The sequence below is a fragment of the Pseudobacillus wudalianchiensis genome, from assembly GCF_001685015.1.
Taxonomy (GTDB): Bacteria; Bacillota; Bacilli; order Bacillales; family Domibacillaceae; genus Pseudobacillus; species Pseudobacillus wudalianchiensis.
Genome location: NZ_MAYT01000027.1, coordinates 1 through 57671, shown reverse-complemented (window position 1 = coordinate 57671; position 57671 = coordinate 1). Strand labels below are relative to the sequence as shown.

The following is a 57671-nucleotide window of genomic DNA, read 5'->3' as shown; positions in this document are numbered from 1 at the left end:
TCATTTGTTTCATAGCCAAAGGGAGGTCTTCCATAGAGATCATCGGTTTCTGTGTCGTGACGACTATTTGTTCAATGAAATTCTCTAACTCTCTGACATTTCCTTTCCACTCCTGCAGTTGAATTAGCAGCTTTGTATCCTCATTCAGCTCGACGGAACGAGAGTATTTACTGCAGAATTTTTCGAGAAAGTAATCTGTTAACAATGAAATGTCCTGTTTGCGTTCTCTTAAAGGAGGAATGTAGAGCGGCACCACGTGCAAACGGTAGTACAGATCCTGCCGAAATGTCTTTTCTTCAATCATTTGCATCAAGTTTTTGTTTGTGGCCGAAATGATACGGATATCAACTTGCTTCTCAACAGTGCCGCCCACTTTTTTGAAGGCTTTATCCTGTACTAAGTGCAGAATTTTCACCTGCAGCCCTAATGGCATTTCGCCAATTTCATCTAAGAACAAAGTTCCTTCATTGGCCATCTCAACAAGACCGGACTTTCCGCGCCTGTTCGCTCCTGTGAAAGCTCCCGCTTCGTACCCGAATAATTCTGATTCCAATAGGTTTTCAGGGATAGCACCACAATTTACTTGGACAAACGGTTTGTTTCTTCTTGGGCTGGACTCATGAACAATTTTAGCGAGAACACCCTTTCCAACACCAGATTCACCGTGGATGAAAATAGAGGAGTCTGTAGGCGAAATTCTTTCAGCAAGCTGGAGAGTAGAGATCATGTTTTGAGATTGAGTGATAAACTTTTGACCGCCAATTGTCTTTTGTATGATTGGCTCACTATGATCCTGTTGAGCAGATTGACTGTTTGTCAAACGTCTCTTCATTTCCACGAGTTCTGAAATATCCCGTGAATTGCACACCACTCGATACAGTTTCCCTTCCTTATCAAAAACAGGCTTTGCCGTAGCCAAAACCGTTTTGCCACTTGGATACTCCTGTTCTACAGAATGGATCGTGTGGGTAGCCATTGTTTTCAGGGTGACTGAATTCGTAATAATGCCTTTGGCTACCAGCTCTCGGATATTTTTATTCATGAATGCCTCTGGAGGCAGACCTGTAAAATGCTTGCACGATTCACTTACAAATAATACATTGCCCTTTGCGTCGGTAACAAAAATTTCATCATAGCTAGAGTTTAATATTTGAGTAAATTCTTTATTCTTTTGCAAAGCGATCTCGAGCTGTTCATGAAGTGACTGATTGATCCCTAACAGTCCACTCACTTTTTGTTGATATTTCCACTCTCTCGCTTCAGAAGCCGTATAGCATATGTATTGGTCTCCATCCTCTATAATGAAAAAGTCATATTGGCAGGGGGCGTTCTCGTCTAAATCAGATAAGGAAGTAATCCTTAAAAAACAGAGACTCATACATTTTTCAACTGGCTCGTTTTTCCCTTCTGCTCTTTTTCTCCAAAAACAGGACTCATCCAGTACACCTAACAAATGAAGGGACCGGTCTACTACTAGAATAGGACCCTCCTGAAAGGGCAGCCAATTTTCCAGTTCTTTTATGCGGATATGAGAGAATACAGAAACTGCTTTTTTAGTTTTTACACTCACCCTATTTTCACTTCCTTCTATTAAAATTGAACCTTTTTTGCATCAAAACGGACTGATTTTTTAAAAACAAGAGGCATCTGTTGAATAGGAACCTAGGTTTTAAAGGAGGATGAACCTTTTTTGCAACATTTCTGCAAAAAAGGTTCACTATAAATTTCATTATAAGGGATAACACGGAAAATTGTAAGAATAGTTCGTCAACATGAAGTGATCTCTGGGTCAATAGCGACTAGATCTCAGTTGGTATGATTTTTGCTTATTAAGAAGGAAAATCCTAATTTTCGGGAGTGAACAAACATGACACAATTCAAGCACTTATTTAGCCCAGTAACGATTGGCTGCATGGAGCTGCCGAATAGAATACTAAGTACAGCTCATCAGACAAATCATGTCATCAACGGTATTCCTACCTCTGATATGACAGCGTATCACGTAGCAAGAGCAAAAGGAGGAGCAGGACTATTAATCCTGGAAGCGGCTGCTGTTCATCCATCAGGGATGCTGACGACCAATACCATTGCCGGTTTTGATAAAAAAGTGGTACCAGCTTACTTAGAATTGACTAAAGAAGTTCATCAATATGGAACGAAGGTTGTTCAGCAGCTGTTCCATGGAGGAAGAGAGGTGGTCTCAAGCGATTATCGCAGTCCAGCTTGGGCGCCGTCTGCTGTGCCGAGTTTACGATTTGGGACAATGCCAAGGCCAATGAGCGTGGAAGAGATTCAAGAAGTGATTGAAGGCTTTGCCCTTTCAGCACGATTGGCAAAAGAGGGAGGAATGGATGGAGTAGAGATTTGCTGTTCACACGGCTACCTCCCCGCACAGTTCTGGTCAGAACATACGAATCAGCGCACTGACGAATACGGGGGAACCTTCCAGAACAGAATGAGGTTCATCGTTGAAGTCATGAAGCGCGTATGGCAAGAAGTAGGCAAGGACTTTACTGTCGGAATTCGGATGAGCGCTGATGAAATGACGATGGACGGAACAGATGTTAAAGATGCGGTAAAAATCGTAGAATACCTAGTAGATCAAGTAAGAGTAGACTTTGTAAACGTAACGGCAGGAGATTCCAGCACATATGCAGGTTCAACACACATTGTGCCGCCGTCTCCGATGAAGCATGCTTACGTTTCTCCGCAAGCATTCAACATACGGATGGCTGGTGCTGTGCCCGTATTTGTCGGCTCCCGTATAGTGGACCCGGTTGAAGCAGAACAAATCGTGGCGAAAGGAAAAGCGGATGTCGTTGGGATGACGAGAGCATTAATTGTCGATCCGGAAATGCCGAATAAAGCAAAATCAGGAAATCATCATTTAATCGATGCTTGTCTCGGCTGCCTTCAAGCCTGCATTGGGCATTACCATAAAGGGCTGCCGATCGGCTGTGTCCAAAACCCATCGACCGGAAAAGAAATAGAGGTTCAGACTCTTGAAAGAAGCGCTAGAGAGAAAAAGAAAGTAATGGTGATAGGCGCCGGTCCAGCTGGTTTAAAAGCGGCTTTAACGTTAGATGAGCTGGGGCATGAAGTCATATTGGCTGATAAGTCTGAGGAGGTCGGCGGACTATTGCATACATTAAAACGTGCACCGATGAGGAAAGAATTAGCCGAAACGATGCTTGATAATTATAGAAGAAAGCTGCTAAACAGCAGCGTGCAAATGAAGCTTGGCTGGGACGTAGGACCAGAAGACATTCTCAATACGGCACCGGATGCTGTGGTATGTGCCAGCGGTTCAAGAGCGTTTATCCCTAACATTCCTGGAATTCATGATGCAAGAGTGCAGACAGTCGAAGAACTTTTCAGCAGCCAAAGTCAAGAGATCGGGAAACATGTATTAGTGTTTGACTTCGGAGGAGATTGGCCTGGAATAGAAGCCGCCATTCATCTTGCAGAAAAAGGTCATCAAGTCACATTGATTTCATCAAAGCTGTACATCGGTGAAGAGGTTCATCAGTACTTGCGAAATGAATATTTGAAAAAGCTTTATCAGTTAAAGATCAAAATGGTGCCGCATTATGATCTCGGTGAAATAAAAAATAATCAAGTGATTATCCGGAACTTGTTCTCCTATGAAAAGGAGACCATTGAGAATTGGGACTCTGTTATTCTATCGCTTGGCCGCATCCCAAATGTAGAACTCTATAACAGCATTAAACACTTGGTTCCCGAAATTTATCAAATAGGTGATTGCTTAGCCCCGAGGACCTTAGAAGAAGCTACACATGAAGGATTGATGACCTCTTTGCAAATTGGCCTTCAGAGAGAAAACAAGGCAGCAAATGCAGAAGCTGTTGTTGAGTAATCGTAGAAGTCCATTCTAAAAGAAAAGAGTGGACTTCTTTGTTTTTCTCTTTGTCTTGCAGTTCATTTTCATAAAAAAGTAAAAAACCTACTAACAAAAAATTATAGAAATGAGGGATACAAGCCCCTGATTCAGAATAAGAATATTTTATTCGAATGGTGAGGAGGGGACGGACGCACTGGCGTCGATGAGATGAAAATTACACGACTAGGACATGCTATGCTAAACATTGAATATGAAAGTTTAAATATCTTGGTAGATCCTTTTTATTCCATGAACCCAGGAAGTAGTGAAGAGGAATTAAAACAATATATGGAGAGTGCAAATGTTGCCCTGCTGACACATGGTCATTTTGATCACACAGAAGGTTTGTCGTTCATAAAAGAAGTCAATCCAAAAGTGCAAGTTCTTGCTCAGTATGAGTTAGCGCTCATTTTACTTAATGAGGGATTTAATGTAATGCCACTTAATATTAGCGGTACAATGAAAGCTGCCGAAACGACCGTGCAAATGACCATGGTACCGGCCATGCATACTAGTTCCTATCAAGAAATACACGGAAACCCTACATATGCCGGAGTATCATGTGGTTTTATTTTGGAGTCAGATCAAGAAGAAACAGTATATATATCTGGTGACACAGGATTAACAGTGGAAATGAAAATCATTCAAGACTTATATGAACCTAAAGTGGCGATCTTATCTTGTTCTGACATTTTAACGATGGGAGCAAGGGAAGCGGAATATGCAATCAGACATCTTTTAGATGTTCACACTGTCATTCCGGTTCACAACTTTCCTACAGAAGAGGAAGCGAAAAGACGAGAGGTTTTAGACGGACTAAAACAAAGTTTTCCAATTGTCCCAATGATGGTTCGCCATGATGTGGACCTTAAAGAACGTTTAAAGGATCATAAAACAAATGTAAAAATAGTCGGTTTTGGGGAATCCCTTGAATTATAAGTTTTTATAAAAGACCGCGGCATTGAACTGAACGTATTCCAATGCTGCGGTCTTTTTCTATTATCGGATATTCATTTCGCTTGGTGCCGGGCCTTTGCGGCGGTTGCGGTTCAATCCGTTGATTATTCTCATTTCGTCTGGTGACAATTCAAAATCAAATACATTGAAATTCTCTTCAATTCGGGATGGGGTAACGGATTTAGGAATGACAATCGTATTATTTTGTAAATGCCAGCGCAGCACAACTTGAGCCGGTGATTTACGATGTGTTTCCGCAATCTGTTGAATGGCAGAATCCTTCAGCACATCTCCTCCTTGCTCAAGCGGACTCCATGCTTCCACGTAAATATCATGTTTTGCACAGAATTCTTTCATTTCATTTTGGGCAAGATAGGGGTGGCATTCTACTTGATTCAATACAGGCTTCACATCGCACTCTTTTAAAATACGCTCTAAATGTTCAATGTCAAAGTTGCATACGCCGATGGCTTTTACCCGTCCATCATGATAAAGCTTTTCCAACGCCTTGTATGTATCTACATATTCATCATATTTTGGAGTAGGCCAGTGGATAAGATACAGGTCAACGTAATCAAGCCCTAATCTCTCTAAACTGTCGTCAAAAGCCCGCAGTGTATTTTCATAGCCTTGATCGCTATTCCAAACCTTGGTGGTAATGAACAAATCTTCACGAGGGACAGAAGATTGCTGGATCGCTTTGCCAACACCGCTTTCGTTTTGATACACCATCGCTGTATCGATCGATCTGTATCCAACCTCGATCGCGTTTGCTACCGCAATAGTTGCCTGATCATCCTCTACCTGCCAAACTCCGAAGCCAAGCTGAGGCATTTTTAAGCCGTTATTTAACGTTACAAAATTCATTTGGCATATCTCCTTTTATCTGAATTATCCATTCCGCGTTCAGTACTAAGAATAACAAACTTAAAGAAAGATTTTCAAATGAAGCAAACTACAAGATGATGATAAAAATAGAAAGTTTAGCCATTCCATTTTAGTGAAAGAATCAATATAGTAAAAAATTTAAACAGGGGGTTCCGATTCTTATGGAAAAAACAGAAAGAACGGTTGCCGAATTGATACTTGATCAGTTGTCTCTATTCGGTGTAAAGCGAATTTACGGCGTAGTGGGCGATGCTATTTTTGGTCTCATTGATGCCTTAGCTAAACAGGATAAAATTAAATTTATTGCCGTTAAACATGAGTCAACGGCTGCTTTCATGGCATCAGCAGAAGCGAAATTGACAGGCAATCTTGCTGTCTGCACCGCTACAATGGGGCCAGGCGCTGCTAATTTGTTGAACGGGCTGGGAGATGCGTATGCGGATAAAGCACCTGTCCTCGTCATTACCGGACAAGCACCTCGCAATAAGATCGGAATGGCCTATAAGCAATATATCAACCAGCAAGAGCTTCTAAAGCCGTTTGCTTCTTATTCGGAAAACTTAGCGAGCCAGGATGCTATTATTGAGCTTCTTCACAAAGCAGCCCAAACATCATTGGGACAACGGGTAGTGAGTCATTTGTCTGTTCCAAAAGATCTTTTCGATAAAATTGTTACAGTGAAACCACGGCCGCTGCCAACCGTTATTGAAGGAGTGTCTACGTTTACGAAGGAAAGCTTAGAACAGGCAACAGCGATTATGAAAACCGCTAAGCGGCCAATGATTATGGCGGGCGCTGGTTCAGCAGCTGCACCAGAGGCCGTTGAGGAACTGGCGGAAAGATGGGGGGCCGGCATTTTGACAAGCCTAGGCGGAAAGGGACTATTTGATGAATCTTCACCAAATCTATTGCAGGGAATTGGTGAAGGCGGAAACCCTTATGCGCCTGAAGTATTTAAAAAAGCGGACGTTGTCTTGTTAGCCGGTACGACATGGTGGCCTGAGGGATACGTGCCAACTGATGCACGCATCATTCAAATTGACAAGAATTTTGATAAAATTGAAAAAGGCATACCGACAGAACTTGGAATAACCGGAGAAACACAGGAAGTGATTCCGTTATTAACAGAGAGCTTGCAAGGATTTCAACGTTCGGAAGACTGGATCAGCTCTTGCCGTGAGATAAAAGAAAAGTGGACCCGGCAAAATGAACAGGAAGGCAAAACGGCCGGTTATCCGATCCATCCGTCACGAATTGTCCGTGCTCTCGATCAAACAGCCGCGGAAGATGCTATTTTTACACTAGACACTGGCAATGTAACGATTTGGATGAATCGTAACTTCCGTCCTCAAAAACAACAAGCTGTTTTATTCTCAGGCTATTGGCGGACAATGGGCTTCGGTCTGCCGGCTGCCATGGCCGCAAAGCTTGAAAAACCTAATAAACAAGTGGTCGCGGTCGTTGGAGACGGCGGACTGCAAATGACACTTGCGGACCTATTAACCGCTTCACGCTATGAGCTGAATATCACCGTGATTGTGATGAACAATCATGCCCTGCAAATGGAAAGAGATAAACTCAAAGCAGAGGGAGGCGAGGAGGTAGGAGTAGAACTCACCAACCCAGACTTCGTAAAAGTAGCAGAAGCCTGCGGATGGAAAGGCTTCTGTCCTCAGTCAGATACTGATCTGGAATCTGTTCTCCAAGAAGCATTGAATACAAACTCACCGACGCTAGTAGATGTTCGAACAAAGCAAGTTACTTTTCCAGAGAGTAAAAATAAATAAAAAAAAGCTGTAGTGATCGCAATAGATCCTACAGCTTTTCTTCATTAGTATCTTATTTAGGATATTCGTCTTTAGGGTTATCGCCCATCTCCTGATAAAAATCTTCTTTTTCATAAGATTTTTCAGGGAGCTCTTCGGAAAAAGAATCGCTGTTCTTCAGTCCGCTTTCCTGATAAAACTCCTTGTCTTGGTTCATATCTTCGCCCATTTTTTGATAAAAGTCCTTATATCCTTTGTCATCTTGTTTTTTAGAGGCTGTCTTTTTGTTTTGATTATTATAAGCCATTAAACATTCCTCCCTTTCATAATGAAACGTTTCTTTTAACATGTTCCCTGTACTGCATACTTAAAAACAATGTTTGAAAATGATAAGGACGCTTCAATTGGGGTCAGTTTTCTATTTTAGCTTTTGCTTTCATTCTTGGGCTTCGGAATAAAAAAGCAACAATGAATCTTACGACAAATCATCTGATGTATAATTAAGTAAAAGACATTTTTTAATCTATTTATGGAATCGAGGAGTCGTATGAACAGTTTTATTGTCATGCAAGGCCACACCTATCAGGAAGAAAAAGAACAAGGGATTATTTGGTCTCCTCAAAAAGACAAGGGAGGCAACACACCGCATTCATGGCTGCGAATGGCTGAAGTGAAGGAAGGGGACAGAGTTTTTCACTACGTAAAGGGAGACATTGTCGCCATTAGTATCGCCTCCTCAAGCTGTGAAGAAGCAGTTAAACCCGCCGCCATGCAATATTTTGAGCCATGGGGAGAAAAAGGCTATTTAGTAAAGCTACACTACCATGAATTAGAAATACCTTTGAACATACGTGAGAATTTTGACGAGCTTCGGCCTCTGCTGCCGCTTAAATATTCGGCATTCCAGCAAGACGGAAACGGCAATCAAGGTTGTTTATATCCTTGCAACGAAGAACTGGCCATTAAATTGTTAGAGCTTATTAGTGACCTTAATATTTATGAAGCAGAACTGGAGCAGCTCGAATTAGCGATAGGCATCGTCCGCCAGACAGAGCGCAACACCATTGTGCCAGTGATCGCTGAAACGGAAGCAGAAGCGAAGGCAAAAATTCGTTTAGGCCAGCAAAAGTTTAAACGAGAAATGTCACCATTATGGGGACATAAATGTGCACTTTGTGGGATTGAGCTCCCTGCGTTACTGCGAGCAAGCTATTCAAAGCCTTGGAAAGACAGTACGGATACAGAGCGGTTAGATCCATATAACGGCGTGCTGTTATGTTCTAATCACGACGCTTTATACGGGAAAGGTTACATTGCCTTTGATGGCCAGGGGCGTCTGCATATTTCATCACAATTACCCGAGTCAGATTATACTCAGTACAGCATTTACGGAAAAATGAGAATTGCTCGATACGAATACAATAAACCTTATTTCAAATGGCATAAAAAGAATATTTTTCAGCATTAAAAACATAACAAAAAACTGCATCTTTGTTGATACGATTAACGACAAAGATGCAGTTTAATGATGAGATGATCTAATTAAAATGCAGCAGCGGCTTTTGCTACTTTTTCTAGCCCATCTGCAATGATTTCTTGTGCTCGGTCAGGGTATTGGTTGTGTCCTTCAATCACGATGGTTTCCTGATTTGTAATTCCCCATAGTCCGAGGTTCGCTTGAACATACTTAACAGCCATTTCAGCCGCAGCCATCGTCTCTAAAGAATAATCACTGCCGCGAGCATTCAATAAAACGACTTTTTTGTCTCCTGCAAGGCCAACAGGACCTTCAGGAGTGTACTTAAATGTTTTTCCTGCTTGAGCCAGGTGAGAAATATAATTAACTAGGGGTGCTGGAACTATGCTGTTCCATAAAGGGAAAGCAAATACAACTTTCTCCGCCGCAAGGAATTGATTTAAATACCGATCTACTAAATCAGCCGCTTTTGCTTCTTCTGCAGTTAACTCCATTCCTTGATTACGCTTATATACGCCCATAATCGCTGTGTTGCCGTAATTAGGCAGTTCTATATTAAAAAGATCTAACTCCGTAATGTCAGCCCCTGGATTTGCTTCTTTGTAGGTGTTGACAAACACTTCGTACATTTTGGAGCTGATAGCTTGATCAGCAGGACGATCGTTCGCTTTGATAAATAATACTTTAGACATTTTTGTTCCCTCACTCTTAATAAAATAGCTCCGATGGTTGCTGTAGCAACCATCAAAGAAAAGAAATAGGTTGTTATAACAACTATTAGCGGTGAATGTCCTATTTAGAAGACTCTTGGACATTCATATTGATTTTTGAAAGAATCTTTTCAAGAGTTAGAAGTTCTTCCTCAGAAATGCCTTTACAAACCATATCATTAAATTCTTCGGTAATGGGGATCACCCGTTTGCCAAGTTCTTTTCCACATGAAGTAAGGTGCAGTTCTAGGGAGCGGCGGTCACTCTTGCTGCTGATTCTTTTAATAAAACCTTTACCTTCAAGATTAGAAGCCATTCTGGCAACATTAGTTTTATCTTTATTAAGGATTTCTCCCAATTGATTTTGAGTCAAACCATCTTTTTCCCAAAGGAGCATCATAATCAAATTCTGTTCAGGCGCAAGATTGAATGGCTCTAATTTAGATTTAATGAGACTTGTAAGGCTTAAATCTGTTTGGTGAATTTTAATGCTTATATAATCTTGTAAAGATAGCTTCAAGTGCATCCCTCACTATTTAGTTGCTATACAAACTAATTACCTTTATTACTTTATTACAGATGCGATTTTATGTCAATTTATCTTGATTAAAGAAGTGGGGAGGAAGGGAACTAAGAGAGCTTTCAAAATAGCTTTATCATATAAACAATAACACCAAGCAGCATTAACGAAAAGATAACCTGATAACTTGAAAAAATGTTATAATTTGGATTGATCACAAATTCAAGGAGTGGAATATGAAGAAGTGTCTTTTAAGAAGTTTAATAGTTGTGATGCTATTTTCTCTCTGTGGGTGTCAACCAAACACAGTTAAACCAGAAAATCACAATACAGAAAACAGCATAGACGGTTTCATTGAACCTGAACTGTCTGATTGGGTGAAATACGAGCACCTTGTCACGAAGTATATGTATTATAGAACACAAGCGGTCATACACAATGATATTAACATTCTATGGAATCAATATCCTGACTTAAGGAATGACTATGACTTTAAGAAAGGAATCAATGTAGAGAAGGATGAAGTTGAATCCTTCAATAAACGTTTTAAAGTAGTCGATGCTAATTTTAGTATTGAGGGCCATAATCGAATGAGAGTAAAAACAATAAACGACAAAGAGACAATTCTCCTCGTGAACGGTGGCATAGGCTATTTGAGTAGTAATTTCGATAAAGCAGGAGGAGAACTTTTAATGGAAATCTCTCTAAAGCTTGAAAATAATCACTGGACTATTGTAAAGACGGATGAATATAACGAGCTGGAATACAAGGAATGGGTTAAGAAAAGGCTTAAAGGGTCATAATTATTGATTTATTACTATTGAGAAGAACCGTATAATAAGTGACTAAATCATCCTGAAAGAATCGTTAATCATTTAGCAAGGAAATGATAAAATAAATATACTAATAAAACTTTTTGTTTGTATTAACCCGTAATTTTTCTCATTTTATGCTATATAAACTATATTTACATAATTTTAGCTACGCTGTATTCCCAGTATGAAAGGGCGGAGACTCGCGGTTTGAAAATTTAACCCAACAAAAAGAGCTGGTTATGGATGGTATTATCTCAAACCTGCTCTTTTTGTTATAGATCCTATTATTTTCTAGTATATAGATGCTACTAAGTTTTTAAGAAAGCTCTAATAATAAAATACCCCGGAAAATGAAGGCTTGAGAAACAAATTAAAGATAGTTCCTTTACAATCTGAAATTAGTGAAGTGGCTAACATAACAATAAAAAATATTTGTATGGCATTAAAATAACATATATAGAAATTTGTAAAAGTCATTTACGGAGATAAAAATCTTTACATTAAAAGAGAATTTAATATCTTTGAAGAAGAAATTAACCAAAGCTGCGATTATAAAAAGAAAAAAGATTTTTAGTAAAACCTAAAAAATAACTGCATTGAAGCTATAAGCATTCAGAAAAGTACATTCACTAGAAGAAAACGGACCAAAACTTCAAGAGGAGGCGGGAAAAGGGTTTTTATAATAAAGATTGATTTTTAGTTAACATAATATAAATTATAGGAAGTTATATTAAAATATCTCATTTCATAAGTAAACTTTTAATATTGAGATATTTTAAAATGAAATAATATAAATTCTTAACCACCACCTTTATGACTCATTTCAAGCGTTGTCTAGATCTAATCCTAGAAACTGTATTATTCTGTTGAAAATAAAAATGCAGCTTTATTATAAATAATAAAATTAATCGTCCACATATTCGAACCATGGTTAATCTAAGTTTTTTGCTAGAGTGTAAATTTAATTTATTTCTCCCAAGTTTCATTATCTTAATTTTTCTTTCTACTTAGAACTTTTTGTTGTTGACCTCTCTCCAAAAAAATCTTACTTCATATTCCAATTTATTGGATTTATTTTTATGTAAGTAACTCAATGACAATCTTCGATCATCACATCTAACTCTCTCCGCTCCTCCACCCTTTCGTTAAGCATTCACTCTGTAAATTTTAGACATTTATCTTTATACCAATAAAAGATATTGATCTTCTTTACAGTTGAAATTACCGCTGGCACACAAAAAGCACCCCTCTTTATAAGAAAGGTGCTTGCGATAGCAAGTATTTATCTATGAGTCAGCCTTTGAAATTTTGATTTCATCATGGTCACTGCTTTCCGTGCCATTGCTAAAAACGATTCTCGTATGAAATTGATACGAGCGGTTGCCTGATAAAGGAGCTAGCTTAGCTGGCAGACAAAAAGTAAAAGGAATTTGGTCCGATTCATTGGAGTCAATCGACTTTGACATTAATCTTGTGACAGCCCCTTCAATCAATTGCTCCGTATGTTCCTGTTTGTCTACTATGACCAGATCACATTCCAGTCTCTTAATGTTCTGTTCGAACCATCCACCTTCTAAAGAGAAATATCCCGTTACTTTTTCTCCTGGGATAAATTCTTTCTTATCCAAAACAAGATGAATGTGTGCTGAACCGACTTGTAAAAACCATTGGCTTATTATTTTTTTAATCACTGCTGGTAAATCCTCCTGCGAAATTGCTTCAAACTTATCCAATCATTATTTTTTCTTCTGTATATCGATAACGGTCAGGCTGGCGATTTAATGTGAGAGCTATTGCTAATGTTAATGGACCTAATCTTCCTGTAAACATCGCCAGGATGATCACGACTTTTCCTATAGGCGTCAAGTCCGGCGTCAACCCCATTGATAGTCCTGTCGTGGCAAAAGCCGAAGTGGCCTCGAAGACAATCATGAGGAATCCTTTTCCCGTTTCGGTAATCGTTAAAATCATTGTGACCACCACAACAACAGACAAACTGCTTAAAATGATAGTAAGAGATTTATAGATTAATTTATAATCGATTCTTCTTTCAAAAAAAACAACTTCTTCTTTTCCTTTTATTTGAGATAAGACAGCACCAACCAATGTAGCAAACGTTGTCGTCTTAATTCCTCCTCCAGTAGACCCCGGAGAGGCCCCGATGAACATTAAAAAGATAATGACAAACAAGGATGTATCGGTTAAGTCAGCAATATTAAGTGTATTCGATCCCGCTGTCCGGGCTGTGACTGATTGATACAAAGCCCCTAAGAACTTCCCTGTCCAAGATAAAGGCTTGAGCGTTTTAGGATTATGGAGCTCCAAAAAGAAAATAAGAGCTGCGCCTGCTGCGACTAGCAAGAAGGTCGTCACTAATACAATCTTTGTGTGTAAAGATAAGTGCTTCCTCTTACGATATTCATATAGTTCATTCATGACGACAAATCCAATCCCACCTAAAATGATTAACGAACAGACGACCAATACTACAACGGGATCGTCAACGTAGCCCGTTAAACTTCTATATTCTCCCATAAGGTCGAATCCGGCGTTGTTAAAGTTAGAAATCGCATGAAAGAACCCATAATAGACCGCCTTTCCCACAGGCATATCGAAAGAAAAACGAATAGCCAGCAACGTCCCGCCTATAAACTCACAGATTAATGTAAAGAGCAACACCCTCCTTACTAGCTTTACGATTCCTTCAATCGCTAAAGAGTTAAAAGCCTCTCTTAAAATCAGTCTTTCCTTGAAAGAGATTTTTCTCCGTAGCAGAAAAGCAAACAGTGTCGCAACCGACATAAATCCTAATCCGCCAATTTGAATAAGGCTTAAAATCACAAGCTGGCCAAAGGTAGTGAACGTTGTGCCCGTATCTACTACAACTAAACCCGTCACACAAGTCGCAGAAGTAGCTGTAAAAAGGGCGTTTAAGAAAGATAATCCTTCTCCATTTTGAGTAGCAGCCGGCAGTGTTAAAAGATAGGCACCTAAGAAAATAACGAGAGCAAACCCGCCTGCTAAAATCTTTGGTGGGTCCATAAAATAACCAGATTTGCTGTTAACCATACGATCCCTTCATTTCCTCATCATAATTTTCTTTAAAAAGAAATAATGCTATAACGCTGCCTTTTTAAAAACACAAAAAGAACACCAAGGCCTTACTCAGTGTTCCTGCAAACAACACAAAGCAAACCTCCTTCCAAAACGCTGATGGGGTTAGCTGTCGGACTCGGACTTTGAAAGTAGCCCTACCCTCTAACGAAGGATTCACCCCGAGTGCTATGCACAAAGATGGGTCCCCCACTCCATAAGGATTAAGCAATATAAGGTCGATTTTATGTAAATATTAAATTGATAATAGCTACTATACTCTCGGAAAAACCATTTGTAAAGACAAAATAAAAGAAATTAAAAGCTTTAAAACGTAGTTGTTAATGTATTGTGACTATCCTTTGTTTTTATTCAGACGGCTCTTCATCTACAGGAGAGTGAATATGATCCTTGTATGTATCGATATATACCTTTCCATTAGCAGCTAGAACAGCATATACAACCTCACTTAGTTGTAAGCCCCGTTTTTTCAATTGAGATCCCAGCCAACTAGATTTTAAGTTATTCTGCACGAAGTTAGCATGTATAATTTCACCGTCCATCACAAGCTCTATCGGAAGCGCCTTTTCTGGCTGAACAGCTATTGTTAAGTCTTGCTTTATTACATGACGGAATTCTGGTTTCTTCAAAACAGTGAGCGTTCCATTTGTTTCAATAATAGCGAATAGAACCTCATCGATATTAAAAACATCTTTCTCTCTCAACTGTTGGTTTAAATAGTCTAAAGTATAACGCATTTTCTCCATATTTTTCTCTAATATTTTCCCATTTTGAATAACAACAGTCGGATCTCCTGCGAAAAACTTTCTAGCTTTTCTATTTTTTAATGAAAGAAACGCAATGAAAAAAGCGATTAAAACAAATTCAGTAAACGCAATCACCAGGTGATGTGTTTTCAAAGCTACATTAAAGGAAAGGTTAGCAATAATAGCGCCAATGGTAATGGACGCAATAAAATCAAAATACGTCATCTTGGAAATGGTTTGTTTTCCTAAAAATCTTGCGGCAACAAATAACATTCCAAAAGCAAGAATGGTTCGTAAAGCAACTTCCAAATAGTCTGCCATATCGCCTTTGTTCTCCTTTTTGATACTTAAAGATTATTTTATAGAGTATAGCCAACAATGATAACCGCTATTCTGCTTACTAACGACACTTTCAGACAGAATATTTTTTACTTGCTCACATTTTACTGCATGAAGGATTAAAGCGTTACTTCTTTAAAATATAAGAATAAAGTTCTACATTTTTTTCATAAATTGGTATATTATTTATCTATACACCATCTTAAAGATCTATGGAGGCAAAGAAAGATCATCTGCATTTGGGCGCTTTGGATGATTGGGAGCCGGTAGCGCAACCGACCATAAAATTCAACTCTAGGAGGACGTTTTATGGCTATGTCTAAAAGTGCCAAATTAAACAGAATAAAAGTCTCAGATCCTAAGAGATTAGAACAGATACAGTTTATTGGCATTACCTCAGAAAAACTTCAACGTATCAACGAACAACAAGACGTTTTAGCCCCCTTTATACCTGAAATTGTTAACAGATTATATGAGGAAATTTATATGATTGAAAGTTTAGGAAAAATTATTGATGAATACTCTACTCTTGAAAGATTAAAGCGGGCACAATGCCGCTATCTAGAACAGTGTTTAACTGGGATGATCGACGACACTTATATTGAGGATCGGCTGACTATAGGAAAAGTTCATTCTAAAATAGGATTAAACCTTCAATGGTATCTTGCAACTTATGCTAAATATATAAATGTCATTACAGAAATCGGCCAGTCTATATTGCATGAAAAGCTTGTGCCTTTCATTAATGCTTTGCAGGCCCTCTTCTCTTTTGATATGCAGCTGACGATGGAAGCCTATAATGAATTTGAACTGGATCGAGCCGTACACCCTTTGAGATATGAACTCAAAAAAATTCAGTATGAGAATGGTCTTACAGATGAGGATCTTATCTGTTTAGATGAATTTAGCGGTCTTATTTCGTTTCAAGCATCGAATCTTAGTGAACTGTTCCAGGATCTCTTGGCAGAAAGAATTAAAAATCATGAATCTTTGCGCACTCTTCTGTACAGTAAAGATTATTTTATCTATATTAGCAGCCTGGTTGTTCAGTTTTTCCAAGAACGAGTGTACCGCAAGCCAGAAATTTTTTATCGTCTTATTCAAGATTGGAGCCGCTTAATTATCAATAATAAAATCTCTCACCAGCATTTTCAGATGATTGGAGACTGTTTAGAGGAAGCGTTGAAAAAAGTTTTCCTCTCAAATGAAAACCATTCTCTTGATCCGAAACTTTTTAATTATATAACAGCCTTTGATCGTCTTTATAAATTCATTAAATCTTTAATACAAGAAACGGTCCAGCCTTATCAGTTTTTACAAAATTTCCAATTCCTTGATGTTTACGCCTATGAAATTAGTTCGACCGATTTTGGCCGAATCACTTGGGTCAATAATAAAATGCAGAAATTGTTAGATACGAAAAAATCAAATACTATATTTCCTCAAAACTTTGGAAGCCGGTGCTATGAACTGATTTTCAACCGAGCGGTCCCTTGTACAGAATGCCCGCTTTTAAATAAAAGAGATCATGCTACGTTAACATTAGAAATGGAAGAAAAGGTGCCCCACTATTACAAAGTAAGACCATTTTCTGTTAACAATATTTTTGATCTGTCGCGCTCTCTTCTCGTGATGCAAGATACGACAAAGGAATCAAAAATATTATTCGACACACTGGACAGATTATTGAAATTAGCAGAGTTTCGCGATGATGATACTGGCACGCATGTCTATCGAATTGGTGTTTTATCAGGAATGCTGGCAAAGCTTATTGGAAAAGATGAGCAATTCGTTGAGAATATTTCACTTGCTGCCCGCTTTCACGATATAGGAAAAGTAGGGATTCCAGATTCCATTCTGAATAAGCCAGCTAAACTGACGAATGAAGAATGGGAATCGATGAAAACACATTCTCTTATCGGCCATCGCATTTTATCGAACTTGGAACTGCCTGTTATTCAAATGGCTGCGACAATTGCTTATACACACCATGAGTGGTGGAATGGAAAAGGATATCCAAATGGGATTGCAGGTGAAGCCATCCCATTGGAAGGACGAATTGTAGCTATTGTAGATGTATTTGATGCTTTATTATCCAAACGTGTCTATAAGGATGCTCTCTCCGCTGAAAAAGTCAAAAAGATTTTAGAAGAAGGAAGAGGAAGACAATTTGATCCATATCTCTTGGATTTGTTTCTTAAGATGTGGGAAGATTTTCTCGAATGCCGCACACAATTGGCCAGACTATGAAGGTGACCTACAATTTTATTTTAGAGGAGAAGCGGAATGGTAAAACAGCAAGAAGAAATAAATAATACACTTGTTCTTAAAGCAATGGAAGATAATTTGGCTATGATCCAGTTTGATCTTAATCGTCGTGTATCCTATGTAAACGATAAGTTCTCTGAAACAATGGGTTACACGAGAGAAAAAATGCTCGGTATGCATCACAAGGAGCTATGTTTCTCATATTTTTCCAATAGTCCGGGTTATGAGCAATTTTGGCGGGATTTAACTTTCGGTAAAAGCTTTCAAGATAAAATTGAAAGAATAGATGCAAAGGGAAATCGTGTCTGGCTAGAAGCAACGTATATGCCTATACGCGATCTAGAAGAAAGAAGCGTTATCGGCATTTTAAAAGTAGCAACCGATATAACAAAAAGACAAAACATCGTCTCCCAAGTGGCAGATGAATTACAGGAGATGGCAGAAGTGCTCAGCATAAGCTCCGAAACCGGCATTAATCGCAGTCAAGAACTACTCCTGACGATTAATAAAATTGCAGAAATCTCCTCAGAAAACACCTATACGCTGGATGATCTTCAACAACAAACGAAGGCCATTCAAAGTATTGTAAAAACCATTCGTGAGATTGCGGCCCAAACCAATTTATTAGCGCTAAATGCCGCAATCGAGGCGGCTCGCGCTGGAGAGCATGGCCGAGGGTTTGATGTAGTCGCTAAGGAAGTTCGAAAGCTTTCCGTCAGTGTGGAGAATTCTATTATTGAAGTCCGGGACAATATCGAAGGAATCACAAGAGAAATCGCAAAAATTACAAATGGCATAACACGTGAACAGGAGAATGTCGAACATAGCCAGCAACAAGTTCATGTAACAGTAGAAGATTTTATGAACATTTCCTCTTCTGCAGAAAAGCTAGATGCCCAAGCAAAGGAATTCTCAAAAATAATTTAAAAAGAAAGAACCTCGAATTTAATTGATTTCGAGGTTCTTTCTTTATTAATTTTATAGTTCACATAAGTACACTTTTTCGGCGTAACATCTTAATGACTGACGAGACCGATCAAGCAATTCATTCCACTCTGACTCAGCTCCATTACGCTCTTTTAATAAAGCGAGCGGCACTTGTAAGTTTAACAGCCGCCCGCTCACCTGAAATCTCGTCACACCAGCAGGAAGCTTCATTCCATCAAGCACGTATTGGGCGACGGAGTGATAATCTAACGACCCATATTTAATGAGCACTCCTTCCATTGGACACATAAATTCGGCCTCCGGCGGAATTCTCCGTACCTCATGATGTTTTGTATAGCTAGAGGCAACCGTATGCCAGCTCTCTAAAAAACGGGAAGCTATGTCCTCTTTATATAAAAAATGCCGCTCATCCTTCCCCGTGATTATTTCTACGAAAAGACTGCCTTCTTTCTTCTCTCTTGTCCAGGGAAGAGCAGAATGATAAAGGAGTTTATCATACCAAGAACCACTTTCAACAAAATGATGCCAGGCTGAAAAAGTAAATTCTTCTTCTTTGACTTCCTGGATAGGCACTGTTCTACAGCCCATTTTCTTTAAGCTGGTAAAACGATGGACCCCATCCAACACTAAATAGCGGCCGTTCATTAAGCGTGTGGCCAGAATAGGATGACGCAGAAATTGATCTTTCTCTATACCGGACATTGTTTTCTCCAATCGTGAAGGTTCAAAGTCCTCATGAAGCTCCAGCAAATGGATCGGTAAAAGTTTCAATGATGTCATAATATGATTCATAAAAAGATCTCCTTTCCTCATCCGTTATACTTTAAGCACACTTTCTTCCTGTAAAAAAAGCTGCTGTGGATGCGGATGACTTAAAAAATCGTGATGTGAAATCGACCAGCTATAAGCACCTGTATAGAGAAACATAATAATATCGCCAATCCGCAGCTCTTCTATCATGACATCCTTGGCAAAGACGTCTTTCGGTGTGCATAACTGCCCGACAATAGTAATTTCCTGACTGCCGACGGCTTTTCGTTCAAATGGATAGCGCCATTTCTCTATAGGAATGATAGTAAATGGGTGATTGTGCTGCCACGACACGGGAAGGCGGAAATGCTGAGTGCCTCCGCGTATGACCGCGAATGCTTTGCTGTGAGTTTCCTTTATATCAATTATCTCAACAGCATAGTAACCACATGACGAGGTTAGGAACCGACCACATTCAAAGATAATGGTTACATCCTGCATATTTTCTTGAACAATTAACCGCTGCAATTCATCTGTGAACCCATCCCAGTGAAATGATTGATGAAGATCAGAAAAATTCACTCCGATGCCACCGCCTACATTAATATAAGCAAGCGGAAAATCATACTTTTGAGACCAGTCCTTTGCTTTTTCGAAATAAATATTGATTAGCTCTATGTGCCGTTTATGATTCAAGTTGTTAGAGATCGAGTGAAAATGAAATCCTTCCAGCTGCAGTGATGGGCAAGAGAGCGCTAGTTGGATAGCTTCTTCTGCCTGCGCTTCATCGATTCCGAATTGCGTTGGTCTTCCAGCCATATGAAGGGTGGCGGATGGGAATGGTCCGCGCAGGTTCATACGAAGCAATACGGACACTTTTTTATCCAGTTGTTCAGCAATGATCGCCAAGCGCTTGAGCTCCTGCATGCTTTCCACATGAAAAAGCTGAACATTTTCTAAAATCCCACCTGCTAATTCATCATCTGTTTTTCCAGGCCCGCCGAAAATAACAGGGACGGTTGGACTTACTGCTCGTGCTTTTTTTACTTCACCGATAGAAGCGACTTCGAAACCTTCTATGAAAGGATAAACGGTTTCTAAAATCTCCTTTTCTGAATTGGCTTTCATGGCATAATACATACGACAGTTTTCGGGAAGCATCCCTGTTACCTGTTCAACGTGCTTCCTTAAATGGACGAGATCGTAAAGATAACTGCATAGCGGTTCATTTTTTTCTTCTTTCAAACGTTTAATCGCCTTTATTACTTTTTCCATGTGCCACTTCCTCCTTCTCACCCTTCGAAGCAAGTAAGTCTGTTAATGATCTGAAGAAAATTCCACGATCGTCTCCCATAACAAGAGCAGCCGCTTGTTTTGTTAACCATTTTTGCACATCTTCAACACTTCTCGGAATAGCACAAAAGGGGACAGAATACTGCTTTGTTTTTTGATAAATTGCTTCGACACCCTCTATTACTCGCTCTGAACGTGTTTGCCAAGGGATACCGTACGATTGTGATAAATCAGCGGCTCCTTCTAGTACCAGATTCACACCCGGCACAGATAAAATCTCATCCAAGTTTTCAATCCCCTCAATATCTTCAATCATAAGGATCACCATTATGTCTTGATTGGCCTGCTCAATATAATTGGTCAAACTCTCTTTGCCAAACGCCGCAGACCTTCCGCCATTTAAGCTTCTTTTCCCGTATGGATAATAGCGGCTCGCCTGAACTGCTCTTTTAGCATCTTCTGCTGTGTGGATGTGGGGCACAACGACCCCTTTTGCTCCAGCATCGAGCGCTCGCAGAATCGCACCGTCGCGGTTTTCACTCACACGGACAAATGGCGTTAGTCCAACAATTTCAGCGGCCCGTATCATATGTTCAACAGTCTCTGGATTAATAGAGGCGTGCTCGGTATCGATAATGACAAAGTCGTAACCGGCATGGCCGATCATTTCTACAGCGAGCGGATTGGGAATCGAACAGAAGATGCCAAACACACTCTCGTTCTGTTGAATCCTTTCTTTGACTTTGTTTTTCAGCATGTTGTGACCTCCCGAACGGTGAAGAGCGGATTTTTTACCTGCTGGATTCTTAATTCTGTTTCAGGGAACATTCTTCGCTTTGTCAGCTGCTCCACCTGGATCGTTTCTGCAAACAAATCAAACATCGTAAAACGCACTTTTAAATGTGAAAAACGGGCGTGATAAGCTTCAATTACGTGGCACGCACTCTTCCAGAAATCGGCTTCCTGCACACCATAAAATTCTTCAAAGAAGAATGCGATTTCCGATAAATTAATAAAGAAAAAGGCATCATGGACAAAATCGCGCACAAGCTCAATGTCATCTGTTTCGATAAAAGAATTAAGGTTTACCTTTTTATGGGCATCCGGTGTTGGCATTAAATCAGGACACCATGCTGGTTCAGCAAGAGTACCTCTTTTAAAACGGATGCCATCATGAAAATCTTTTAACGCGAGACGTACCGGCCAGCCGTCCTTATGGATTAACACCATATTTTGCGCATGAGATTCCATTGCAATACCGTGTGCATATAAAAGGTGAATAAGAGGTGTGATGGAGACGTGTAAGAGCTGTTTGACCCAATTCTCCGCTCCATACTGATTGATCCACCTATGAATAATCGGCATTCCATCCTGTTGGCAATGATAAAGGGCATTAAACGGAATAGCGTCCTCTTCTTCGGTTAAATATAAATGAATGCTTTCCCGCCAAATGCCGCCAAGTACACCATACGCAGCTGCCTTTTCAAAAGTCGAGCGGTCCCGCTTGTCATAGGAAACTCCCACTCGCTCACGTAGAAACACAAGCTGCAATTCTTCTTTCAAATAAGGGTCATGCTCTCTAATCCTGTAGAGCCAGTCTGATATTTTTGCAGCGTTTGCTACTGTGTGAGGAGCTAACACACGATTTGTAGAAGTATTCGTAATGCTCAATGGCAGCTTCACATAGCATTTTATCTTGTCTGTTTTATTTGAAAGAGTGCGGATCGACTGTTGGGGAACATACTGATCCGTTCCTTCCCCCAACAAAATAAGTGACCCTTCCTCCAATTCTCTCAAGAACTGTGGAAGAATAACATTTTCCCACTGCCATGGATGAACAGGGATAAAGATAAAGTCCGTTGCTTGCTTCTCTTTTTCTGCGAGTATTTGAACAAAACATTCTAAATCGTTCGGATGCAATTCCTTTTTGATAAACTCCTCATAATCCATAGATTGCGAGATAGATAGAGAGGAATCGTCTTTAGGGGCTGCCAGCCACACCAATGACAGACTTGGCTTAAAATCCGGCCCAAAGCTTTTGTGATCTTCTACTGTAAAACCGATCCTTGATTTATAGGAAGGGTGATAAGGGTGGCCTTTCATTGCTTCGCCCTCAAGTTCGTCATAGGTGAGAGCTGTTAAGGAATTAGATTGTCTCCACTCATATTGGGCTACTGCATCTTTTACATGAGTCTCATGTAGTTCCGTTAAAAACATGGAAAGCCTTTGTCGATCCGCCTCCATATGTGAAGCAATCTCTTCAAGAAAAAGAGCAAATGAAGTGGCTTCAGCTCTTTCTTTTCCTTTTTGGCGTACGAGCGGATCCTTTGTTAACCGAAACCGCTCAAAGCTTACTTTTTGTTTTCCGTAACCTATGTATGCAACAGGTTCACCGAATGGATCGGTACCGTGGATCGTAAACTGTTCGATTCCATTTTTTAAGACAGTTCTTGTTGGCATTACAATCCTTTCAAATATGAGTGATTCGACTAATTGCCTAAAAATTCGTCTTCTCACATCGATATATTCTTTTGATTGAACAATATTGTTCAGTTCCGTTATCATTTACTTTCCCTCACTTTCAAAAATAGGATTTGGTATATCAACAAATAACGGCGTTTCACCGCATTCTTGGAAACGGCTGATTAGATTGGCTTTGGCAGGCAAAGTTGGACTTTGCAGCAGTCTTTGAGCATATGCTTTTAACGAATGAGAGGAGGCCGTTCTCTCTATTTCTAATAACACGGAGCGGACAACCTGCCACAGCTTCCACTCATCACTATGATCAACCTTTCCTAAGCATGAAACAAGATGGCCGATATGATTCACAACAACATAATAGGTAAATCGAAACCATGCTTCTTCTTCGCTGTATAAAGCGGGGCTGTTCTCATCTACTAGCCCAGGAATCCACTGAAAAGCTTCTGCCTTGCTGCGCGAAATACTCACTCCTTCTAGATCACGGACATAGCATGTCACCGGCCAGCCATTAACAAACTGGACTAACGAATTTTGAACATGTGCTTCCAAGCTAATGCCCGTCTCCCCAAACAGCTTTAACATTGGCTTTAAAGTAATAGCCAAATATTGCTTTAACCATTCCGTCTCTCTGTATTCATACTTTTTGATCAACTTCGCTAACTCACTCTCTTTCCAGCCTGGAAGCTCTTCGAGAAGTGACGCGGTTACATACAGCTCAGCATCTGGCCGCTCGTTCAGCACATCGAGCCCTTCACGGAAAAGGACGGCGGTATTTTCAATCAATTGTTCATTTGTTTCTTCTGTACTCTCCGAAATATTTAGTGCCCGGTATCCTTGTTCAAGCAAAATGCGAAAGCTTTCTGTTTCATGATTCTTACGTATATGGGCTATTACCTTGGACGCGTCGATCGTCCGCTTGACTTGTTCTAATGAATTTGTCCGGATAAAATTCGTAATGCGGACGTGTAACGGCAATTTATAAAATATATTTTGGGTTTTATTCCACACTGTACGAATCGAAGAAGTCGGATATATAAGCTGGCCGAATTCTCCAAGGTCCACGATCATTCCTTTTGAAATAGCCGTTTGTACATCTTCAAGCCCTAATAAATAACGGGCCTGCCACGGATGAAGAGGAAGCAGCTTATACTCTTTATTCCGCTCTCCTAATTTTTGTTCCATTTCAGACAAAATCTCCTGAGACTGACCCTCTTCAAATGTAAGAAACTCCTCCATTAGTACTTCCTCTAGTAAACATTTATCCAAAACAGCAAAATAATGTAGAGAGAAGGAAGCCCCAAGCTCCGGTGCAAAAACTGCCAGGTCGGATTCAGAAAAACCTTCTGAACTTTTTGGTGTTGGATGAAACGGATGTCCTAACAGCAAAGAACACTCAGAATTTAAATAAGTAAAAGCCTCTTTTGGTGAATGATTTAGTGCCTGCTCAAGATAGAGTGCTGTTTTGCTTATACTGTTCTCTATATGCCTGTAAAGCAGTTCTGCTTTTTTGAATCGCAGCTCACGGTCGTTTTCTAAATAAGCCAGCTCTTCAATAAGCAACTCGATGACTCTTCGTTCCGTTATGACGATAAGACCGGATTCTTCACGTTCATAGAAAACATCTTCAAAGGCATGATGGCCAATTGGTGACCAATAACGGAGCGAGCCCAAAACTTGCCTGCCGCTGTTTTCTAACGCAAGTACAAACTGATTATTTGATCTTCTTGGGTCAAAAAGATTGTTTTCCCTCAAATAAGCATTTAACAATCTCTCCGCCGTCGCACGTTCAGCGAGCTGGCGGCCGCTGATCTTCTTTTCAAGAATTTGCTTTTTCAATGAAACTTCACTTCCTTTCTAACGTTTGTTTGCACGAAATGATAAGACGGGGATCGTAACAAAACCTTGTAATAGACAACAAGCACTCACAATAAAGACTGTACCCATCATAAAGAAGGCAGTACTTGGATTAAACATCCCAGTAATAAGAGCACCTGCTAGAGAGCCAATCACTTGTCCGCATACTAATACACTATTCGCCGCTCCAACGCGAACACTGCGATTTGTATCGGTGGAAGATTGGATAATGACAAACATGACCGATTGAATGAGGGCACTAAAAGTTAAACCTTGTAAAATACGAAAAACAAGCAGTGTTGGTACGTTAATGACACATGCCTGCAGCACCACGCTGATCCCGCACAGAATAGTGGCTATCCTATAATTTCGTTCTACTTTAAAACGATCATTTCGTTTTCCCCACCACGGCGCGCTCACTAATGTAGCGGTCCATAAAGCAGCTTGCAAAAAGCCAATCCATGTCGCAGCATAGTCTGGTTTTCTTGCTACAGATTCTACTAGTGGCGCGAGCGGCGTCACGAGACCAAACACTGCGACGTTTGCGGTAAATCCTGCGAGAAGAAACCCTCTTGTTCTTGAATGAGAGAACATCGAAATAAACGCCTGGAGAACACTGCCAGTTACTTCACTAGAAGGACTCTCTTTAGTTTGAGTTCTGATTCTTTCTGTTAATAGGAACCCGGCGGCACATGCTCCTATCGCTGTTATGATTCCTACGGTGAGTAACAGCGGACGAAAGCCATATATATTAGCAAAAATCCCCCCTAAAAAAGGACCAGATAATGAACCGGCTGCGACAGCGCTCTGAAGGCTGCCCAGTGCTTTCCCGCGCTGTTCCTCCGGTGCTTCAGAACCAGCAAAGGCACTTGAAGCATCGACAATTCCGCCAAAGGCTCCTTGTAAAAGACGAACGGCTAAAAATTGCAGCGGACTAGAGACAATCGCCATTAAGCAAAGACAAAGGCTTAACCCAAAGAGAGCCCGTATGACCATTAACTTACGGCCAAAGCGATCACCCAGCTTTCCCCAAAGCGGAGAAGCAATAGCAGATGAAACGGCAGGAGCAGCAAGAGCGATTCCGCTCCAAAGCTGCTTTTCCTGTGGTGTTTTAACACCAAGCTCCTCCATATAAAAAGGAAGGAAGGGAACGAGCAAAGTAAGTCCTGCAATCGCTAAAAACTGTCCGCTCCATAGAATGGCGAAGTTCCGTTTCCAATGAATGATGTGATTCATTCTTGGATCTTTTCCCGGGAACGAAAGGGATTATGAATTCTCCCTATACTAGAAGGCATGCTTCCTCCTCCTGATCCTTTTCTTCTTAACAGCGGATCAAGCAGCCTCTTGACTGGCCACGTTTCGTTTGAAAATAAAATGTTATAGATGACTTTACGCTGCTCCTGTGTAAAATCCTCATAGGTGATCGCCTCTTGAAGGCTGTCTTTCACGATCTTCCAAAGAAGATGTTCGTCAAGCTGATAAACAGAACATAAGCTGTCTACAATGGCATACAAGTTCACTTCAATCGCCAATGTTTGAAAATAAGCTAGAAACTCTTCAGGATTTTGATTAATCAGTGTATTAGGCGTATCTTTCCTAATGACATAACCAGGATCCTTCAGGTCTGCTTTTTCCATCCACTCTGGAAAAATCCGCACTGTGTCATGGTCACGAAGTAAAAATCCGGATAAGTCGTTCTCCTTTAGAACAACCACTACGTTTTGTCCGTGGAGCTCTGGCATAATGCCATATTGTAAGAAACGGCAGGCAAACAGAGCAAACTCGCGGCACAAGCCTTCAAAAAGCTGGATCACATTTTCCTGTGTTACTTTATGTTCCTGCTTATGGAGCCACTGTGTAAAAAGATGCTCTTCTTTTCCAACTGCCAATGCCGCCATAGAGACGAGGGCATATTTCTCCTTATTCATAATCACACTCGGATAGCTGCGAATTTGACATGTTAGATGGCCTGGCTTATCGGCGTATAGGTTTTGTTCCGAATCGTGAAACGCCCACCAATGGCACTCATCACATATGAAAAGATGCTGTTTTAAATAGGAATCTCTTTTCTTTACTCGCTCGAGCAGCTTTTGCCCTTTCACTCCATTCAACAAATAGCGAGGGGGCATAAGCCTTAATGCTCCCAAAGAAGAAATCCCAATGGGAAGCTTTATATGATAAGAGCTGTCTGTCGTTGGTGCTAATGACCGAAGCGATGACGTGGCATGATACTCCCCCAGCTGAACATCAAGAGGGACACATATTTTTTGATCGATTTCTTCTTTGTAGAGAGTGGCTATTACATTCTTTTCTTGCCACGGATGAATAGGTATCGCAACATAATCTTTTAAAGCAATTCCTTTCTTTTCAAAAGCGGCTGTTAACTGAGCGCTTTCCTGTTCCGTTAATAAGTCATAAAGCACTTCTTCCTTTGCGTTCCCTCCTGAGTGGATATAATCCCGATGGACAGCTATCCAGCCGAGCTTAATCGTCTGCTGGAATTCCGGGCTGTACAAACGATATTCTTCTTCGGTCCATCCTTCCTTTGCTTTAGCCGTTGGGTGAAACGGGCGATCCCGAAAAGCGGCCAGCTGTTCTGTTTCGATAAACGAGGTTAATCGGATACGCTGCATGATTTTTGCTCTTTCATGGGTTAAAGCAGTTTGCTTTCGGGCAAGCATGAGTTCATCTAAAAACTGACTCCTGTTTTCTTCTGAATAACCGCTTTCTTTTCCGTAAGTATTCATGAACAATTGAGCAGTTTGCATCAGTCCCATCTCTTGTAAGACTGCTTGTTCCTTTTGCCAAAGGTAGACCTGTCTGCCGCTTAAACGATAGGAATGCAATGCTGAAACACGCACGGGGAATAGTATGGATTCCTCTTTTGAAAGCGGAACTTCAAAAAGTGATTCCCCGTCCTTCAAATGGAAAGACTCTACTGGATTCTTGATTACATCTCCTTTTCCATGGATAGAAAAAAGATCTTCCAGAAGAATAGCATCAATTAAGTCTTTGACAAGCTGAAATTCCGCATCTTGATAGCCATCTTTTCTGTGTATTGAGAGATCTTTAGCAGCCATCATCATTTCTCTCCTCCTTTTTTAGTACAAACTTAGCTCTGTACCGATCTGCTGCTCGACGGCCCGTTTATAAATGGCGTAAGCACTTGCCACATCTTCGAGCGCCATTCCCATTGGATTTAAAATAATAATTTCCTCCTCCTGTTCACGTCCTGCTTTTTCACCTAATACGACTTCGCCTAATTCGGCATACAGCTGCTCTTTAGAAAATTTTCCTTCAGTGACTAATTGATGAATCACTTTCTTTTCACGATTTGCCTGCTCCCAATCATCCACGAGCACCTTATCTGCCTGCAAAAAGACATCCTTTTTCACATCCATGATGGAGATGTTGCAAACAAAAGCTCCTTTTTGCAGCCAACTATACTCAATATAAGGCTGATCTGTAACTGTACAAGGGACAATAACTTCTCCTTGTCTAATCGCACTTTCTGCCGTAGCATGAATCATGAATTGAACAGATGGATAATGCTCTTCCCACCCTGCAGCAAATTGGACAGCTGCTTGATGGTTAAGATCAAACAAATGAACTTCTTTTATTTGGGTGAATTGTTCGAGCAAGGATTGCGCTTGTTTGCTGGCGATTAAGCCGCAGCCGATAATGGACACCGCCTGAAACTCTTTCTTAGCTAAATGTTTTGTGGCTATCACTGTTACAGCTGCTGTTCGCATACTGCTAATTAAGCTTGCTTCCATGGCACTAATAGGAAAATTCGTGTCAGGATCATTTAAAATAATCAGCCCGCTTGCCCGTTCGAGCCCTCTAGCAGTTGGATTATCATGTTTGCTACCAATCCACTTTATTCCGGAAATTGGATCCTCTCCGCCAACATAGGCAGGCATAGCAATAATACGGTCAGCAATATGACCCTGTTTCCCGTTTGCCCGCAAATACGGTTTAAGCGGCTGGACAAAATCTTTTTTGCCATGAAGGCGAAAAGCCCCTGTCAATGCTTCAACATAAAGATCAGACTGGCCGCCGCCTGCTTTGATGATGTCCTTCTTACTTAAATAAAGTAAAGATGGTACCTCTTGTTGTTCTGTTGTTTTTATATTCGTTTTTGTCTCTAATTTCATTTTTCTTTTCCTCTCATTTCATATGTTTAAGATGGTAATTTGCCAAGCCACTCATCGTCATAAACTAAATCTAGGTAACGATCACCGCGATCCGGAAAGATCGTGACAACGCGTGAACCGGACGGGAGCGACGGAATCATTTTTTGTAAAGCTGCTATAATCGAGCCAGAAGAGCCTCCCGCAAAAATTCCTTCTGTTTCAAGAAGTCTCCTGCAGCCAAGTGCCGACTCGTAATCATTGACGTGAATGACCTCATCAATTTCTGCCTTGTTTAATATTTCAGGCACTCTGCTTGCCCCTATGCCGGGCAATTCACGATTAGCTGGAGGGGAATTAAAAATAATAGAACCAACAGCATCTACCGCTAGAACCTTCATATTCGGAAAACGTTCCCGCAGTTTCCGGCTGATTCCCATGATGCTTCCCGACGTGCTGACAGGAGCAAGAAAATAATCAATACGGTCTGGAAGCTGTTCTATCAATTCAGTACCTGCTCCGTAATAATGCGACTTCCAATTGTCTTCATTGGCATACTGATTAATCCATAGTGCATTTTTTTCTATATTCGCCAGCTCATTTACTCGCTTTATCCGCGTTTTTAAATAGCCGCCATGTTCATCTGGCTCTGTTACCATGTCAACGTTTGCCCCTAAGCGTTGTAAAATTTTTAAATTGGTTGGTGAAATCTTTGGATCCACTACACACGTTAATTTTAATTGATATAATCGAGTGATCATCGCCAGCGCAATGCCTAGATTTCCCGATGTACTTTCAATTAGATGAGTATCGGGAGTAATCGTCCCATCTTTCAACCCGCGTTCAATAATAAATTTGGCTGGACGATCTTTCATACTTCCACCTGGATTCATATATTCCAGCTTCGCAAATAGTTCCATATCCTGATCGGAGAATAACCTGTTCAATGATACAACCGGAGTCCCTCCAATACATTCAGCGATGGATTGTTTAATTGGCATATTTATTAACTCACTACTCGTTAACGCACTCATTATGATCCTCCCTTCAAATCTTAAAACGAAAATGAAAATCATTATCAACTAGAATGATAAATGATAATGATTTTCAATGTCAATTATACCTAATACCTAGAAATCTATGGAAAGCGACTAAAAAGAGTTGAATTATTATCCAAATGTTAGGTATTAAGGTAACATGGACTCACAAATTAGGTATGAATTGGTATAAGGAAGCGTCATTTTATTTAAACAGTAGAAAGATTTAGCTAATTTTTTAATTCGCTCTCCGTAAGAACAGATCAGTACGTAAACAGTAAAAAAAGAGCAGAAAATCTGCTCTTTTTTTACTGTTTATATAAGGATGAGCTTTTAGAAAATAATGTTAGCAGCCCGTTTTATACATTTGGTAATTGTTTTTTCCCCGACGTTTAGCCTGATACATAGCCAAATCAGCGTGTTTAATCAGCGTCTCTGCCTCTTGCCCGTCCTCAGGATAGACAGCAATTCCTATACTGGGTGTCACTCTCACATCTTTTCCTGAAAGCAAAATAGGAAAAGCGAGGCACTCGATGATCCTTTTAGCTGTTAAGGTACAGTCGTCTTGATGAGTATCAGGAAGTAGAATGACAAATTCATCTCCTCCTAACCTTGCGACCATATCTTTTTTATTAATACAATCCTTAAAACGGTTACTGACTTGTTTTAGAAGAAGATCCCCTGCTTCATGTCCAAGAGTATCATTTACCTGTTTGAACCCATCCAAGTCGATAAACATTACCGCTAATACCGCGTTATCTCTTTTTACCTCACTTAATGTTTGATTCATCTTATCCACAAAAGCTCTTCGGTTCGGCAACCCAGTTAAAGCATCTTGGTAGACCAATTGTTTCATTTCATCTTCTCTCTTCTTTTCAATGGTTATGTCCCTAACAATGACTTCTCTTGCAGGTTGTCCGCCATATTCAATCTTTGCTGAGGTGAACTCTACATCGAATATTGTCCCATCTAGTCTTTTCACTTTAAAACGATGCTTCAAAACGACCTCTTCATTGCTTTTGATTCTCTTTTCTAAGGATCGTAAATGATCAATCGAATCAGGATGAATAAATTTCATCAAATTATAATTAATTGCTTCATCTGAATTACTTATACCAAGTAACTTTGCTCCAGATCCGTTAGTGTAGAGAATTTTCCCTTTACGATGAATAAGGATAGCTTCTGGGGATAATTCAATTAAATTCCGATATTGTTTTTCTTGTTTATCTAGTTGATAAAAGATGTTATTTACTATTATTAGAGCACAAATAATTAACATTACTATTAAAGAAGAACTTGCTGTATCAATTATCTCTTCAACTGGCCCATTTCCCTTTAAATCAAGAAGCCATAAAATTTGATCATCAAATATATCGATCACAGAAAGCGTTGCAATTAGCAGTAAAATTATAATGATCTTTGAATTAAATAGATTCATCGATTTATCTCCTTTCCACAATCCAGTTTATTGCCTTCCTATCTCTTCATAAGTTTGTTTTTTGTTAGGATAAAGGAGTATTTTATAACATTCTAGTAAAAAAAACTATAAAGATCTAAAAAATGGGTTTTCTTTCATAGCTGAAATTTCAATATATATTCTCCTAAAACTATAATAAAAAGTTTAACGCAGCTTGCCAAACGTTCAGAATAAGCAAAGGCATGGATCGTTTAATCCATGCCTAATTAATCTTTTATATAATTTAAGTATAGGTAGGTGGTTTCAATTTTCCACCTTCGATAACTTTAATCAGCCAAGCGATCACAAATAATCTCTTTAACAAACCAAACTTTGTCTTTTTTGTACCGATGAATTCTCCCTATAACGGTTCCTTATATTTTTGCAGTTTGCGAATAACGGAAGGTTGGCTAATCCCTAAATATTTAGCCATTTCGTAAGTTGATTTACATTGTTTTTGAGCCTTGGAAAGCATCAATTTTTCTACTCGTTCTACGACTCTTTTTAAATTGTGATCCTCCACTACTATTTGTTCAATCAATGAGACTTCATCCATGTTGGCGTTTTCCTGGCCTACAATCGAAACAGGAAGAGAGTTGGGGCGAAGAATGGTGTCTTCCGATGTTAAAATCAATCGTTCGATTAAATTCTCTAGTTCACGTACATTGCCGGGCCATCTATATTTAAGCAAGATTTCGTACGTAGAGGAATGCAGTTTTTTGGCAGTTTTGTATTTCCTGTTGATCAGCTCGACATAATGATTGATCAATAAAGAAATATCTTCTTTTCGATCCCGCAACGGCGGGATATGAATAGGGATAACGTTTAACCGATAATACAGGTCAAGACGAAATTCACTTTTTTCAACCATGTCTTCTAAATCTTTATTAGTGGCCGCTACTAACCTAAAATCAACATAACGCTCTTCATTGCCGCCCACTCGCATAAACTTTTTTTCCTGGAGGACTTTTAATAGTTTTGCCTGCATCGCTAAAGGCAATTCTCCAATTTCATCTAAAAACAATGTTCCGTTATGCGCTTGTTCAATTAACCCTTGTTTTCCTTTTCTTTGAGCCCCGGTAAAAGACCCAGACTCATAACCAAACATTTCTGATTCAAACAGGTTAATAGGAATCGTGCTGCAATTCACCTCAATAAACGGCTCTTTTCGACGATGTCCTTGAGTATGGAGTTTTCGAGCCAGCATACTTTTTCCAACACCGGATTCTCCTGTCATTAAAACGGTAGCATCTGTGTTGGCTACCCGCTGCAGTGTTTTTGCGATTTGTTGCATTTCCTTACTGCGATAATGAGTCTCTTCTTTCCCCCTTAAGACCTCTACCTCTGTCTGATAGCCTTTTAATTTTCTCTCTAATTGTTCATATTGATCTTGAAGGTTACTAATTTCGGTTTGGTCAATAGCATAACTGATTACTCTGATGATCTCTCCATCATCATTAAAAATGGGGTAAGCCGTTGACATAATAATTTTACCCCTCTTAGTACGCTGCATAATTTGGATAGGCTGTTTTTCATTTAGTACAACTGCTGTAATAGACGGCGTGAGCACTCCTTGTTCTTGAAGTTCAAAAATAGATTCTCCCACATAGTCCTTTGGTTCGGCATCATATACAGACCAATGATCACTATTCGTGTATAAAATAATTCCCTTGCCATCCGTGACAGTAATATTATTGTTAGACGTTTTGATAATTTTCTCTAAGATGACGTCTGCAATAGACATGCGCATTCCTCTTTCTTTATTTTTCGACTATTGTCTACATTCTTTTTACTTGTAATTAAAATATAATTCAAAAATGTATCAATAATCAAGAAATGAATCAAAAATTCCGTTTTTTGATTCTAAAACGAATCACTTTTTGACATATTTAGCCCTTACATGCCGAATTTTAGGCGAATAGACTTTGGCACGTTTCTTGCTTATAAATGTGTATCCTAAAGCAAAATGCTTTTGGGAAATTTGAAAACGCTTAAATTCAAGGCGAGCAAGTGACTTCTTTCTTGAATTTAAGAGTTCTTTTTACTAGTGGGGAAGCAGACAAACATGAAAAGGACACTTGCGGCATCGTATTCAACCGAATATGAAAACCAGCCGTTATGAAAAGGAGTGATGAGAGGGAATCGGGATAATTCTCATAAGGACATTATTTGGTGGAAAAAACATACTGTATTACTTACATTCATAACGAAAAAATATTCTGTTTATTATTAATGTTCGGTTTTGTCACATTGATACGAATGTAAAAAATATTTCCACCTAACACACAGCAGCCGTAAAAAGTTAGTTAGCTATACGAAAACTTACAGAGTGGGTGGTACAATTTGGGAGTGCAAAATAATGATTTAAAGCACGGTCTTAAAACAAGACATGTTACGATGATTTCGATTGGCGGGGTAATCGGCGCAGGACTGTTTGTAGGAAGTGGCACAATGATTACATCAGCGGGACCTGGTGCCCTCTTGTCTTACATTATCGCAGGATTATTAATTGTTCTTATTATGCGGATGCTTGGAGAAATGGCTGTTTTGAACCCTGACAGTGGGTCTTTTTCCACATACGCCCACCAGGCAATTGGCCCTTGGGCTGGATTTACTATCGGCTGGCTATATTGGTTCAACTGGGTTATCATCGTTACAATCGAAGCAACGTTATTAGGGGAAATGGTGAATAACTGGATCCCTTCTATACCAATTTGGGTAGCAAGTGTAGTGTTTCCTATTTTAATGACTATCACCAATGTCTTTTCAGTTAAAGCCTATGGAGAATTTGAATACTGGCTGGCTTCTATTAAAGTAGCAGCTATCGTTATTTTCCTTGGATTAGGTGTAGCCATCGCCTTTGGTCTTGTTCCGGGTGTTGAAGTACAAAGCTTCTCTACCCTAGCTACAGTTGATAAGTTTTTCCCTCATGGTTTTATGCCGGTCATTCTTGGAGTGATCTTTATTACATTCTCACTATCTGGAAGCGAGGTCGCAGCGATCGCAGCTGGTGAATCCGAAAATCCAGAGAAAAATATCATTAGAGCAATCAACGCTGTAGTTTGGCGGCTTCTTCTTTTCTTTGTCGGTTCGGTGGCTGTACTGATCATGGTTATCCCACAAGGCGCCGAGGAATTGCTTAAGACTCCTTTTGCAAGTGTATTTGATATGGCGGGTCTTCCTGCTGCGGGACAAGTTATGAACTTTGTTATTTTTATCTCTCTTCTTTCCGTTTTGAACTCAGGACTTTATACAAGTTCCCGTATGGTGTACTCACTCTCGAAAAAAGGGTCGGCTCCGAAGTTCCTCTCTAGAGTTAATGAAAGAGGGATTCCAATTTGGGCACTAGGAGCAAGTGTATTCTTTGCTTACGTATTTACCCTATTTAAATTTATTTCTCCAGATACGTTGTTCGTCTTTTTAGCTAACAGTTCAGGTGGCGTTACACTGATCATGTATGTCTTTATTGCCGTTTCTCATATACGTACACGGAGAAAAATAGAAGAGACAAATCCAGAGGCTCTTAAAGTTAAAATGTGGCTCTTCCCTTACTTAACCTACGCAACAATTGCTGTATTATTTGTTATTTTCGTCGCTCAAGCTTTTATCGGCTCCATGCGTTTACAATTCTTCCTTACTTCGATTCTAACCATCTTGGTAATCGGCTCCTACTTCCTTTTCTATAATAAAAAAGAAGTTGTTCCAAGCCTAGCTGAAACAGAATTGAAAAAAGTTAATATTGAATAATAAGACAAGTAAATAAAAAATCCTGCTTTGTGGGCAGTCATACTACTCACGAAGCAGGATTTTTTAAATTGTTTTTTTATATTTGACCTTTTTGTTCGGTCTCCCTCATTGTCTTGGTTTTCAGCAAGAAGAATTTAAAAGAAGATCTTTGATAAATAAATAACAATAGCTACAGTTACACTGCTAAAAATAGTCGTCAACAGAACAGCCTGTGACGCAATGTCAGGATAATTATCGTGTTCAAGGGCTAACAATGCACTATTCCGCGAAGTGGGAAAAGAACTCGCAATAAAGAGCGCTTGAGCCACCGTTCCCGATAAACCTAGCAGTACTATAATCAGCAGAGCAATACAAGGAGAAATCACTAGCCGACCGATCGCTGCCCATACTACCGGTTTAGAAATATGAATAATTTTTAAGTAAGCCACTTGTGCCCCAAGGGTTATCAGTGCTATCGCTGAAAAAGCTTTAGACGCATTCTCAATTGGCTGCCATATAAAATCAGGAACATTCGTGTCTGTCCAGCGCAGGATAATAGCAAAAATCAAAGCGTAAATAACAGGCAGCCTCATAATTTTTCGGATAAGATCCTTTCCGCTGCTTTGAGCAGAAATTGAATTATAAACGCCGTAAGTAAAAGTAAGCAAATTTTGAAATATGGATACAATGACTTGGATAGCTGTACCAGCCGGATTTGCGACAAAAACAAGTTCGCTTACCGGGAGACCGTAATTTCCTGAATTGCTCAAGACAAAACTGTTTTTAAAAGTGGCTGATAATCGGCTGTCAAACCGGTTAGCTTTCGCAAACAATATACTGATTAAAATCAGAAGCATATTAAAAAGCATTAAAAATAACAGTGTTTGGCCAATCAACCTTCCGGACATATTGCTTTGATAAATATTGACGAAACAAACAGCTGGAAGCAAAAAATTGATCGTTATAGCAGATAGTGTAGCTAAATGAAGCCTTAATAAACGATGAAGGCAGGCTCCCGCACCGATCATGAGGAATAATGGAAAAATTACCTGTAACACAATTTGAAAAAATATCACCACTTCGCCCACCTTTTGAAAGAGCCTTATCATCTATTGCTCTTTTTTCGCTTTCTCTGATTTTCATTAACAGAAAAGAAGCAAGCGATTGTCGCCTGCTTTTACTTAACTGTTCTTATTTGCGGCTGATTTCACCCTTTTATCTCGAAGCTTACTACGTTAAAAAGGGATGATCCCTAAAACGAGAGCAACGATAATCAGCACGGCTGTCGAACCGCATGCCCACTTTAAGAAAGTACGCTGCAATGCCCCAAAATCTTCTCCAACCATCCCCACTAAAAGATAAGTAGATGGAACGAGCGGACTTAACAAGTGAACCGGGAGTCCGAAAAGAGAAGCTCTTCCAATCATGGCAGGATCAATTCCGTAGGCTGCGCCCGCTTTTGCAAGCAATGGCAGCACGCCATAATAAAAAGCGTCATTGGACATAAAGAAAGTAAACGGTGCACTAATAATAGCGGTAATAATAGCAAAATGAGAACCCATTCCCTCTGGAATATGCTGAATCATCGAATTAGCCATGGCATCCACCATGCCTGTTCCAGAAAGAAGCCCGGTAAAAATCCCGGCCGCAAAGATCATCGAAACAACCGATAAAGCATTATCCGCATAATTGGCCACCCGCTCTTTCTGATCACTCATCTTCGGATAATTCACAGTAATCGCAATCGCAAACCCGAGCATAAACAATACAGTTGTCGGCAGCAATTCCGTAATAAGCGCGGCTAAAAGAATAACTGTTAACGCATAGTTAAAAACAATCAGGTTTGGACGTTTAAGATGGCTATCTTCTGCAGTAGCGGCCAATTCCGGAGACACACTGCGAAAGTCCAGCTCGATAACACCAATCCGCTTTCTCTCTTTTTTGCCAAGCAAGTAAGCCATAAATAAAACAAACAGAACACCGCCCACCATGGAAGGAATAACAGGTGTAAACACATCCGACATTTCAAGATTCAAAGCAGTCATCACTCTGGCTGTCGGCCCTCCCCACGGAAGAAGATTCATGACGCCAGATGCCGAAACAGCAATTCCTGCTAATATGAGCGGCTTCATTCCAATCCTTTTGTAAAGAGGAAGCATCGCCGAAATCGTAATCATATAAGTAGTGGTACCATCTCCATCTAATGAAATAAACAGAGCTAAAGCAGCCGTACCAATTGCAATTTTTACAGGATCCCCTTTTACTAGCTTGAGAATCGTATGGATAATCGGATCAAATACCCCGGCATCAATCAAAATACCGAAAAAGAGAATAGCAAACAAAATCATGATGCCTGTTGGAGCCACACTTTTAATCCCCTCTAATGCCATGGGCCCTATTTCACTGCCAAAACCGCCTAGAAGTGAAAATACAACAGGTACGACAATAAGAGCAATCATAGCAGATAGACGACCAGTCATAATTAAAATCATAAATACAAATATCATTAAAAATCCTAATACAGCAAGCATATTATCCACCCCTTTGTTCTAATTAATTACATTGTAAGCGGTCTCCTTTTGTTTGTAAGCGTTATCAATTTATTGTTTTTTAAGTTTATTTTGAAAGTTTTGTTCATTTTGTTCACGATCCTTTTTAATAGTCGATGATGGCAAATAAAAAAAGCCCCTCTTAACTTCAAGGGACTTCTTATTCTCTAAAAGCTGTTCGGATTGTGAAGAATGTTCTTTATTCGGAACTAATATGACAATCATTCCAATGATACAAGCTGTTCCGATCTATTGAAAAAGTCTAAAAGAATTTTCCAGCCAAAAAACCGACTGCTAATGGTTCTAAATTTCTACAATACACTCACTATTTGTACAACTCATTGGCTGAATTTGTACAAAACGATTATGCCATACAGATTCATGATGCTGAATAATCTGTTCTGCATTAAAATAACTGCTATTTAACGTGCTGTGTGTACCCTCTACTAAAATATTCTGTTGATAGCCTTTACTATAAGCATTTCTTATTGTCGTATCTAAACAAAACTCGGTTTGAGCACCTGCAAAAATTAGTTGTTCAATGCCTAGCTTTTTTAGAGTTTCTTCTAAAGTAGTTTGATAGAAGGCATCCCATGTAATTTTTTCAATAACAATATCATCACTTTTTCGATGCAGTCCTTTATGTAATTCCCAAGCACATTTACCTTTTGCCATATCACCGGATGAATCCAAGTCTGTATGCTGAATAAAAATAATAGGAATTTCTTTTGTTCTTGCCCAATTAATCAGCCTATTTACATTTTTCAACAAGGTCTTGTGTTGATATAAGTAATTTTTCTCCTCTAAAAAAAAGATTTCTTGCATATCAATAATAATTAATGCTTGTTTCACGCTTACATCCCCTACCTATATAATATAAAAGAACTTTTATATTATATCTTAAATTTAAAACATGGATGGTATGAAAACTATTCATCTTATCTTGTTGTTAAACTACTTTATCTTGAAGCAAAAGACGTTATTTATAGATGACCGGTACCCTCAAATTTTATAATATTTTCGCTCAGGTCTTCCTACAACCCCATAGACCACTTCAGCCTTGCATTCTTGAATAGAAACCAAATACTCCAAATAGCGTCTGGCTGTTGTTCTTGAGGCTCCAATTTGTTCAGCTGCTTGTTCGGCTGACAAACCTTTCTTACTTATGGAAAGAACCTCTCTTACCTTTGACAGCGTAATTTCATCTACCCCTTTTGGCAGTGAATCCCCCCGAGTTACTGTGGCTGGGCGTTGAGAAACTTTATTAAAGATCAGATCCACAACCTCTTGATCTACTTCCTGTGTAGAACGTAAAAGCTGAGACTTATTAAGATACTCTTGAATAATTTGATCAAAGCGTTCCATCTTCACCGGTTTAATTAAAAAATGTTCCACACCATAATGAAGCGCCTTTTCAAGTATGTCTTTGTCGGTTGCTGCGGTAATCATCAAGATATCTACTTGTCTATGATTTTCACGGATGAGCGGAAGCAAATCGGACCCAAGCTGATCTGGCATATATACATCAAGAAGAAGAAGATCCGGCTGCTGCTCACTCAGCAGCTCAAGAGTATCCTTTGCATTTAACGCCTTTCCAACCACCTCTATTTCATTGAACTTATTCAGAAACTTTTCATGAATGTCTGCTACGCGAAAATCATCCTCCGCAATAACGGCTCTTATTTTAGTCATTCTTCTCTTCCCCCTGTCTTTTAGGCAGATATACTGTAAAGATCGTATTTCCTTCTTCACTGTGCACCTCAATCAGACCCCCTAGCTCTTTTACAGCATAATCCGTATTTGAAAGCCCATAACCGCTTGGGATTTCTTCATCTTTCGAAGTAAAGCCTCTTTCAAAAATGAGCGTCAAATGTTCTGATTTTATTCCCCTTCCATTGTCACTCACTTCAAAAATAATATCCTCTCCAATATCAGTAGCAAAAAAATTGACGAGTGGTTTCTCTCTGTCCGAAACAGCGTCAAATGCATTATCAATAATATTGCCTAGAATTAAAATGAGTTCAGACAGCTTTATATGGCTCGGCAAAGTTTCTAAGTAGCTTTCTGAATCTATTTCAAAGGTTACTTTTTTTTCAGATGCTTTGCCTAGCTTGCCCAGCAAAATAGCTTGTACTTTTGTATCTTTAATTTGTTCAAAGACAATTCGATTAAGAGATTGCAGTTCAGCTGTCTCACTTTGCAGCATGTCTATTGCTTCGTCATGTTTACCCAACTGAAGCAAACCGGATAGCACATATAATTTATTCGTAAATTCATGAGTTTGGGCCCTTAAATCCTCAGAATACATTTTTACCTCTGACAGCGTATTAACCATCTGCTCAATTTCAGTTTTATCCCGAAACGAGACGACTGCGCCGCTCACTCTGTTGCCGTCAAGAATCGGTGTGCAATTCATAATAATTTTCTTATGCCCCCACTGCATTTCTTTGTCTATTTGGGGTTTTCCGGAATCTAGCACCTCGTACAAATAAACAGAAGGAAATAGGTCATCCACCTTCAAGTCGCGAACAGACTCTTTAATATTAAGTAATTTTTTTGCCGGCTGATTCATAGATCTGATCACTCCATCCCGATCAACGGCTAAAATTCCCTCTTTCACCGAGTGAAGTACGGCATTTTTCTCTTTATATAAACGAGCAATTTCATAAGGTTCCAGCCCTAACGTATCCTTGCGTATACTTCTGGCAAGCAAATAACTGCCAACGACAGATATAACAAGGGCGATGAGTGATACAACAACTTCTTTCGATAGATCTTTGAAAATTTGTTTCTGAACCTTTTCTACTAAAAATCCAACGGAAACAATTCCAATAATGTCTCCATTCTGATTAACTATCGGTGATTTTCCCCGCATAGATAGTCCGAGGGAGCCGCGTGCTTCGGATACGTAAGATTCCCCCTTTTGGATAGCTCGTTCGTTGTCGCCGCCAATCATCGGCTTTCCTATTTCTGATACGAGCGGATGGGAATAACGAATTCCTTGTGCATTTCCCACTACGATAAATTCAGCCCCTGTTTCTCGGCGGATCTTTTCAACGATCGGTTGAATCACGCTAGGCGGATCTTCCGACTTAAAGGCGTCAATAATCGTTGGCATTGAGGCGATCGTTTTTGATAATTCCAAAGCCAAGCGTCCTCTATCTTCTTCAATCTGCTTCCCTTCCATATAAGTAAAGTAAGCCGTTAACATAAAAATTAAAAAGAGGCTTAAGGATAATACCAAGCCTAAAATCTTTGTTTGAAGTCTCACTTTTCGCATTTTCTACAGCATCCTCCGCCTTTATTCTTCTTTATCTTTAATTGTACAGCAGTTGAAGAAGTTTATCATTGTCAGCTAAAAAATGTAAATGAGGAAATTGGTTATTTTATAAATCATTTAATTCCGAAGAAAAAAGTGGCTATTTTATTGTTAAAATCTCTTATTTATTATTTTTATATAATAATTTTTCTTAACAAATAAAAAGCATGACTTACTCAAGTAATGATTTTCTTTAAATTTATAATGATAAACCTGGAAAATTGTATTGATTTTCTTCTTTTATTAACTGATAAAATGATTTTTTTGCAGTTAAACCCAAAAAATAAAATATTCCACAATAATTCCCATTGATTTAAGAAATTGAACTGTTGTAGGCTTTTATTAATAACGATGAAAAATTACAAATAAGTGAGGATAAAGAAGAAATGGCTCTTATAACTATATGTGTCCTGTTTTTACTGGGCTACGGCATATGGGAACAACGCCGGCATCAGAAGCGGCTTGATTCCATTCCAGTTCGTATAAATGTTAATGGAATCCGAGGTAAATCTACTGTAACTCGGCTTATTACAGGGGTCGTGCAAGAAGCTAATTATAAAACAGTGGGTAAAACGACTGGTACATCGGCAAGAATGATTTATTGGTTTACAAATGACGAAAAACCGATAAAGCGTAGACTGGAAGGCCCTAATATTGGGGAACAGCGCCGTGTAGTAAAAGAAGTAGCTGATTTGGGCGCAGAGGCACTTGTGTGTGAATGCATGGCTGTTCAGCCTGACTATCAATTAACCTTTCAAAATAAAATGCTTCAAGCAAACATAGGCGTTATCGTTAACGTATTGGAAGATCACATGGATGTAATGGGGCCTACCTTGGATCAGGTTGCAGAAGCCTTTACAGCAACAATTCCCTATAACGGTTATTTAATCACGATTGAAAGTGAATATTTGGATTTTTTTAGGAAAGTCGCCGAGGAACGTAACACAAAAGTAATTTTAGCTGATAATTCGAAAATTTCCGAAGAGTTTTTACGGCAATTTGATTATATGGTCTTCCCTGATAATGCATCTCTCGCTTTAGCGGTTGCGGAAGCGCTTGGTATTGATCAAGAAACGGCGTTTCGCGGCATGTTAAATGCGCATCCTGATCCAGGAGCAATGCGTATTACGAAATTTGGGGACAAAGTACAGCCATCATTTTTTGTAAATGGGTTTGCCGCTAATGATGCCTCGTCCACCTTAAGAATCTGGGAACGTGTAAGCACATTAGGTTATAGCACGGAAGCTCCTATTGTTATTATGAACTGTCGTCCAGATCGTGTAGACCGCACTGAACAATTCGCTAGAGACGTGCTTCCTTACATAAAAGCTGAAGTAGTCATTGCAATTGGAGAGACAACCACACCAATTACAGAAGCTTTCGAACAAGGCCTCTTAGACACGAAAGAGTATTGGAATTTAGAAGAACAATCAACAGATGAGATTATGGATCGTCTTAGCCCATACTTAAAAAACCGCATCCTATATGGTGTAGGAAATATTCATGGTGCAGCGGAACCATTAATTGACGCCATTATGGAAATAAAAACAGTGCAAAAAGCAAGCTAAGTAGGAGGAACATTAATGTTTGGATCAGATTTATATGTGGCACTGGTGCTGGGAGTTACGCTAAGCCTTATTTTCACGGAAAAAACAGGAGTCTTGCCAGCAGGACTTGTTGTACCAGGATATTTAGCGTTGGTTTTTAATCAGCCAACATTTATGTTAGTAGTATTTTTAATCAGCATTTTAACATACCTCATTGTCACTCACGGGGTAGCAAGATGGGTTATTTTATACGGCAGAAGAAAATTTGCAGCTATGCTGATTACAGGGATGTGCCTGAAGCTGTTATTTGATTACTTCTATCCTGTTATGCCGTTTGAAATCTTTGAATTTCGCGGTATCGGTATTATCGTACCAGGGCTGATAGCAAACACGATTCAAAAACAAGGAATGCCATTAACCATTGGCAGTACGCTTCTGTTATCCGGTTTAACATTCGGTCTCATGAACGTGTACTACTTGTTCTGAGGTGCATACTATGAAACGAACTTTAAATTTCCAAGAAAAACTACTCAGTTTTATTAAGCGAACAAAGACTAAAAATTTCAAGTATGCTGTGATCGCAGCCCCCCTTTTAATTGTATCATTGGCCACGACAACCTGGATGGGGAGAACAGAAGAAGTTAAAAGCGTGAGTCCTCGTGAAGGTCAGCTCCTTACCATGACAATGGTAGGCGATGTGATGATGGGCCGACATGTTGAAGAAGTGATAAAAAGGCAAGGATCCGATTATTTATTCCGATATGTGAGGCCTTATTTTGATAACTCAGACTATGTAAGCGGCAATTTTGAACATCCTATTTTAAAAGAGAAAGTATCAAACTACTCAGAAGCTGATAAAAGTATTCATTTGCACACGAATCCTGAGGCTGCAAAGACCGTTAAAAACGCAGGGTTTACTGTTTTGAATCTGGCAAATAACCATTTAATGGACTATCAGGAAAAGGGTTTGCAAGATACACTTGATGTATTTGAAAGCTCAAATATAGATTACGTGGGAGCTGGAAGGAACCGCAAAGATGCTAAGAACCAAATCAATTACCAGGATGTAAACGGTGTTCGGGTTGCGACCTTAGGATTTACGGATACCTTCACCTCAGGCTCTATTGCCACAAGCGAACAAAATGGTTTATTAAGCACGAACCCAGACTTGCTTTTTGAAATGATTGTAAAAGCAAAAGATTCTGAACGAGGAAACGCAGATTTGGTTGTAGTGAATGTCCACTGGGGACAAGAGTATGATACGGAGGCAAGCCCGCGTCAAAAAGCTCTCGCAAAAGCGATGGTAGATGCTGGAGCGGATATCATCATAGGACATCACCCTCACGTCCTGCAATCCTTTGATGTATATAAACAAGGTGTTATTTTCTACAGCTTAGGAAACTTCGTATTCGATCAAGGATGGACGCGTACAAAAGATTCGGCTATGGTCCAATACAATCTAGACGATAATGGAAAAGCATCAATTGATGTGATACCTATGCAAATTGAAGAAGCAGCCCCAAGACCGGCCACTAATTATTTAGATAAGAAACGAGTTTATCGACAATTAACAAAAGAAACAGCAGAAAACGTACTTTGGTCTAAAAAAGAAAATAATTTAGAACTTATTGTGAATCACAAGCATGTAATAGACCACATGAAAAGTCGGAAAGAAAAAGAAACGAACCGCAAGTAAAAGCAAATCAATAGATGAGGAAGAAAACAATGAGGGGGTAACGAATTGAACTTTCATACTCTTGGGAAGCTGATTGTTCTAATTTGTTTATTAATCAATCTAGCGGGATGTGCTAGTACCTCTCCCCTTCCTGACTCTACTAAATCAAGGGATAAGAAAACAAATGAGCCCTACGGCGTAAGTTCTTCAAACCCCATTGCTATAGATGCGGGAATGAGTGTACTAGAAAATGGCGGAAATGCTGTTGATGCAGCCATTGCGATATCTTATGTATTAGGAGTAGTCGAGCCATTTGGCTCAGGGCTCGGCGGCGGCGGCGGCATGCTGATTGCTCCTGTATCCGGAGAGGCCCATTTTATCGATTATCGTGAAACAGCTCCGTCAACTACAGAAGGTGAATCTTACTCAGGGATCCCAGGCTTAGTGGCTGGCATGCAATATGCGCACGATCAATATGGGAGCTTAACAATGAAAACTTTATTGCAGCCAGCAATTGACTACGCAGAAAACGGGTTTAGAGTAGACCAGGGGTTAAACGCACGTTTAGCAAACGCAAAATCAAGAGTGTATTCAAGTGAGACTAGCTTGTTCTATCCTAACGGCAAAGCAATCAAACCAGGTCAAACTCTTATCCAAAAGGACCTTGCCAAAACATTAAAAATCATTCAAAAAGAGGGACCGGATGGATTTTATAAAGGTGAGATCGCCCAGGGTATAAAAGGAATGACTAATATTTCCCTAAAGGATTTGAAAAAATATCAGGTGAAAGAACGCCGGCCTGTTCAAGGTACATATGCAGGATACGATGTATATACGGCCCCTCCCCCATTTTCCGGAGTTACTCTGTTGCAAATGTTGAAATTAGCGGAGGAAACAAACCTCAGTCAGTCTCCAAGTGAAGCAAAATACTTGAAACAGATGGAAGCTATTGTAGAAACAGCTTACGAAGAGCGCGCTGAGCATATCGCAGACGATGTCGATGCTGAAAGAGCCGAACGCTTGATAGAAAATGACCATATAACTAAATTGAAAAACGATATCCAAAGTGGGCGTTTGAGAAACGAAAGGAATAATCTCGAAGAACACGAAAGTACCACTCACTTTGTGGTCATCGATAAAGAGGGTACAGTCGTCTCCGCAACAAACACACTTAGTAACTTTTTCGGTTCTGGAAACTATACAAATGGATTCTTTCTCAATGACCAGTTAAAAAACTTTGGCGAAAGTGGAATAAATGCCCGAGAACCCTTTAAACGATCAAGAACCTTTACAGCTCCAACTGTATTGAAAAAACAAGGAGAAGAGACAATCGGAATTGGCTCACCTGGCGGGAACAGAATTCCCCAAATATTAATGCAGGTCCTTTACTCATATAGAACGGAAGAGAATACGTTTCAAACTATTATAGATCGTGGTCGTTTTGCCTTCAGTCATAACATTATTTATACAGAGTTCTTATTTTCTAAGGAAACAACGAAGGCATTAGAAAAGGATGGATTCGAAATTGTTCATAAAGTTTCCCCTATGTATTACGGGGGAGTACAAGTCCTTCTTAAAAATGAAGAAAACAACACGATATCTGGAGCGGGAGACCCGAGGCGAAATGGCAGCTGGAAAGCAGAACAACAAGAATAAGGAGATAAGGAAATGAACGCAGCAAAAAAAATAATTAAATGGATTTTGCCTATCGTGATTGTAGGTGCACTGCTAACAACAATGAATGTGTTTAAACGCACTGATACATTAACGCGTGATGAACAACAGAAAATTGAACAGCATACAAACGTACAAAGATAAAAAGAAAGTAGGGTATTTCCCTACTTTTTATGTTATAGTGCTGTTTTATGAATCGACTGGTGGCAAGGAGTTTCTAAATGATACGGAAAATACTTATTGGTACCTGCATACTCTTACTTTTGATTGGTGTTGGGATCACTTTGAGGGAAAAGCCAAAGGAATATAGGAGCTTCACAGAATTACAGAAATATGAACGGGAAAATATAGATTATCGGATTACAGCCTCTCACCGCAAACCCGAAATAGCTATCATGGCGATACATGGAGGAAATATAGAAATTGGCACCGGTGAAATAGCCGCCGATCTCGGAGAAAAACTGAACGCCAGCACATATATATTCGAGGCACTGAAACCGAAGGACAATCGAAAGCTTCACATTACCTCCACCTTATATGACGAACCAACCGCGATTCGTATGGCTCAAAAAGCAAAAACTATTTTATCTTTACATGGATATCATGACACAGGGAGAGAAAACGTGTACATTGGCGGCAGAAATGAAGCTTATAAAAAAATGGTGAAGAAATATTTGAAAAAAGAAGGATTTCAAATAGAAGAAGCCCCTAAGCATCTCAAAGGAACAAATAAAAAGAACATCGTAAATCGAAGTGAGTTAGAACAAGGTGTTCAATTAGAATTGTCTACAAAGTTAAGAAAGAGTTTTTTCAAAGATCATGATTTCGCCATGAACAATAGAAAACAACAAACAGAACGATATGATGCATTTGTAAAAGCTTTAGAAAAAGCTACCTTAAAATATAAACAAGAAGAGCTGGAGTAACGAATAAAAGGACTTCCTGAAAAATCCGGAAGTCCTTTTATTCTTTTAATAAAAAAGTGCTTTGGCATCTCCATAGCTATGAAATTTCTCCGCAAAATACTTAGAGGAAAGCAAGGAAATATGGACGCCCGCTTTGGTAGTTGTGTGAATAAAGCGGTCATTCCCCATGTAAATCCCCACATGTGTAATACCTGCTCGTCCTCCTGTTTCAGTAAAGAATACCAGATCCCCTACCTTTGGCTCCTTAATTTCCGATAACAGCTCGGAGTATCCGGCAGCGGTGTCTCGCTTAACAGAAAAACCCTGCTGCTTCATTACCCAATAAATAAATCCGCTGCAATCCATTCCTTCAGTAGGGTTCTCTTCTCCCCACACATATGAAAACCCACGCAAAGTATAGGCGTACTTAATGATGTTGTAAGCTTTATCGTATGAAGGATCGGCATTTAAGTAAAAAGGAAATAGTGGATTACTGTATACCTGGAGGTACTGGCCAGGCAAAACACTATTAGAAGGTAAACCATTCTGCTTTTTTAAAGCAGCCATTGATATACGGTATTTAGCCGATACACTTTGGAGTGTTTCCCCCTTCTGAACGACATGCTCCCCTTTAGGAGTATAGGTTTTATACACAACACTGTACTGGGCAAAAGACTTGTCATTTCTCGTTTTAATTTGGACAGTCGAAGCTCCTATACCTGAATGAACAAATTGATTGTTTCCAAGATAAATTCCACCGGTTACGATCTCTTTGACTTTACCTGACTTGTCTTTTTCCACAAAAAACATAAGATCTCCGGGTTTTGGTGCATTCGTATCCATTCCCAGGTTGTAAAATCCATCTATAGTCAACCGATCTATCGGAAGACGTTCTTGAGAGAGCACCCAATAAAGAAGCCCGCTAGAGTCAAACCCCTTGTTAGGTGACTCTTCTCCTATGGTTTTTTTAAAACCAACAAATGTTTTGGCATAATTTGCAATCTGCTTTCCTCTCTCCTGCCATTGATATTGCGAGGAGGTATAAGGCTTATTTAGTATTTGCAGCTTTTGTCCTGTATACAATTTAGTGTTCGGCAAGCCATTAGCCTTCATCAACTGTTGAACAGGAATCTTATATTTCGCTGCAATGGATTGTATCGTATCCTTTGAAGAAACTGTATGAATTTTATTAGCTGCGGCCGCTTCTACACTCGGTAAAAAAGTAAAACTCCCAATCCATAATAATATAGAAAGCATGATCAGTCTCTTTCCCACATAAAAAACTCCTTTTAGCCTAATACCAAAAAAGCTGCTTTACATGTTTTTAAAAATAACAATACGTAAACCTTATTTAACCAGTTAGCTAGCTTAATTTTTAAGGTCTTGGCGATAAAATAAAAATTACGAGAATAGTATGTAATTCTTTAATAAGAAAAAAAGAATTAGGGAGATGGCGGATGCTTGGCTAATTTGTATATTTTCAACACCTCCTCTAGAAGCATGTGTTTTCCTAGCGCTTGAGAATCAATCTTGTTTCGGCTGTTTAAAAGTAAGTTGGAATTTAAGCAAACTCACCATCTTAGGAAAAATGACTATCTTTTTTAAGGTTAGCGCTGTAGCCTTATTTATAATATCGGCTTACACTTTTCGTTTTTTAACCCTTTCATTTTTATAAAAAGGGCATTAATAAAAACCCTTCTTCCTATACTGAATAAAACTTCAGTGGAAGAAGGGTTTTCCCTATTTCTTATGCACCAGGCGGGCGATTTTCAAAGTCGTAATCGACTGGCTGAGGAGCAACTCGGGAATGCTCTAAGGCTGGCGTATCTGGCCGAGCAATTTGATAGACGGATGCTCCCACAACCTCAGCTGTTTCTTGCAGCTTATTTTTATCAATTTTATCAATTGTATCTGCTGGTGTATGGTACCATGGCTCAAGCGGAGAGTGGATGAATAAGGCTGCTGGAATTCCGAGCTCATGGAATGGCTGATGGTCACTTCTGCCCAATTGGCCGTACGGAACCGCTTCGCCTAATGCTGTTCTTGAGCCGGCAGCTGAAGCCAAATCGGTTACTAAGTTTTTCTTTCCATCAATCGTGTACATGATCAATCCATTAGCTTTATTATTGCCGCCTGCATCCTTGCTGCCGATCATATCCATTTGGAAATGAGCCACAATTCGATCTGCTTCTTTGTCACTCAATGTTCCTGCGTAATGATAGGAGCCTAATAATCCTTTTTCCTCCGAACCAAACGTAACGAACCGCAGCTCTGTATCAATTGGCATATTGGCCATCACCCTAGCCAGCTCAAGTACTGCCGATACTCCTGAGGCATCATCATTCGCTCCAGGACCTCCTGGAACAGAATCATGGTGAGCACCAATCATTACAACTTGGCCTGTATCCTTGTTTTTGTGCGGCTTCATTTTCGCAATGACATTATAAGAAGTTTTTTCTACCATGCTTGAGCCGGTTACTTTAAGGTGGGCCGTTTTTGGACCAGCTTTTAATTGTTCCGCTAATGCCAGTCCTTGCGCTCTAGTAATCGAAACGACAGGAATGTTTTGGCCATAAGCTGCTTGTCCGAATACATTAGAGGTACCAGCATTGTTATAAAAAATGACTCCAACCGCCCCTTTATCGAGAACGTTTTGAACTTTTTCAACGAAAGTGTTATCCCCGCGCTCTACCAAGGCAATTTTCCCTTTCACTTCATCCGGAACCGTACCAGCAAAGGCTTTGCCGACATGTAGTATTTCAGCCGTCACATCATTGCTATACGAGCCTGAGGCAACATAAGGCTTTAAATCCTGTCCGCCGATCTCTAATGTTCCGCTCACATTATTTCTAACTGCTTCATAGAATTTAAACGGCTGCAGTTCCGTTTCGTAGCCATATTCCTCAAATTTGCCCTTTATGTATGTTGCCCCTTTTAGCTCTCCATCGGTCCCTGCTGCCCGAGGCTGTTCGGATAACAAGGCAATCGTATTATACATGTTGTCGGCGTTAATTTTTTTGATAATCTTGTTATCAAAAGCCGAGGATGCATGTACATTTGGTGCAGCGGCTGGTCCTTGTGCATAGGCTCCTTGGACACTTAATACTAATCCCGCTGCTAGCAAGGCAGACATCATTTTTTTCTTCCTCATCTAATCCCTCCTAGTTTTAAACAGCTGTACTTTCAATCGATTATTCATGATTTTATAAGTGGAGTAAACTCGAATGAGTTTACAAAAAACACAAAAAATTTACAGGTGTCATGACCTTATTTCTATAAAAATGAAAACCATTTGACAAAGATTGTCGAAAGGGGCAGGAACTGGTCAAATAGTTAGTTACATTCACCTAACTAGATGGACTAGTATATATGTCCTTCTTAAAAGGAAGGAATAAAAGAAATGGCTGAATCACAAATTGATCATCATGAGTAATAAGTGAAAAACTAAATCGCCACACCCACCTATCTTATTGAGGCTAGCATTCCCCAAAACCTTATTTCTCAATTATGATTGAAAATAACACCTAAAAGTGTCATAATAATTTTATTGTGACACTTTTAGGTGTTATATAGTCGAGGAGGTATAGGAATGCAAGAAATCCGCAAAACCGTTATTCTAAATGCACCAATTGAAAAAGTATGGAAAGCTGTCTCCACATCAGAGGGTATAGCCGCATGGTGGATGGCAAATACCTTTGAACCTATCGTCGGACAGGACTTTATTCTTCATGCAGGTCAATTTGGAGATTCACCTTGCAAAGTAACAGAAATCGATCCTCCCTACCGGGTAGGCTTTAACTGGGGGAAAGATTGGCACCTTTCATTTGAGCTAGAAAAATTAGAAGATGCCAAGACAGAGTTCACTTTAGTTCATTCTGGCTGGGATGAGTCTAAAGTTACTGAATTTGGACAACCCCATTCAGTCATTCGCGGAATTATGGATAGCGGATGGGAAGGAATCGTCAATAAGAGTCTCGTTAACTATGTAGAGGCTTAAATTGGCTAAGCAAGCGCTAAAGCATGACATATTTCAAGCAATCGCTGACCCTACTCGCCGGAGGCTGCTTACCTTACTTGCTAACGAGGAAATGTCGATTGCTTCTATAGCAGGCTGTTTCCCTATAACCCGTACAGCTGTTAACAAGCATTTGCACGTTCTTCTAGATGCTGGTCTTGTTAGCAGCAAGAAGCTTGGACGAGAAACTCGGTATAAGCTCCAGCCAGAACCTCTATTAGAAATAAAGCAGTGGCTCGCTTTTTTTGAAAGCTACTGGGATAAAAAGCTATTCGCTCTTAAAGAATTTGTAGAATCTGATAGTGATAAGGGTTTTTAAAATATAGAACATACCAAAAAGTACACGTTTCATTCTCCACTTTTTCACTGTTTAAAGTGGAGAATGTTTTCTTATTGACTCCTTCCTATCCCCCTTATACTCCCTTACCATCATCTGTTTCACTATTTTGCTGCTGATTTAAAATAAGGATGATTGTGTCCTGAAGTGTGTCGATTTCTTGATGAATTCTAGTATGCTTTAGAATAACAGGAATGTTAAAAGTCTTAAGTAATTGTTGTTGTTCGATTGACTGAGCGAGAGTCTCGAAAATGTATAAAAATTGGGCAGTTTCTTTTTCAGGTAATGCTGTTTTGACTCCATTTCGGGTAGCGTTCTCTAAAAAATAGCCAAGCTGCTCCATCGAGAATATAGCGGGTGATAAAAGACTTAAGGCGGCAATATTACTAGGAATTTCACCTAATGCTGTTCCGTAAACCGTTCGCAGATTGTTTAAGTTTGTTCTCATTTTATTTTGAATGCGACGATCCTTGTGTGCTTGTTCAGGAACATTATCAGAAAAAATCTTAAAAAACAGCTGTGATTGACTGCGAATCGTTTTGGACATTAAATGCGGCAGTCGGCTTGAGGCAGATTGTCGGCCAACTAGTAAAACGCCCACTATTCCAATGATACAGCCAATGAGAACATCTGTGATACGAGCAGCAGCGAAGTAAGAAAAATCCTGAATTCTTGTTGTGCTTTCAGCAATTAAAATGGCATTAGGAGTAATGAACATAACAGCCAATGCGTAGTTTCGCACCATAAATGTTTCTGTTAAAAAGTGAAACATTCCTATAAGCAATGCAACCACAACCGGGGCTGGCCCAATAGAAAGAATAAGAACCGCGACAACAAGGCCAATCAACGTGCCGATTGAACGTTGAATCGAGCGGTGAAATGTACTGATAATGGTAGAACCGAGCATAACGGATCCGCATGAAACAGGAATCCAGTAGGAGCGTTCAAATTCAAAAGAAAAGGCAATCAGTGCGGCCCCCCCTAAAACAATGGCATATCGAAGTGAGGATAAAAAGACGACAGAGTTCTTGTCGAATGCATCTGCAAACTGTTTTTGAATCGGCTGTTTGAATAAGTGAATGTCCTGGTCTACATTCAAAATAGTCTCGTGCATAACAGCGTTTACCTCTTCTATTTTGGCGAGCAACTGTTTTTCTAGCGGACTTAGATTTTCGATCTGAAGTGGAGAAAGGCTCTCTACCAGATTCTTTTTTTCAAGTGATTGTGTCACCTGTCCAAAAAAACGAAGCAATTCAGAAGAAACCTCCTCGATTCCCTCCGCCTCTATTTCTAAAATATCTCCCCAAATACTATGTGCTATTTCTTTTAATATATATAAACGCTTAAACGCATCTGAACTGCGCCAGGAAACATAACCGGATGCTAATGTCGACTCGGCATCTTTTAAAGAAAATAATGTACTTTCCTTTTGTTTATTAAAGTTTGGTGTTCCAATGGCGGTTAATAGCTGAGAGAGCTCGAAGTAAATGCGATAAATGGATTTCTTCTCAGGTTGATAAGGATCTGTAAACCATCCAATCATGGCTACAACCCAAGAAATGCTTCCACCTATGAAAACCAATGAAGCTCTCTCTAACGCTGCATCTGGATCTATCTCCATCGCGGAAGTCATAGCAAAGATAATCACAAAGAAGATCGATGCGGGTCCTTGAATTTTTAAAGCACCGAAAATAAATGTACCAGCCCCGCCGATAATCCCTAGCAAAATGGCAAATAAAAAAGGCGAAGGCGCTGTTAGTGTACCAAGTCCTATCGCCGCAGCCAGTCCTAGCATAACGAAAAATACTTTTTTGGCTCGGTGTTTATAAGGCTCATTGAATACATATAAATAAGAAAATCCGCCTATCCCTGCCAGTAAACCATAGGAGAAGTTTCCGACCCATATGCCAAGCAATACAGGGAGAGAAGCACTTAATGCCGCGCCGATTGCTCTACGCAGCGGCCAAGGTGTTTTCTTAACCTTGAAAGCATCTTTGATAATGGATGATTTCACTAAACATCCCTTCTTTCTTTTTAAGTGGCTTACACAATCATTTATACAGCCTCCCCATGCCCTCTGATTTATTTACACGATATATATCCATCATTTTTGCTTCTTAACTTCAAATCCCTAGTATGCTCAACCACTTTTTTCTTAAACGTGTCTATTCTATCGAATGAAACATTGACTGCGAGCCGTGTTTTACGAAGGGGTGACTTATCTATTTCTTTTTCCACTTTTACTTAAAATAAAATCAGATTTATAGTGATCATTTTTACTTCAAGGTTATATTCAATAAGCAGATGGGCAAGAAACTCTCCCCTTTCATCCTTTTTATAAAGAAATTATATAGAGGATGAAAGATGATCAGACAAGCGATCGCTTTCTAACTAGGATTTTTTTACTACACAAAGCAGCTCGAACAGGAATAATGTCTGATAACGAAAGTTAATAAATTGTTTTATACTGAGAAAAGTGGGACTATTTTGAAAAAGGGGAGAAAAATGTGAAAAAGAAAATAGCTGCTGGAGTTTTGAGTATGAGTATGCTTTCTGCTCCATATGCCGTTTTGGCGGAAGCGCCGTTTCAATGGCACAACGTAAATGTTTATGAAACTTCTTATCAGGAACAAAATGAAAGCCTTTTCAATAGTGAAAACTATAACTTTGTGAAATATTCTCAGCTAGAAGCAAAGCTAAAGGAAGTAACCCAAAATAGTAATCGTGTCACCATTGAAAAGCGGGGTGTATCCTCAGATGGTCATGATATGTTCGTTGTAACGGTTTCTGATCCAGAGGCAAAAGGAAAGTTTGGAAAATATCAGGCCATAAGAAAACAAATGCTTAAAAACCCGGCTAAAGCACAAGATTTTGTAGACAAGCATCCTGATTTGAAAATTCCTGTCATGATTAATGGGTCTATTCATGGAACAGAATTTACCGGAACAGACTCTATTCTCCATCTGATTGAGCGGTTTGCCAATGACAATGATGATGTAACGAAGCAAATTTTACAAGATCATATTATCGTATTCAATGTCACAGCAAACCCGGATGGCCGTATCAACGCTACTCGGTTTAACAGCAACGGAATTGACTTAAACCGCGACTTTATTACCCGCTCCCAGCCTGAAACAAAACAGATGGTTGACCTGATTACAGAGTGGAACCCAATGGTGTTCCTCGATCTCCACGGATATGTCAAGCAGCGCGGAAAAACGAAACAAGGGCTGATCGAACCTTGTACACCGCCGCATAATCCGAACTATCAATATGATTTGTTTACAAAATGGGCTATGAACCAAGCGGAAGCCATGGAAGCCGAGATTATCGCCAACAAAGATACATATAGAAATACAAACACAGCCGTTTCCGGTGTTGATTATCATAAAATGACAAGCACCGAAATTCCGTTTAGAGACAGTTCAGACGGATGGGATGATTACCCGCCGATCTTTACCCCAATGTATGCCATGTACCACGGAGCCTACGGATACACTTTGGAAACCCCTACTAATGATTGGGATGGCGTCCAATGGATGTATGATGCCGTGATGGGTGCGCTGAAATATTCCAGCGAAAACAAAGTGGATATGGTAAAAGATCAAATGGAAATGTTCAAGCGTGGAATCAACTTTGACCACCCTTATCATAAAGAAGGCTTCTTCCCGAAAGCCTATATCCTTCCAGTGGATAAACAAGATCCAACAGCAACGAAAAAAGCGGTTGAGCATTTAATAGCCAACGATATAGTGGTAAGTGAGGCGCAGAAGGAATTTTCTTTTAACGGAAAGACCTACCCGAAAGGAACCTACCTAGTTGAAATGGATCAAGCCAAAGCGGGACTGGCAAACACCATGCTTTGGGACGGAGAGGATATTTCTTCTGACATTCCATCTATGTATGATATATCTGCATGGAGTCTTCCTGAATTGTGGGGATTTGAAGCGGTCGAAGTGCCTGCCAAGAGTAATTTCAGCGTCCATACAAGTGAAGTCCAACAGATTAATAATGACGGCGAGTTGATTGGCAAAGGCCCTTACGTTGTTCCTAATTCCTCCGTTAAAGCGGTGCAGCTCGCAAACTCACTAATCCAAAACGGTTTTGCCGTAAAACGCTCTCCAAGCGGTCATTTCCATATCGATAGCGGCACTACCCCTGCTCTGAAAAAGCTCGTAAAAGAGTCTGGATTAAAAGTAGAGACTGCGAAAGTTCCGGAAGATTCGACTTTATTAACTAATCTAAAGGTAACGATTTTGCGGGATGGAGGCATTAGTAAAGGCCAATCTCATGCCGGAACGAAATTAGCTTTGGAACGACTGGGCTTTAACGTATCAGAGAAAACACCGCAGGACGTGGCGATAAACGGACTTGGCGATACCGATGTGTTTGTCTATAGCGGATCACAAAACCTGATTTCTGTTTTAACTGGTGCAAACAAAGAGTTTGGATTGGAATCGAGTGCCCAAGCAGCGCAGTTTAAAGAAAAAGTACAAGCATTTGTAAACAATGGCGGAAAATATATTGCTGTTGGAGCAGGAGCATCCGTAGCTACAAAAACACTTGGCTTAGCCAGTGTAGGAGTGAATACAGGCGGATCAGACAGTAACGGCATCGTTATGGTAGATTACCAGCCGTCTCCGTTAACCTCCGGATATCGTTCAACCGATTACGGATTTGTCTATCGTCCGGCCTGGTATACGAATACAGCAGATTATACGGTTGCAGCTACTTATAAAAGTTCTGACGACTTCTTTGTCGCTGGCCACTGGAAAAATCGGACAGAAGCAGAAGGAAAGGCGGTCATTGTTAAAGATAATCATAAAGATGTGACCCTTATCGGTTTAGAAGCAGGATTCCGGGATCATACCGATTATCTGTTCCGACTGATATCGAATGCTATTTATAGCAAATAAGTATTGTACCTTCCATCGGAATACCATAGAAGCTGCCGCTAAATCGGCTTAAAACACAAAAAAGACTGTCGAGAAATTTTTTCTCGACAGTTTTTCTATTACTTCAGCCTTTTATGTAAGCGCCCCTCTATTCGTTTTATTCTAATTTGATAAAAAGATGCTCAAAATAAAAAACCTTTCTCATTGAGAAAGGTTTTTTGCGCTTCTTCACAATAAAGAAGAATAAACAGATCTTATTCTTCAAAAACAGTAACTTCCTTCATAACATCTCCATTTTTCATGGAACGAGCTGTTTCAAGACCAGATGTTACTTTTCCAAAAACAGTATGTACTCCGTTTAAATGGGGCTGTGGCTCATGAACAATGAAAAATTGGCTGCTGCCTGTATCTTTTCCTGCATGAGCCATGGATAAGCTTCCTGCTTCATGTTTATGAGGATTACCCTCTGTTTCGCATTTAATCGTATAGCCAGCGCCACCTCTGCCTGTTCCCGTTGGATCTCCTCCCTGGCTAACAAATCCAGGAATGACACGGTGGAATACTACGCCATTATAAAATCCTTCGTTTGCCAGTTTTTCGAAGTTTGCCACCGTATTTGGCGCTTCATTTGGATATAACTCAAATTCGATTGTTTCTCCGTTCTCCATTACGATTTTTCCTTTTTTCGCCATGTTACTCTCTCCTTTTGACATAAAATACTTACAATTCTTATTATACTGGACTTGCCAGAGAAAAGCAGAGAGACTTGGCTCATTTTAAGCAATAAGTTTACAAAAAAATGAAATATACAAGTTTTTCAAAAGCGATTTTTTAATTAAGCGATAAGAAATGAATTTAATCATCTTTAAATAAAAATAAAACACAGAAGGTTTTACTTACTCCCGTGTTTTAACGCGCCTTAGAGGATTTGAACCTCTGACCTGCAGCTTAGGAGGCTGCTGCTCTATCCTGCTGAGCTAAAGGCGCATGTAGTTTATAAAAACCCTATTTCTCTTTTACGGAGAAATAGGGTTTTGCCTCTGAACAAGAAAATAATAATTCCGCAGGCAAGATTCGAACTTGCGACCGATCGGTTAACAGCCGATTGCTCTCCCAGCGGAGCTAACCCTCCAAATGGTGACCCCTACGGGATTCGAACCCGTGTTACCGCCGTGAAAGGGCGGTGTCTTAACCGCTTGACCAAGGGGCCGATTATGTAAAGTAAACAAAATAAAAACCCCTTAGGGGTTTTGCCTGGCAACGTCCTACTCTCACAAGGGGAAGCCCCTCACTACCATCGGCGCTGAAGAGCTTAACTTCCGTGTTCGGGATGGGAACGGGTGTGGCCTCTTCGCTATCGCCACCAGACTGTATAAAAGTGAAAGAGTTTGTTCTTTCAAAACTGGATAATATGTTTCAGTAACCGGCAATACCATGCCATTGGTTTGTTGCTTTACGCCATACGGCGTGTTGTCCAGCTCCAGGCGCTAGCTGTTCGGATCACTTCGAGTCTTCTGTGGAGGTTACAGAACAACCTCCACAGAAGACTCTCCAGTGTCTGTCACAGCTGAACAGC

The 57671-nt window shown here is 39.8% G+C and carries 45 protein-coding genes, 3 tRNA genes, 1 rRNA gene and 2 riboswitches (1 of these 51 running past the window's edge); of the genes, 17 read left to right on the top strand and 32 right to left on the bottom strand.

Translation table 11 applies throughout. The annotated features are described in order from the left end of the window. On the bottom strand, nucleotides 1–1570 hold the 5' portion of the coding sequence (locus A8F95_RS13420; RefSeq protein WP_077247368.1) for a sigma-54 interaction domain-containing protein. The gene continues 182 nt to the left of window position 1, outside the view; 1570 of the gene's 1752 nt are visible here — the first part of the coding sequence; it begins with the start codon at nucleotides 1568–1570; its stop codon lies off the left edge, out of view. 297 nt (nucleotides 1571–1867) lie between these two features. Here A8F95_RS13420 and A8F95_RS13415 point away from each other — a divergent pair, with 297 nt between their 5' ends. Both A8F95_RS13415 and A8F95_RS13410 read left to right on the top strand, forming a co-directional pair. Then, entirely contained in the window at nucleotides 1868–3877 is a 2010-nt protein-coding gene (locus A8F95_RS13415) for an oxidoreductase (protein ID WP_065410968.1), read from the top strand. 192 nt (nucleotides 3878–4069) lie between these two features. Next, nucleotides 4070–4840: a metal-dependent hydrolase gene (locus A8F95_RS13410; RefSeq protein WP_065410967.1), complete on the top strand. Its 771-nt coding sequence runs from the start codon at nucleotides 4070–4072 to the stop codon at nucleotides 4838–4840. A gap of 60 nt (nucleotides 4841–4900) precedes the next feature. Here A8F95_RS13410 and A8F95_RS13405 read toward each other — a convergent pair whose 3' ends face one another. After that, complete coding sequence (locus A8F95_RS13405; protein ID WP_065410966.1) at nucleotides 4901–5725, bottom strand: aldo/keto reductase; 825 nt, start codon at nucleotides 5723–5725, stop codon at nucleotides 4901–4903. Between the two features lie 182 nt (nucleotides 5726–5907). Here A8F95_RS13405 and A8F95_RS13400 point away from each other — a divergent pair, with 182 nt between their 5' ends. Then, nucleotides 5908–7533 (top strand): thiamine pyrophosphate-binding protein, encoded by a 1626-nt coding sequence (locus tag A8F95_RS13400; protein ID WP_065410965.1) that lies wholly within the window; start codon nucleotides 5908–5910, stop codon nucleotides 7531–7533. 52 nt (nucleotides 7534–7585) lie between these two features. On the opposite strand, the gene A8F95_RS13395 is transcribed toward A8F95_RS13400, so the two are convergent. Continuing rightward, on the bottom strand, nucleotides 7586–7819 hold the full coding sequence (locus A8F95_RS13395; protein WP_065410964.1) for a hypothetical protein: 234 nt from the start codon (nucleotides 7817–7819) through the stop codon (nucleotides 7586–7588). A 240-nt stretch (nucleotides 7820–8059) separates the two neighbouring features. Between A8F95_RS13395 and A8F95_RS13390 the strand changes: the two genes are divergently transcribed. Further along, a complete protein-coding gene (locus tag A8F95_RS13390) occupies nucleotides 8060–8980 on the top strand; it encodes an HNH endonuclease (RefSeq protein ID WP_065410963.1) in 921 nt (306 codons plus the stop codon). A 74-nt stretch (nucleotides 8981–9054) separates the two neighbouring features. On the opposite strand, the gene A8F95_RS13385 is transcribed toward A8F95_RS13390, so the two are convergent. Beyond that, the gene (locus A8F95_RS13385) at nucleotides 9055–9681 is read right to left on the bottom strand and encodes an FMN-dependent NADH-azoreductase (protein ID WP_077247367.1); all 627 of its coding nucleotides are present in this window, start codon (nucleotides 9679–9681) and stop codon (nucleotides 9055–9057) included. Nucleotides 9682–9781: 100 nt separating this feature from the next. After that, a complete protein-coding gene (locus A8F95_RS13380) occupies nucleotides 9782–10225 on the bottom strand; it encodes a MarR family winged helix-turn-helix transcriptional regulator (RefSeq protein WP_065410962.1) in 444 nt (147 codons plus the stop codon). Between the two features lie 230 nt (nucleotides 10226–10455). Between A8F95_RS13380 and A8F95_RS13375 the strand changes: the two genes are divergently transcribed. Further along, nucleotides 10456–11022 carry a hypothetical protein gene (locus A8F95_RS13375; protein WP_065410961.1) on the top strand — a complete coding sequence of 189 codons (567 nt, stop codon included), beginning with the start codon at nucleotides 10456–10458 and terminating at the stop codon, nucleotides 11020–11022. 1298 nt (nucleotides 11023–12320) lie between these two features. Here the strand turns inward: A8F95_RS13375 and A8F95_RS13370 are convergent. The 3 genes from A8F95_RS13370 to A8F95_RS13360 form a co-directional block, all read right to left on the bottom strand. Continuing rightward, nucleotides 12321–12725, bottom strand: coding sequence for a sporulation protein (locus A8F95_RS13370; protein ID WP_065411336.1), 405 nt, complete (start codon nucleotides 12723–12725; stop codon nucleotides 12321–12323). A 34-nt stretch (nucleotides 12726–12759) separates the two neighbouring features. After that, nucleotides 12760–14076: a TrkH family potassium uptake protein gene (locus A8F95_RS13365; RefSeq protein WP_245671326.1), complete on the bottom strand. Its 1317-nt coding sequence runs from the start codon at nucleotides 14074–14076 to the stop codon at nucleotides 12760–12762. 151 nt (nucleotides 14077–14227) lie between these two features. Further along, nucleotides 14228–14368: riboswitch (cyclic di-AMP (ydaO/yuaA leader) on the bottom strand. A gap of 127 nt (nucleotides 14369–14495) precedes the next feature. Beyond that, a complete protein-coding gene (locus A8F95_RS13360; protein ID WP_065410959.1) occupies nucleotides 14496–15215 on the bottom strand; it encodes a DUF421 domain-containing protein in 720 nt (239 codons plus the stop codon). A 223-nt stretch (nucleotides 15216–15438) separates the two neighbouring features. Continuing rightward, a riboswitch (cyclic di-GMP riboswitch) is annotated at nucleotides 15439–15523 on the top strand. 19 nt (nucleotides 15524–15542) lie between these two features. On the opposite strand from A8F95_RS13360, the gene A8F95_RS13355 reads away from it, so the two are divergent. Beyond that, the gene (locus A8F95_RS13355; protein WP_245671324.1) at nucleotides 15543–17483 is read left to right on the top strand and encodes an HD domain-containing phosphohydrolase; all 1941 of its coding nucleotides are present in this window, start codon (nucleotides 15543–15545) and stop codon (nucleotides 17481–17483) included. A 36-nt stretch (nucleotides 17484–17519) separates the two neighbouring features. Beyond that, nucleotides 17520–18428 carry a methyl-accepting chemotaxis protein gene (locus A8F95_RS13350; RefSeq protein ID WP_065410958.1) on the top strand — a complete coding sequence of 303 codons (909 nt, stop codon included), beginning with the start codon at nucleotides 17520–17522 and terminating at the stop codon, nucleotides 18426–18428. A gap of 51 nt (nucleotides 18429–18479) precedes the next feature. On the opposite strand, the gene A8F95_RS13345 is transcribed toward A8F95_RS13350, so the two are convergent. The 11 genes from A8F95_RS13345 to A8F95_RS13295 form a co-directional block, all read right to left on the bottom strand. Further along, the gene (locus tag A8F95_RS13345; protein WP_065410957.1) at nucleotides 18480–19241 is read right to left on the bottom strand and encodes a ParB N-terminal domain-containing protein; all 762 of its coding nucleotides are present in this window, start codon (nucleotides 19239–19241) and stop codon (nucleotides 18480–18482) included. A 24-nt stretch (nucleotides 19242–19265) separates the two neighbouring features. Then, complete coding sequence (locus A8F95_RS13340; protein ID WP_065410956.1) at nucleotides 19266–20474, bottom strand: type III PLP-dependent enzyme; 1209 nt, start codon at nucleotides 20472–20474, stop codon at nucleotides 19266–19268. Beyond that, nucleotides 20449–21249, bottom strand: coding sequence for an HpcH/HpaI aldolase family protein (locus tag A8F95_RS13335; protein ID WP_065410955.1), 801 nt, complete (start codon nucleotides 21247–21249; stop codon nucleotides 20449–20451). Before A8F95_RS13335 ends, A8F95_RS13340 begins: the two co-directional genes overlap by 26 nt. After that, nucleotides 21243–23057 (bottom strand): IucA/IucC family protein, encoded by a 1815-nt coding sequence (locus tag A8F95_RS13330; RefSeq protein WP_077247365.1) that lies wholly within the window; start codon nucleotides 23055–23057, stop codon nucleotides 21243–21245. The genes A8F95_RS13335 and A8F95_RS13330 overlap by 7 nt, the downstream gene beginning before the upstream one ends. Further along, a complete protein-coding gene (locus A8F95_RS13325) occupies nucleotides 23058–24809 on the bottom strand; it encodes an IucA/IucC family protein (RefSeq protein ID WP_077247364.1) in 1752 nt (583 codons plus the stop codon). An 18-nt stretch (nucleotides 24810–24827) separates the two neighbouring features. After that, nucleotides 24828–26063, bottom strand: coding sequence for an MFS transporter (locus A8F95_RS13320; RefSeq protein ID WP_065410954.1), 1236 nt, complete (start codon nucleotides 26061–26063; stop codon nucleotides 24828–24830). Next, nucleotides 26060–27913, bottom strand: coding sequence for an IucA/IucC family protein (locus A8F95_RS13315; protein ID WP_065410953.1), 1854 nt, complete (start codon nucleotides 27911–27913; stop codon nucleotides 26060–26062). The genes A8F95_RS13320 and A8F95_RS13315 overlap by 4 nt, the downstream gene beginning before the upstream one ends. Before the next feature lie 15 nt (nucleotides 27914–27928). Continuing rightward, entirely contained in the window at nucleotides 27929–28984 is a 1056-nt protein-coding gene (gene sbnB, locus A8F95_RS13310) for a 2,3-diaminopropionate biosynthesis protein SbnB (RefSeq protein WP_065410952.1), read from the bottom strand. 26 nt (nucleotides 28985–29010) lie between these two features. Further along, nucleotides 29011–29994 carry a 2,3-diaminopropionate biosynthesis protein SbnA gene (sbnA, locus tag A8F95_RS13305; protein WP_077247363.1) on the bottom strand — a complete coding sequence of 328 codons (984 nt, stop codon included), beginning with the start codon at nucleotides 29992–29994 and terminating at the stop codon, nucleotides 29011–29013. Nucleotides 29995–30343: 349 nt separating this feature from the next. After that, complete coding sequence (locus A8F95_RS13300) at nucleotides 30344–31435, bottom strand: sensor domain-containing diguanylate cyclase (protein WP_065410951.1); 1092 nt, start codon at nucleotides 31433–31435, stop codon at nucleotides 30344–30346. A gap of 379 nt (nucleotides 31436–31814) precedes the next feature. Further along, nucleotides 31815–33197, bottom strand: a complete 1383-nt coding sequence (locus A8F95_RS13295; protein ID WP_065410950.1) for a sigma-54 interaction domain-containing protein — start codon at nucleotides 33195–33197, stop codon at nucleotides 31815–31817. 599 nt (nucleotides 33198–33796) lie between these two features. Here A8F95_RS13295 and A8F95_RS13290 point away from each other — a divergent pair. Next, the gene (locus tag A8F95_RS13290; protein ID WP_095407473.1) at nucleotides 33797–35200 is read left to right on the top strand and encodes an amino acid permease; all 1404 of its coding nucleotides are present in this window, start codon (nucleotides 33797–33799) and stop codon (nucleotides 35198–35200) included. Nucleotides 35201–35334: 134 nt separating this feature from the next. Here the strand turns inward: A8F95_RS13290 and A8F95_RS13285 are convergent, their stop codons facing one another. The 5 genes from A8F95_RS13285 to A8F95_RS13265 form a co-directional block, all read right to left on the bottom strand. After that, nucleotides 35335–36255, bottom strand: coding sequence for an AEC family transporter (locus A8F95_RS13285; protein ID WP_245671322.1), 921 nt, complete (start codon nucleotides 36253–36255; stop codon nucleotides 35335–35337). A gap of 159 nt (nucleotides 36256–36414) precedes the next feature. Then, nucleotides 36415–37710, bottom strand: a complete 1296-nt coding sequence (locus tag A8F95_RS13280) for a CitMHS family transporter (protein WP_065410948.1) — start codon at nucleotides 37708–37710, stop codon at nucleotides 36415–36417. Nucleotides 37711–38031: 321 nt separating this feature from the next. Then, entirely contained in the window at nucleotides 38032–38580 is a 549-nt protein-coding gene (locus A8F95_RS13275; protein ID WP_065410947.1) for an isochorismatase family protein, read from the bottom strand. Between the two features lie 150 nt (nucleotides 38581–38730). After that, nucleotides 38731–39420: a response regulator gene (locus A8F95_RS13270; RefSeq protein WP_065410946.1), complete on the bottom strand. Its 690-nt coding sequence runs from the start codon at nucleotides 39418–39420 to the stop codon at nucleotides 38731–38733. After that, nucleotides 39413–41008 (bottom strand): ATP-binding protein, encoded by a 1596-nt coding sequence (locus A8F95_RS13265; RefSeq protein WP_065410945.1) that lies wholly within the window; start codon nucleotides 41006–41008, stop codon nucleotides 39413–39415. Before A8F95_RS13265 ends, A8F95_RS13270 begins: the two co-directional genes overlap by 8 nt. A 425-nt stretch (nucleotides 41009–41433) precedes the next feature. Between A8F95_RS13265 and pgsB the strand changes: the two genes are divergently transcribed. The 6 genes from pgsB (at nucleotide 41434) to A8F95_RS13235 (ending at nucleotide 46869) form a co-directional block, all read left to right on the top strand. Beyond that, nucleotides 41434–42615: a poly-gamma-glutamate synthase PgsB gene (gene pgsB, locus A8F95_RS13255; RefSeq protein ID WP_065410943.1), complete on the top strand. Its 1182-nt coding sequence runs from the start codon at nucleotides 41434–41436 to the stop codon at nucleotides 42613–42615. A gap of 15 nt (nucleotides 42616–42630) precedes the next feature. Further along, nucleotides 42631–43080 carry a poly-gamma-glutamate biosynthesis protein PgsC gene (pgsC, locus tag A8F95_RS13250; RefSeq protein ID WP_065410942.1) on the top strand — a complete coding sequence of 150 codons (450 nt, stop codon included), beginning with the start codon at nucleotides 42631–42633 and terminating at the stop codon, nucleotides 43078–43080. A gap of 10 nt (nucleotides 43081–43090) precedes the next feature. Further along, nucleotides 43091–44290 (top strand): CapA family protein, encoded by a 1200-nt coding sequence (locus A8F95_RS13245; RefSeq protein ID WP_065410941.1) that lies wholly within the window; start codon nucleotides 43091–43093, stop codon nucleotides 44288–44290. Between the two features lie 45 nt (nucleotides 44291–44335). Continuing rightward, a complete protein-coding gene (locus A8F95_RS13240; RefSeq protein WP_077247361.1) occupies nucleotides 44336–45925 on the top strand; it encodes a gamma-glutamyltransferase family protein in 1590 nt (529 codons plus the stop codon). Between the two features lie 12 nt (nucleotides 45926–45937). Next, nucleotides 45938–46087 (top strand): CapE family protein, encoded by a 150-nt coding sequence (locus A8F95_RS22515; RefSeq protein WP_176713691.1) that lies wholly within the window; start codon nucleotides 45938–45940, stop codon nucleotides 46085–46087. 77 nt (nucleotides 46088–46164) lie between these two features. Further along, entirely contained in the window at nucleotides 46165–46869 is a 705-nt protein-coding gene (locus A8F95_RS13235; RefSeq protein WP_077247360.1) for a poly-gamma-glutamate hydrolase family protein, read from the top strand. Nucleotides 46870–46914: 45 nt separating this feature from the next. Here the strand turns inward: A8F95_RS13235 and A8F95_RS13230 are convergent, their stop codons facing one another. Continuing rightward, a complete protein-coding gene (locus A8F95_RS13230; RefSeq protein WP_065410940.1) occupies nucleotides 46915–48123 on the bottom strand; it encodes a C40 family peptidase in 1209 nt (402 codons plus the stop codon). 472 nt (nucleotides 48124–48595) lie between these two features. Next, nucleotides 48596–49999 (bottom strand): M28 family peptidase, encoded by a 1404-nt coding sequence (locus A8F95_RS13225; protein WP_065410939.1) that lies wholly within the window; start codon nucleotides 49997–49999, stop codon nucleotides 48596–48598. Between the two features lie 438 nt (nucleotides 50000–50437). Here A8F95_RS13225 and A8F95_RS13220 point away from each other — a divergent pair, with 438 nt between their 5' ends. Further along, entirely contained in the window at nucleotides 50438–50845 is a 408-nt protein-coding gene (locus tag A8F95_RS13220) for an SRPBCC family protein (RefSeq protein ID WP_065410938.1), read from the top strand. A 1-nt stretch (nucleotide 50846) separates the two neighbouring features. Next, nucleotides 50847–51182 (top strand): ArsR/SmtB family transcription factor, encoded by a 336-nt coding sequence (locus A8F95_RS13215; protein ID WP_065410937.1) that lies wholly within the window; start codon nucleotides 50847–50849, stop codon nucleotides 51180–51182. Nucleotides 51183–51276: 94 nt separating this feature from the next. Here A8F95_RS13215 and A8F95_RS13210 read toward each other — a convergent pair whose 3' ends face one another. Further along, nucleotides 51277–53214, bottom strand: coding sequence for an FUSC family protein (locus tag A8F95_RS13210; protein ID WP_065410936.1), 1938 nt, complete (start codon nucleotides 53212–53214; stop codon nucleotides 51277–51279). Between the two features lie 493 nt (nucleotides 53215–53707). Between A8F95_RS13210 and A8F95_RS13205 the strand changes: the two genes are divergently transcribed. Beyond that, a complete protein-coding gene (locus A8F95_RS13205) occupies nucleotides 53708–56116 on the top strand; it encodes a M14 family zinc carboxypeptidase (protein WP_245671320.1) in 2409 nt (802 codons plus the stop codon). Between the two features lie 233 nt (nucleotides 56117–56349). Here A8F95_RS13205 and A8F95_RS13200 read toward each other — a convergent pair whose 3' ends face one another. The 5 genes from A8F95_RS13200 to rrf all read right to left on the bottom strand — a co-directional run bounded on the left by A8F95_RS13200 (nucleotide 56350) and on the right by rrf (nucleotide 57463). Continuing rightward, nucleotides 56350–56787, bottom strand: a complete 438-nt coding sequence (locus A8F95_RS13200; protein WP_065410935.1) for a peptidylprolyl isomerase — start codon at nucleotides 56785–56787, stop codon at nucleotides 56350–56352. A 221-nt stretch (nucleotides 56788–57008) separates the two neighbouring features. Continuing rightward, nucleotides 57009–57082: transfer RNA gene (locus tag A8F95_RS13195), tRNA-Arg, on the bottom strand. 75 nt (nucleotides 57083–57157) lie between these two features. Then, nucleotides 57158–57227, bottom strand: a tRNA-Asn gene (locus A8F95_RS13190). A 3-nt stretch (nucleotides 57228–57230) separates the two neighbouring features. Beyond that, a tRNA-Glu gene (locus tag A8F95_RS13185) sits at nucleotides 57231–57305 on the bottom strand. A gap of 42 nt (nucleotides 57306–57347) precedes the next feature. Next, nucleotides 57348–57463: ribosomal RNA gene (gene rrf, locus A8F95_RS13180) — 5S ribosomal RNA — on the bottom strand. Nucleotides 57464–57671 lie beyond the last annotated feature (208 nt).

Excerpts from the sequence above, each read along its gene's own strand:
- A8F95_RS13415 (WP_065410968.1), top strand. The coding sequence starts at position 1,868 with ATGACACAATTCAAGCACTTATTTAGCCCAGTAACGATTGGCTGCATG.
- A8F95_RS13410 (WP_065410967.1), top strand. The coding sequence starts at position 4,070 with ATGAAAATTACACGACTAGGACATGCTATGCTAAACATTGAATATGAA.
- A8F95_RS13405 (WP_065410966.1), bottom strand. The coding sequence starts at position 5,725 with ATGAATTTTGTAACGTTAAATAACGGCTTAAAAATGCCTCAGCTTGGC.
- A8F95_RS13400 (WP_065410965.1), top strand. The coding sequence starts at position 5,908 with ATGGAAAAAACAGAAAGAACGGTTGCCGAATTGATACTTGATCAGTTG.
- A8F95_RS13395 (WP_065410964.1), bottom strand. The coding sequence starts at position 7,819 with ATGGCTTATAATAATCAAAACAAAAAGACAGCCTCTAAAAAACAAGAT.
- A8F95_RS13390 (WP_065410963.1), top strand. The coding sequence starts at position 8,060 with ATGAACAGTTTTATTGTCATGCAAGGCCACACCTATCAGGAAGAAAAA.
- A8F95_RS13385 (WP_077247367.1), bottom strand. The coding sequence starts at position 9,681 with ATGTCTAAAGTATTATTTATCAAAGCGAACGATCGTCCTGCTGATCAA.
- A8F95_RS13380 (WP_065410962.1), bottom strand. The coding sequence starts at position 10,225 with ATGCACTTGAAGCTATCTTTACAAGATTATATAAGCATTAAAATTCAC.
- A8F95_RS13375 (WP_065410961.1), top strand. The coding sequence starts at position 10,456 with ATGAAGAAGTGTCTTTTAAGAAGTTTAATAGTTGTGATGCTATTTTCT.
- A8F95_RS13365 (WP_245671326.1), bottom strand. The coding sequence starts at position 14,076 with ATGGACCCACCAAAGATTTTAGCAGGCGGGTTTGCTCTCGTTATTTTC.
- A8F95_RS13360 (WP_065410959.1), bottom strand. The coding sequence starts at position 15,215 with ATGGCAGACTATTTGGAAGTTGCTTTACGAACCATTCTTGCTTTTGGA.
- A8F95_RS13355 (WP_245671324.1), top strand. The coding sequence starts at position 15,543 with ATGGCTATGTCTAAAAGTGCCAAATTAAACAGAATAAAAGTCTCAGAT.
- A8F95_RS13350 (WP_065410958.1), top strand. The coding sequence starts at position 17,520 with ATGGTAAAACAGCAAGAAGAAATAAATAATACACTTGTTCTTAAAGCA.
- A8F95_RS13345 (WP_065410957.1), bottom strand. The coding sequence starts at position 19,241 with ATGAATCATATTATGACATCATTGAAACTTTTACCGATCCATTTGCTG.
- A8F95_RS13340 (WP_065410956.1), bottom strand. The coding sequence starts at position 20,474 with ATGGAAAAAGTAATAAAGGCGATTAAACGTTTGAAAGAAGAAAAAAAT.
- A8F95_RS13335 (WP_065410955.1), bottom strand. The coding sequence starts at position 21,249 with ATGCTGAAAAACAAAGTCAAAGAAAGGATTCAACAGAACGAGAGTGTG.
- A8F95_RS13330 (WP_077247365.1), bottom strand. The coding sequence starts at position 23,057 with ATGATAACGGAACTGAACAATATTGTTCAATCAAAAGAATATATCGAT.
- A8F95_RS13320 (WP_065410954.1), bottom strand. The coding sequence starts at position 26,063 with ATGAATCACATCATTCATTGGAAACGGAACTTCGCCATTCTATGGAGC.
- A8F95_RS13315 (WP_065410953.1), bottom strand. The coding sequence starts at position 27,913 with ATGATGATGGCTGCTAAAGATCTCTCAATACACAGAAAAGATGGCTAT.
- sbnB (WP_065410952.1), bottom strand. The coding sequence starts at position 28,984 with ATGAAATTAGAGACAAAAACGAATATAAAAACAACAGAACAACAAGAG.
- sbnA (WP_077247363.1), bottom strand. The coding sequence starts at position 29,994 with ATGAGTGCGTTAACGAGTAGTGAGTTAATAAATATGCCAATTAAACAA.
- A8F95_RS13300 (WP_065410951.1), bottom strand. The coding sequence starts at position 31,435 with ATGAATCTATTTAATTCAAAGATCATTATAATTTTACTGCTAATTGCA.
- A8F95_RS13295 (WP_065410950.1), bottom strand. The coding sequence starts at position 33,197 with ATGTCTATTGCAGACGTCATCTTAGAGAAAATTATCAAAACGTCTAAC.
- A8F95_RS13280 (WP_065410948.1), bottom strand. The coding sequence starts at position 37,710 with ATGCTTGCTGTATTAGGATTTTTAATGATATTTGTATTTATGATTTTA.
- A8F95_RS13270 (WP_065410946.1), bottom strand. The coding sequence starts at position 39,420 with ATGACTAAAATAAGAGCCGTTATTGCGGAGGATGATTTTCGCGTAGCA.
- A8F95_RS13265 (WP_065410945.1), bottom strand. The coding sequence starts at position 41,008 with ATGCGAAAAGTGAGACTTCAAACAAAGATTTTAGGCTTGGTATTATCC.
- pgsB (WP_065410943.1), top strand. The coding sequence starts at position 41,434 with ATGGCTCTTATAACTATATGTGTCCTGTTTTTACTGGGCTACGGCATA.
- pgsC (WP_065410942.1), top strand. The coding sequence starts at position 42,631 with ATGTTTGGATCAGATTTATATGTGGCACTGGTGCTGGGAGTTACGCTA.
- A8F95_RS13245 (WP_065410941.1), top strand. The coding sequence starts at position 43,091 with ATGAAACGAACTTTAAATTTCCAAGAAAAACTACTCAGTTTTATTAAG.
- A8F95_RS22515 (WP_176713691.1), top strand. The coding sequence starts at position 45,938 with ATGAACGCAGCAAAAAAAATAATTAAATGGATTTTGCCTATCGTGATT.
- A8F95_RS13235 (WP_077247360.1), top strand. The coding sequence starts at position 46,165 with ATGATACGGAAAATACTTATTGGTACCTGCATACTCTTACTTTTGATT.
- A8F95_RS13225 (WP_065410939.1), bottom strand. The coding sequence starts at position 49,999 with ATGAGGAAGAAAAAAATGATGTCTGCCTTGCTAGCAGCGGGATTAGTA.
- A8F95_RS13220 (WP_065410938.1), top strand. The coding sequence starts at position 50,438 with ATGCAAGAAATCCGCAAAACCGTTATTCTAAATGCACCAATTGAAAAA.
- A8F95_RS13200 (WP_065410935.1), bottom strand. The coding sequence starts at position 56,787 with ATGGCGAAAAAAGGAAAAATCGTAATGGAGAACGGAGAAACAATCGAA.